This window comes from Streptosporangium oxazolinicum (assembly GCF_039537505.1).
GTDB lineage: Bacteria > Actinomycetota > Actinomycetes > Streptosporangiales > Streptosporangiaceae > Streptosporangium > Streptosporangium oxazolinicum.
Window position 1 is genome coordinate 113478 of the sequence record NZ_BAABAQ010000011.1, and the last position, 56955, is coordinate 170432.

Consider the following 56955-nt stretch of genomic DNA (forward strand, 5'->3'; position numbering starts at 1 on the left):
GCGGGGCGGGGGTGGATGCGAAGGCGGGGGGAAGCGAAAGCGGGGCGGGGACGTGAAGGCGAGGAGGATGTGAAGGCGGGGCGGGGGACGTGACGGCGAGGGGGCGAGTTCCGGCGCGGTGGGGCCGGGCGTCTCACCACCCCACCGTCTCAACGCCGTTCCGCCCCGGGGCCCGGCGATCCGTGGCGGTAGACGACGACCCGCGGCACGCGGATCACGCGCTCGCCGTCGGCGTACCCGCACCTGATGGTCTCGGCCACGACGTCGTGCAGCTCGGGGCGTCCGGCCGTCTCGGTGCCGGACGCCTCGTGCAGGCGCGGGTCGAAGTGTTGCCCGTCGGCGACGATCTCCCGGATCCCCGCGCGGTTCAGCGCCTCCAGCAGCGTCCCGGCCAGCCGGGGGTGCCGCTCGGCGAGCTGGTCGCGGTAGCCGACGCAGGCCGCCACCAGCGCCTCGCGCCCCGGATGGCCGTCGGCGAGGAGCCGTTCCACCTGCTGCGTGAGCGCGGCGCTGATCCCGCTCCCCGCGACCTCGGCCAGCGCCCCGGCCAGCGGGTCCGTAGCGAGATCCGGCGGTGGGACGGACGGCGGGGCGGACGGCGGGGCGGTGTGGTCCGGGCCGGGCCGCCCCGGTGCCGGTCCCGCCCCGCCCGCCGGGAACGGCGGCGTCCCCGGCGGTGCGGGAGCCGCCCGCCAGGTGCCGGGAAGGGGTGCCCGGGAGGTGGGACGGTCGCGGCGCCGCAGGTACAGGCCCACGGCCACCACGGTCACCACGGCCAGGGCGCCCACCGCCACCGTGAGCACCAGGGGCGGCGTGAGGAACCCGAACGGTGTCCCCACCGTGACGGTCCCCGCCTCCCCGGGATTCAAGGAGCGCACGCCGCCGTCCCGCAGCGGGGCCGACGGTGCGCCGACCGCCTCTCCTCCGGGCCCCGTCACCGCTCCGCAGCCGGTCAGCACCGGCCAGGCCAGGAGCAGGGGAAGGAACGCGCGTCGGTCCCTCATCGCAAGCCTTCCTCGTCGGCCGCCCGTGTGACCTGGATCCGGATCCCCCCTCGGTGAGATCACACGGGCTCGTGCCGGTCTTTCTCGTTCAGACGGTTCAGACGGTCGGGAAGGGGCCCGCGGTCTCGGTGTAGTCGGCGACCCCGTCGCCGTTCAGGTCGACGCGCGTCTCGTCGATGTAGCCGTCGCCGTCGTGGTCGAGGTAGACGACGTCGGTGACGCCGTCACCGTCGGTGTCGTAGCGCTCCTCGTCGGCGAGACCGTCACCGTCGATGTCGATCAGCTGGGCGTCGGTGCTCCCGTCGCCGTCGTAGTCGACCAGGTCGGTGGTGGTCACGTCGAAATCGCTCATTGGTTCGATCCTTTCCGGTGGTGTTACATCGAGTGAGAGTCACGATCGCACCGGATTGTTGCAGCCGAATCCCGGATTTCTTAACAAATTTCCGAGAAGTCAGCCGTTTCCTATGACCTGTTCAGACGAAAAGGGATAAAGCGGTCTAAAAGTGCCCAGAAGTCGGCGTCAGCTGAGCGCGCGGGCGGTGTGGATCAGCGGAACGTGGCTGAACGCCTGCGGGAAGTTGCCGACCATCCGGCCGTAGCGGGGGTCGTACTCCTCGGCGAGCAGGCCGACGTCGTTGCGGAGCGCCAGCAGACGCTCGAACAGCTCGACGGCCTCGTCCTTGCGGCCGATCATCGCCAGGGCCTCGGCCAGCCAGAAGCTGCACGCCAGGAACGCGCCCTCGCCGCCGGGCAGGCCGTCCACGTCGTTGTCGGGGGAGACCGGGTAGCGCAGCACGAAGCCGTCCACCATCAGCTCGCGCTGGATCGCCTCCACCGTCCCGATCACGCGGGGGTCCTCCGGCGGCAGGAAGCCGACGATCGGGATCAGCAGCAGGGCCGCGTCCAGCTCCTGCGAGCCGTACGACTGGGTGAAGGTGCCGCGCACCGGGTCGAAGCCCTTGTCGCAGATCTCGGCGTGGATGCGGTCGCGCAGGTCCCGCCAGCGCGTCAGCGGGGCGGCCTTGCCGAAGGCCTCCACCTGCCTGACGGCCCTGTCGACGGCGACCCAGCACATGACCTTGGAGTGGACGAAGTGCCGTCGCGGGCCGCGGACCTCCCACAGGCCCTCGTCGGCGTCCCCCCAGTGCTCCTCGACGTAGGAGATCAGCTCGTACTGCAGGGTCCACGCCCGCTGGTCCGCCTCAAGGCCCGAGAGGCGGGACAGGTGCAGGGAGTTCATGACCTCGCCGTAGACGTCCAGCTGGAGCTGGTCGACCGCGCCGTTGCCGATCCTGACCGGCCGGGAGTTCTCGTAGCCGGGCAGCCAGTCGAGCTCCAGCTCCGTCAGCCTGCGCTCCCCGGCGACGCCGTACATGATCTGCAGGTCCTGGGCGCGGCCCGCGATGGCCCGCAGCAACCAGGACCGCCACGCGCCCGCCTCCTCCAGGTATCCGGCGCCGATCAGGGCGTCCAGGGTCATGGTGGCGTCGCGCAGCCAGCAGTAGCGGTAGTCCCAGTTGCGGACGCCGCCGAGGTCCTCGGGCAGCGAGGTGGTCGGGGCGGCGACGATGCCGCCGGTGGGGGCGTACGTGAGCGCCTTGAGCGTGATGAGCGAGCGGACCACGGCCTCGCGCCACGGCCCCTGGTAGGTGCACTGCTCGACCCATTCGGCCCACAGCGACTCGGTCTCGCCCAGCTGCTCGTGCGGGTCGATCTCGACCGGCTTGGGCTCGTGCGAGGGGTGCCAGGTGAAGACGAACGCCAGGCTGTCGCCCTCGGACACCTCGAACCTCGCCCGGTGGGCGTAGTCGCCGCCCTCCAGCGTGACGGGGGAGTGCAGCCACACCGAGTCGGGTCCGCCGACGGCCTGCAGCAGGCCGTCGCTGCGGCGCACCCAGGGCACGATGCGGCCGTAGTCGAAGCGGATGCGGATCTCGGTGGCCATCTCCACCGTCCCGGACACGCCCTCGACGATCCTCACCAGGTCGGGGTTGGTGTGCCGGGCGGGCATGAAGTCGATCACCCTGACCGTGCCGGTCGGGGTGTCCCACTCGCTCTCCAGGATGAGGCTCTCACCCCGGTAGCGGCGCCGGGTGGCGCGCGGACGCTCGGCGTGCGCGGGGCCGATCCACCACTGGCCGTTCTTCCTGTCGCCGAGCAGCGCCCCGAAGCAGGAGGGCGAGTCGAAGCGCGGCAGGCAGAGCCAGTCGATGGAGCCGTTGCGGCCGACCAGGGCCGCCGACTGCATGTCGCCGATGAGAGCGTAGTCCTCGATCCACATGCCTCGAAGCTAGTGCCTTCACGCGGCCCGCGGTGGCCTCCGGAGGAACTGGGCGCCCGGCCGCGTCCTGGGCATGAAGAACTGGCTCAGCGGCCCGATGGCGAGGGCGAAGACGAGCGTTCCCACCCCCACGGTCCCGCCGAGCAGCCAGCCCGCCGCCAGCACGGTGACCTCGATGACGGTGCGCGCCGCGCGGATGGACAGGCCGAGGCGGTTCAGGCCGGTCATCAGGCCGTCGCGCGGCCCGGGACCGAGCCCGGCGCCGATGTAGAGGCCGGTCGCCGCGCCGGTGACCACGACGCCGAGCAGGAGGTACGCCCAGCGCGCGGCGAGCGCGTCCGGGGCCGGGAGCAGCCACATGGCCCCGTCGGCGAACAGCCCGAGGAAGACGACGTTGCTGAGGGTGCCGATTCCCGGTCTCTGCCGCAGCGGGATCCACAGCAGCATGACCAGGGCGCCCACGATGATGATCCAGGTGCCGATCGACAGGCCCATGTGGATGGAGAGCCCCTGGTGGAACACGTCCCAGGGGCTGCCGCCCAGCCGTGACTCGATCTGCAGGCCGACGCCGACGCCGTAGAGGGCCAGGCCCGCGTACAGGCGGGTGAGGCGGTTGGGAAGGGAGACGAGGGTGGGCAGGGAGAGTTCGCTCATGATGAGGTCAATCGTCCGGCCTATAGTGACGGACCGAAAGGGCCAATTCCCGGAAGTGGCCTTAAAGTGGTCGGTATGGATCGGCATCTCAGCGGCTCCCAGCTCGCCCGCCTCCTGGCGATCGACCCCGACGCCCGGCCGTACTACCGGGTCCTGGCCAGGACCGTGCGGTCGCTGGTCCTCGACGGGCGGCTGCCCGTGCGGGTGCGGATGCCCGCCGAACGGCACCTCGCCGAGGCCCTGAGTGTGAGCCGCACCACCGTGACCTCGGCCTACGACCTGCTGCGCGAGCAGGGATACCTGGAGAGCAGGCAGGGCGCGGGAAGCTGGACCGCGCTGCCCGACGCGAGCTCGCTGGGCGCCGACAACCCGTGGCTCGCCGGTGAGGACGACGGGCTGCTGCCGCTGCACAGCGCCGCGCCGAGCGCGACCTCGGCGCTGCCCGGAGCGGTCGCCGCCGCCACCGACCGCTATCCCCGCTACGCGCTCGGCATGGGCTACGACCCGGTCGGGATCGCCCCGCTGCGCGAGGCGATCGCGGCCCGCTACACCGCGCGCGGGGTGGCCACCCGTCCCGAGCAGATCCTCGTCACCACCGGCGCCCAGCAGGCCATCCACCTGGTGACCACGATGCTGCTCTCCCGGGGCGACCCGATGCTGGTGGAGTCGCCCACCTACCCGCACGTCCTCGGGCTGGCCAGGACGCGCGGTGCCAGGATCGTCCCGGCCGGCGTCCCCGACGAGGGCTGGCGCGACCTGGACCTGCTGACCAGCGCGATGCGCCAGTCGGCCGCCCGTCTCGTGTACGTCATCCCCGACTTCCAGAACCCGACCGGGCACCTGATGGACGACGCCGCGCGGGCGGCCCTCACCGCCGAGGCCAGACGGTACGGCACCACCCTGGTGGCCGACGAGAGCTGGGGCGAGCTGGCGATCGACGAGGGGGCGAGGGCCGCGCCGCTGGCCGCGTTCGACACCGACGGCAGGGTGATCACCATCGGCTCGGCGTCCAAGCTGTGGTGGGGCGGGCTGCGCATCGGCTGGATCCGCACCACCGCCGCGACGGTCCGCCGCCTGGCCATGCTCCGCGCCTCGGTGGACATCGCGAGCCCGCTCTTCGAGCAGCTGGTGGTGGCCGCGCTGTTCGAGGGCATCGAGGAGTCCAGGGCCGAGCGGGCACGCCTCCTCGGCGTCTCCAGGGACGTCCTGGCGGCCGAACTCGCGGTGCGCATGCCCGACTGGAGCTTCACGACGCCCCGGGGCGGCGGCTCGCTCTGGGTGCGGCTGTCCGGCCCCTCGGCCACCGCGCTGGTCGACGCGGCGGCCTGCCACGGGGTCCGCCTCGCCCCCGGCCAGTGGTTCGGCGTGGACGGCACCCTGGAGGGGCGGCTCCGTCTCCCCTTCACCCAGCCGCCCCAGGTCCTCGTCGAGGCCGTGCGGCGCATCGCCGAGGCCAGGCTCAGGGGCGCGTACGGCATCCGCCCGGCCGAGCCCCTCACCCCGAGCCTGTGAACCGGCTCCGCCACCCCGCGAGGGTACGGCTCAGTCCGAGGCGACACCCCTGGCCAGCGGGGCCCGCAGTCCCAGCCGCATGGCCGCGATCCGCAGCCCGAAGGCGAGGAGCGCGGCGGCCAGCGTGGCCGGCCAGCCGTGCAGGCCGGCGGTGTAGAGCAGTGCCATCAGCGCCGAGCCGACCATGGCGGGCACCGCGTACAGCTGGCGGTCGTACAGCAGGGTGGGGATCTGCCCGGCGAGGATGTCGCGCAGGATGCCGCCGCCGACCGCGCTGGTGACCCCGAGCAGGGCCGCGTGCAGCGGGGTGAGGCCGAAGTACATCGCCTTCTCGGTGCCGACCGCGCAGAACAGGCCGAGCCCCGCGGCGTCGAGGACGTTCACCGCGGGCATCACCCGCTCGACCTGCGGGTGCCAGAAGAACACGATCGCCGTGGCCACCACGGGAACGACCACGTAGCCGACGCTGGAGAAGGCCGCGGGCCGCACGTTCAGGATCAGGTCGCGCAGGATGCCGCCGCCCAGCGCGGTCATCTCGGCCAGCACGGCCATGCCCACCACGTCGAGCCGCCTGCGTACGCCGACGAGGGCGCCCGAGAGGGCGAAGACGAAGATCCCGGCGAGATCGAGCACAGTATTCACGGATAAATCATCCCATGACCGGACATATGGGCTTTCCGTTAGGTGGGCGGGGTGGCACTCGGCGCCCGGTGTTCACGCATCATCGCGTGCAGCCTGCCGGAGAACGCGAGCAGCACCAGCGACGCCACGACGGAGATCGAGGCGAGGGTGAGGAAGTACGCGGGCTCCGACATGTGGTTCTTCAGCCGCCCCGTCTGCCCGCCCACCGCGTCGCCCACCGAGAAGGACAGGAACCACAGTCCGAGCATCTGGCTCTTGAACGCCTCGGGGGCGAGCTTGGTGGTGACCGAGAGCCCGACCGGGCTCAGCGCCAGCTCCCCGAAGACCTGGACGAGGTAGACCAGCACCAGCCACCACACCGAGATCTTCCCGCTCTGCGCCAGCGTGGCGGCCAGGGCCATGACCATGAAGCTCAGGCCGTTGACGAACAGTCCCACGGAGAACTTGTGGGGAGCGGTCACCCGGTTGCCCAGCCGGACCCAGAGCGCCGCGAAGACCGGCACGAAGATCATGATGAACAGCGGGTTGAACGCCTGGGTGGTCGCCGGGGTGATCCGCAGGCCGAACAGTGACAGGTCCGTGTTGTGCTGAGCGAAGAACAGCAGCACGGTCGGCGCCAGGTCGTAGACCATCCAGAAGATGGCGGCGGCGGCGAACAACCAGACGTACGCCTTCATCCGGGAGCGTTCGTCGTCGGTCAGGTTGTGGCTGCCCAGCAGGATGTAGCCGAAGTAGAGCACCGGTACGGCCACGATGAGCAGCGTCATCACCAGGGCGAAGGTGTCGAGGGCGAAGGTGCCCGAGGCCACCCACACCGCCAGCGCGCCGCCCGCCACGACGGCGGCCACCACGAGGGTGAGGGTGAAGTGCCGGCGCTCGCGCGGGGTCAGCCGGTGGCCCGGCCGCTCGCCCACGCCCATCAGGTGGCGCCTGCCCAGCACGTACTGGACCAGGCCCAGCGCCATGCCGACCGCCGCCGCGCCGAAGCCCAGGTGCCAGCGGTCGTCCTGGGCGAGCCAGCCGACGACAATGGGGGCGATGAAGGCGCCGATGTTGATGCCGAGGTAGAAGATCGAGAAGCCCGCGTCCCTGCGCGCGTCGTCGTCCTGCGGGTAGAGCTTGCCGACCATCGTGGAGATGTTGGGCTTCAGCAGCCCGGTCCCGGCGATGATGAGGAGCAGCCCGAGCGCGACGAAGGCGCCGGTCTCGGCGGGGATGGCCATGCTGATGTGGCCGCACATGATGACGAAACCGCCCCACAGCACCGCCCTGCGGGCGCCGAGTATCCGGTCGGCGATCCAGCCGCCGGGCAGCGCGACGAGATAGATGAGGGCGCCGTAGATGCCGATGATCGCCTGGGCGGTCTGCTCGGTCAGCCCGAGGCCGCCCGTGGCCGGGGAGGCGGCCATGAAGGTGGCGAGGATGGCCCGCAGGCCGTACCAGCTGAAGCGCTCCCACATCTCGGTGCCGAACAGCGTGGCGAGGCCGCGCGGGTGCCCGAAGAAGGTCTTCTCGCGAGCTCGTCTCCCCGATGGCATGCGTCCCCCCGAACGTCATCGCGTGATCAGAGGTTAACTCTACGTACGCGTCCTGCCGGACCGGGAAAGACGGCTGTGCAATGTGGCGTTTCTTCTCCCTTTCAGGGTCTTGTCCGAGGGGAATGGCGTGTGGTGCGATGCATGCCACTCGTGCAAGTGAGCACTTTCAGGAGGCGCGTCATGGCCGGTGTCCTTGAGGAGCGGGCGGCGATCGAGAGGGAGATCGCGGGCCGTACGGTCTGCGGTCAGCTGAAGGAGGCCGCCGAGAGCAACCCCGACGCGCCGGCGTACTCCGACCCGGTCGAGGGCGGCTGGTCCACCCTGACGTACTCCCAGGCCAGGCAGCGGGTCCTGGAGATCGCCGCCGGGTTCGCCGCCCTCGGCCTGGAGCCCGGCGAGGCGGTCGCGCTCATGATGGTCAACCGCAGCGAGCACGTGCTGGCGGACCTGGGCGCGGTGCACGCCGGTGGCGTGTCCTGCTCGGTCTACTCCACCTTCGCCCCCGAGCAGGTGGCCTTCGTCGCCGGTGACGTCGCGGCGAGGATCGCGGTGCTCGGCGGACCGGCCGACCTGGCCAGGTGGGAACCGGTCCTGGACGAGCTCCCCGGGCTGCGCAAGGTCATCGTGCTGGAGGGCGCCCCGGCCGGTGACCGGTTCGTCTCCTGGGACGACTTCCTCGCCCTCGGCCGCGAGACGCTCGCCGCCGACCCCGCCGCCGTCGACGCCCGCTGGCGGGCGGTGACCGCCGACGACGTCCTCACCGTCCTGTACACCTCCGGCACCACCGGCAACCCCAAGGGCGTGCCGCTCACCCACTCCAACGTGTTCTTCGAGGTCGTCGCCACCGACCGGATGGTCGACCTGCCCGGCAACGGCACCCAGATCTCCTACCTCACCTACGCGCACATCGCCGAGCGGGTGCTCAGCCTCTACCTGCCGCTCTTCAAGCTCTCCCACACCCATTTCTGCATCGACCTCGCCCAGCTCGGCGCCGTCCTCGGCCAGGTCAGGCCGGTGCTGTTCTTCGGCGTGCCGCGCGTGTGGGAGAAGATGGCGGCCCGACTGCAGGCGCTGCTGGCCACCCAGCCGGAGGAGCAGCAGGAGAGCGTACGCCAGGCCATGGCCGCCGGGCTCGCCTACGTCGAGGCCAACCAGTACGGGCGCACCCCCTCGCCCGAGGTCCTCGCCGCCTACGAGCAGGCCGACGCCGCCCTGCTGTCGATCATCCGGTCGATGATCGGCTTCGACAACGCGGGCTGGCTCGCCACCGCCGCCGCGCCCATGCCGCTGGAGGTCCAGCGCTTCTTCGCCGGTCTCGGCCTGCGGGTCCTCGACGTGTACGGCATGACCGAGACGACCGGCGCGTTCACCGCCAACGCCCCCGGCCGCTTCAAACTCGGCACGGTCGGGCAGGCCGGTCCCGGCGTCGAGGTCAGGATCGCCGAGGACGGCGAGATCATCACCCGCAGCCCGGCCAACACCCGCGGCTACCTCGGACGGCCGGAGGCCACCGCCGAACTCCTCGACGAGGAGGGCTGGCTGCACACCGGGGACGTGGGCTCCATCGACGAGGACGGCTTCGTCAGCATCGTCGACCGCAAGAAGGAGCTCATCATCACCTCCGGCGGGGAGAACATCTCCCCGGCCAACATCGAGAGCCACCTCAAGGAGCACCCGCTCATCGGCCAGGCCCTCGCCTACGGCGACGGCAGGCCGTACCCGGTGGCGATCCTCACCCTCGACGGCGAGGTGGCCCCCGGCTGGGCGCAGGCCAACGGCGTCACGTTCACCACCCTGGCCGACCTCGCCGAACACCCCGACGTCCTCAAGGCCGTCGAGGGCGCGATCGCCGTCGCCAACGAGAAGCTGGCCCGCGTCCAGCAGGTCAAGCGCTGGCGCCTGCTGCCGGTGGAGTGGACGGCCGAGACCGCGGAGCTCACCCCGAGCCTGAAACTCAAGCGCCGCGTCATCCACGCCAGGTACGCGGAGATCATCGACGGCATGTACGAGAGCTGAGCCCGCGTCGATCGCGGACCGGCCACGAGCCGCCCGGCGCCCGCCGTCGCAGGGCGCCGGGTGACCTTTTCCCCGGGTGTTCCCCGGCCGCGGGGTTCGGGGTCACCGGGCCCGGCTCCGGCCGTTGCGTTGAGCCGCGCCTCCGGGGCGCCGGGTCCCGTTTCCGGCTGTTGAGCCGCGCTTCTGCGTTGACCGGGTCCCGCCTCCGGCCGCCGAGCTCTGGGAGGGCTCCGGCGTGAGTCTCGTGGCGGGGCCCCGGCGGCCCGTCCTCGCTTTGCCCAACGGGGCGTGTGTCCTCTACCTGCTTGTTACCGGCGGCCTCCTAGCGTCCTGATCATGACGATGAGAGCCCTTCTCGCATCCCTCGCGGCCGGGGTGGTGACCCTGCCGGTACCGGCCGGAGCCCCGGCCGAGGCCGTCGAGGACCTGACGATCCGCTCGGTGACCCTGCGCCCCGCGACCCCGGTGGTCGGGCCCGCCGACTCCGTACGCATGGTGATAGAGGTGGTGGCCCGGGGCGTCGCCGGACCCGAGGGAGTGAGGATCAAGGTCGAGCCCGGCGCGCCTCCCGCCTCGGCGAACACGTCCTTCCCCGTCACCGCGCCCCGGCCGGGATCCGGACGGGGCCCGGCCCTCGCGCCGGGGCCCGTACCCGGTCCGATCGTGTCCGCCCGCCTGGCCCCCGGCGCGGGGAGGATCGTCTCCCGCCCGGGAGAGGGCTGGGAGACCTGGAGGTTCGCCCCGGAGAAGAGCCTGAGCCGCTGGTACCCGGCGGGACCGTGGACGGTCTCCGTGACCGCCCAGGGCGCGGACGGCGCCGAGGTCACCGGGCACACGGGCTTCCTGCTGAAGCGCCTGACCAGGTTCGGCGGGGTCGAGGCGGTCAGAGAGGGGCCGGGCGTACGGGTGACGGGCGTGCTGAACAGGGTCGATCCGCAGGGAGCCCTCGACTACGCGCCCTTCCCCGGCCAGCCCGTCGAGATCCTGCACCGGCCGGGGGAGAAGGCAGGCTGGACGAAGGTGGCCGGTGCCACGACCGACTCGCAGGGACGTTTCGCCCGGACCGTGGGCGATCGTACGGGCGGCGAGTGGCGGATCCGCTTCCAGGGCACGAACCACTACGCCCCAAGGCTGGGCATCGTCCACAAGGTCTCGCGCTAGGTGTTCCGCCCTGCGGATCGCCGGGCCGGGCCCCGTCCGCCGACACCTGTGGGGTGTGGGGCGGCCGGGCCGGGCTCCATCCGCCGACACGTCTGGAGTGTGGGCCGTCCCGCGCGTCTCCGGGTCAGGCCAGGGCGTGCACCGCCGCGCCGAACAGGGAGGGCATCCGCCGGGCGGCCGGGACGATCAGCCGCGCCGCCGTCCGGTACCGGCGGGTGCCCACCAGCGCCCCGGTGAGCAACCGGTGGCGCCGGGACAGCCGCAGCCAGGCGGCCTCGTACGACCCGGGGGTACCGGCCCGCAGGCAGTCGACCAACAGCCGCGCGGACGTCAGCGCGAGCGACACCCCCTCCCCGGTGAGCGCGTCGACGTAGCCGGCCGCGTCGCCGACCAGCAGCACCCGCCCGGCCACCCGGGCACGCACCCGCTGGCGCAGCGGACCCGCCCCGCGCACCGGGGTCGCCGCGGGTCCCCGCAGCCGTTCCAGGAGCGCGGGGAAGTCCGCCAGGTGCTCCGGGTAACCGCGCCGCCGCGAGCTCAGCACGGCGACGCCCACCAGGTTCTCGCCCACCGGCGTCACGTACGCCTCGCCGTCCGCCGCCCAGTGGACCTCGACGAAGTCCGTCCACGGCGCGACCGGGTAGTGCCGCCGCAGCCCGTACCTGCGCGGCCCGCGCCCCGGCAGCTCCAGCCCGAGCCGGGCGCGCAGCGGGGAGTGCAGGCCGTCCGCGGCCACCAGCCAGCGGGCGCGCAGGCCCGCCGCCTCGACCCCGTCGCCGTCCTGTCGTACGCCGTCCACCTTGCCCGGCACGACCTCCACGCCCAGTTCCCGCGCCCGCCGGGCCAGCGCGGCGTGCAGCGCGGTCCGGCGCACCCCCAGGCCCGACCCGTCGCGGAACGCCGCCTCCACCTCGTGCCGGCGGTCCAGGTAGCGGATGCCGCGCAGCGGCCTGCCCTCGACCCGCACCCCCAGCGACCCCAGGGCGGCGGTCCCGCTGGGCATCAGCCCCTCGCCGCACGCCTTGTCCACCGGTACGGACCTGGGCTCGACGACGACCGCCTCCATCCCCGCCAGGGCGGCGTGGATGGCGGTGGCCAGCCCCGCGGGCCCCCCGCCCGCGATCAGGACGTCGATCACGCCGGAGCCCTCCCGGCGGGCGGCGCCGTGGCGAGCGAGGCCAGGGCCTCCTCCTCGCAGCGGATCCGCACCACCATCAGCGCGGCGTTGAGCACGGTGAACACCAGCGCGGTGACCCACGCGGTGTGCACCAGCGGCAGCGCCGCCCCCTCGACGGCCACCGCGACGTAGTTGGGATGGCGGAGCCACCGCAGCCGGTAGGGGCCGCGCTCCACCGGAGGCAGGCCGGGCACGACGATGACCTGGGTGTTCCACTGCGGGCCCAGCGTGGTGACGCACCACCAGCGCAGCCCCTGGGCGGCGACCACCAGGACGACCATCGGCCAGCCGAGCGCGGGCACGAAGGGCCGGTCGGCCAGGCCCGCCTCGAGCAGGCATCCGGCGAGCAGGCCGGTGTGCAGGACGACCATCCACGGGTAGTGGCCCTGCCCGGACACCACCCCGCCGCGCGCCATGCTCCAGCGCGCGTTGCGGCGGGCGACGACCAGCTCGGCGAGGCGCTCCAGGCCGATGAGCAGCACGAGCGACAGGTACCAGGACGACAGATGCCAGGCCATCGGGCTCCTACCAGCGCAGCAGTACGAGTTCGGAGCAGAAACCCGGCCCCATCGCGAGGAGGAGCCCCGGTGTGCCCGGCGGCGGAGGCCGCAGGGCGAGCGTATCCCGCAGCACGTGCAGGACGGAGGACGAGGAGAGGTTCCCGATCGCGGCGAGCGAACGCCAGGTGAGGTCCAGCGCGCCCTCGGGGAGCCGCAGCGTCTCCGCCACCGCCTCCAGGACCTTCGGGCCGCCCGGGTGGCAGACCCACGCCGTCACGTCCTCGACCCTCAGGCCGTGGTCGCCGAGGAAACCGTGCACGTCGTCCGCCAGGTAGGTGCGGACCACCTCGGGCACGCTCGCGTCGAGCACCACGCGGAAGCCGGTGTCGCCGACGTCCCAGCCCATCACGTGCTCGGATCCGGGATACAGGTGACTGCGCGAGGCCACCACCATCGGCCCCGTCAACGCGTCCGCCGGCTCCGGGATCCCGTACGCCTCGTATGCCCCGGCCGGCTCGGGGAGCGGCCGGGGCGTCACGGGCGCGCCGGTCGCGGGGGAGGACCTCGCGGCTCCCGAGGACGCCGAGGACACGGGGGACACCGAGGGCACGGAGAGGGGGAGCCGGTGGTGCGCGGCGGGCGAGCCGTTCGCCGGGGAGGACCCGGCGGGCCCCACGGGCCGCGTCGTGGCGGACGCGCCGTTCGCCCCGGCGGCACGGGAGGCCGAGGAGGATCCGGTGCGCCGGGGCCGCCACTCGTCGCCGCAGGCCACCACCGCCGTCGCCCCGTCGCCGAACAGGGCGCTCGCGACCATGTTGGCGATGGAGGCGTCGCCGCGCTGCAGGGTGAGGGAGCACAGCTCGACCGAGAGCAGCACCGCCAGATGGTCCGGCCAGCCGCGCAGGTAGTCGTGGAGGCGGGCGATCCCGGCCGCCCCCGCGACACAGCCCAGGCCGAAGACCGGTATCCGCTTGACGTCCGGGCGCAGCCCGAGCCGCCCGGCCAGCCTGGCGTCCACCGAGGGCGCCGCGACACCGGTCACCGTGGTGAAGAGAATCATGTCCACGTCCTCGGGGACGACCCCCGCGTCCTGCAGCGCCCCGCCCACCGCCTCGACGCCCAGCTCCACGGCCGTCTCCACGAAGGCGCCGTTGGCCGCGCCGAAGCCGTCCAGCTTGGCGTACCGTTCGAGCGGCAGCGTCAGGTGCCGTGACTCCACCCGCGCGGAGGCGTGCAGCCGGTCGAGCAGCCGGCGGCTGGCACCCTCGGGAAGGCACGCTCGCGCGAACGCGTCGGTGATCTCTGCCTGGGAGTGACGGTTCGGCGGGAGCGCGCCGCGGACAGCGACGATTCGCGTCATCTATTAACCCCCGGCTCGCGAACAGCGGACACCTCCCTTTTGCCCACCTGCCGTGTGCGGCATGCGTCACGAAGTCCTCTGTGCCCGCTTTCCAAAGCGTTCCGGCTTCGTGAAGCGGGCGATCCGTCCGTGGACCGTGAGGTGGGCGGCCGGAGAGTGGGGACGCATTCCGGTTTCGTGAGGTCCGCGAGGGAGTCGTGCTTCGGTTCGTGAGGTGGGTGGCCGGAGAGTGGGGACGCGCTCCGGTTTCGTGAGGTCCGGGAGGGAGTCGCGTTCCGGTCCGCGAGGGTGCCCGCGCTCCGTTGGGTTCCCGCCTACGATCGACGCGTGACGACGAGCCGGCCATCGCGCCTGGGTCCCGGGCCGTTGCTCCGGGCCGTACGGGGACTGCTGCTGGCCTGTCACCCGGGACCGACCGCGGCGGTCACCGTCCTGGTGACCGCGCTGGCCGTCGCGAGCGGGCGCGACGCGGCCGGGTGCGCCCTGGTGGCCGCGGCCGTGCTGACGGGGCAGCTCTCGATCGGCTGGTGCAACGACGCGGTGGACGCCGCGCGGGACGCCGCCGCGGGCCGCACCGGAAAGCCCGTCGCCTCCGGCGCGGTGAGCGTCCGTACGGTGTGGGCCGCCGCGATCGCGGCCCTGGTGCTCTGCGTGCCGCTCTCGCTGGCCTCGGGTCCCGCCGCCGGTGCCGTCCACCTGGTCGGCGTCGCCGCCGCGTGGGCCTACGACCTCGGGCTCAAGGCGACCGTGCTGTCCTGGCTGCCGTACGCGGTGGGGTTCGGCTCGCTGCCGGGGTTCGTGACCCTGGGCCTGCCGGGACATCCGTGGCCCGCCTGGTGGGCGGTGACGGCCGCGGCGCTGCTCGGCTGCGGGGCGCACCTGGCCAACGTGCTTCCCGATATCCCCGCGGACCTCGCGGGCGGGGTCCGGGGCTGGCCGCAGCGGCTCGGCACCGCCCGCGTCCGCGTCCTGATCCCGGTGCCCCTGCTGGCCGCGACGGCCCTGCTCGTCTTCGGCCCCCCGGAGCCGCCGGGCGTGGGAGGCTGGGCCGCCCTGGCCACGGCGGTGGCCTTCACCGTCGGAGGGGCGGCACTGGGCCGGTGCTCGCCGCGCGTCCCCTTCGCCGCGGCGATCGCCGTCGCCTCGGTCGACGTCGTCCTGCTCCTCGCACGCGGCACCGCCATCACCGCTCCCTGACCGGCTCGCTCCCGTGAGGTTCCCGTCCGGTGCGACCGCTCGCGGTTCGGCGGTTCGGCGTGCCGGACGCGAGGCTCGCCGGGGCCGATGGCCGTGCGCGTGCGCACGGTCCGGCGGGTGAGGATCCGCCGGGGGAGCGCCCGCGTCGTGCGACGGTGTTTCGGATGAGCGACGAATATCGATTCGGTCGCAAGGGAAACGGGGCGGCGTCGCCGGTCGCACCCGAGGGGTATTTCCGCAAACGCGAATAAAGCGGGGACCGAAATCGGTATGTCAAATAGGTTCGGAGCGGGGTAAGATTAAATCCGTCCGGTCGGCGACGCTTTGGTTCCGCATTTTCGACTTTATTTATAGGTTTTGTGGGTTTTCTGGTTTCCGAGGGAGAGTTCTCGATATTCCGTATCGCGATCCGGTCCGGGGATCTTCGGCGGGCCGCGTCCGGCGACGGAAACCATGGGCGGCCGGGCTGCGTGATGGACCTCAAAGTCCCAGCTCAAAGCGGTTGTCGATCTGAGGCGGAGAAGTGGCGGCCACCCTCCCCGCCCGTGGGCCGCGACCTCCGCCGAGTCGTGACGCCCCCACCGGAGCCGCGGGCCCGGTGATTTATCCGGCGTGGAGGGAAAACGCGGCTGGTCGCGGATACGTGCGGAAGGCCGCCCTGTCCATTGCCGCGGCCATACCATTTCTGCCCATTGACACCCCTGGCGCATTTAGGGAACATTCTAAAGATTTTCCTCGTCCCCAACATGATCGAGAAACCCGCCCCACGAACCTGATAAACCCTCGGAAGAATTGATCTCCGCGATTTCCCGGACGATCACCAGTGTTGTTTCCGGTCGGCTCCCGGCCCCGCGACCGCGGCGGGGAGCGCGACAGACGAGTTCGCCGCCGCCACCTTCGACACCACCGGGACCGCGTGACCATGACCGCGCCGTGGTGGTGATCACGCCTGCCCGGAAGCCATCGACGAGAAAACCAGCCAGCCAGCAACAAGGAGCTCGACGGTGAACAGAAACAAGGAGGGACCCGCGCCGGTCCTGTCGCTGCCGGGGAGCGAAACGGCCGAGGACGCGCGGCTCGCCATACACGGTGGCGACCCCGTCCGGCGCGTGCCCTGGCCGACCTACGACAAGGGAGCCGTCTTCGTCCACCCCGAGGACGAGGAGGCGGCGATCCGCGCCATCCGCAGCCATCTCTACTTCCGCTACGACTACCGATCCCAGCGTGACACCGAGTGCGGCCGGTTCGAGGAGGAACTGTGCCGCTACTTCGGGACCAGGCACGCGCTGGCCGTGTCGAGCGGCACCACCGCGATCGCGCTCGCCATCATGGCGGCGGGGATCCCTCGGGGCTCCCTGATCGCCTGCCCCGGCTTCACCTTCGTCGCCACCCCCAGCGCCATCGTGCTCGCCGGGTGCACCCCCCTCCTGGTGGAGGTGGACGAGAACCTCCACATGGACATCGAGGACCTCCGTCGCCGCTGGACACCCGAGATCAAGGGAATCCTCGTCGTCCACATGCGCGGCTTCGCCGCCGACATGGAGGCCCTGACGCGCTTCGCCGCCGAGATGGGCGTGCCGGTGTTCGAGGACGCCGTACCGGCCCTCGGCGCCGAGCTGAAGGGCCGCAAGCTCGGTACCTTCGGCCTCGCGGGCGCCTTCAGCACCCAGTCGGACAAGTCGCTCAACTGCGGCGAGGGCGGCTTCCTGGCCACGGACGACAGCGTGCTCTTCGCCCGCGCCGTCGTGCTCTCCGGCGCGTACGAGGGACGCTTCCGGCGGCACTTCCCCGACGGTGAGCCGCCGATCGGCACCGATCTCGACCTGCCGCTGCTCAGCTTCCGCATGGACGAGATCCGCGCGGCCCTGCTGCGCGCCGAGATGACCCGGCTGCCGCTGCGCCTGGAACGTTTCCACCGCAACTACGCCTACGTGGCCTCGGCCCTGTCCGGCCTCTCCCGCATCGCGATCCGGCAGCCGGTGGAACCCGGCGCCTACCTCGGCGAGGCGTTCATCTTCCGCGTTCCCGGGATGGACGCGAAATGGTTCGCGAACGCGCTCTGCCGCGAGGGCGTCGACGCGCGCAACCTCGGCTCCGACGAGGACACCAACGTGCGGGTCTTCTGGAACTGGCGGTTCATGTTCGGCGCCAGGGACGCCGAGGAGATCAAGGCGCTGTTGCCGAACACCACGGGATACCTGGAGCAGGCGGTCGACGTCCCCCTGTCCTCCAGCCTCTCGATGGAGGACTGCGACCATCTGATCAAGGCGGTCCGCAAGGTGGCGGCCGCCGTCGCGCCGGATCACCGCCTCGCGGAACCGGCGCGGGCCGCCCTGGGCGACGAGCGTGGGTACGCTCCCGGCGGCCAGGGCTCCGGCCCGTCGACGGAACCGGTCGCCGGGCCGGCCGACACCGCGACCGTCGGGCAGTAGCGATGGAGGCCCCCGCGGAAAGGAGCACGATCCCGCGCCTCGCCCTCGTCGGGGTCTTCGGGGGACTCTTCTGCGGCTACCTGGGTCTCACCGCGGCGATCCCGGTCCTGCCCGGCTTCGTCAGGGAGAGCTTCGGCGCCGGTGACCTCGCCGTCGGGCTGGTCGTCATGGCGACGGCGCTCACGGCCCTGCTCGTACGGCCCGTCTCCGGCCACCTCGCGGACCGGTACGGCCACCGCCTCGTCATGCGGGCCGGCGCGCTGATCATCGCGGTCGGCGGCCTGCTCTACTTCCTGCCGCTCGGCCTGAACGGTCTCGTCGCGGTCCGCCTCCTGCTCGGCGCCGGCGAGGCGTCGCTCTTCACCGCCGGTGCCGTCTGGGTCGTGTCGCTCGCGCCGCACAACCGCCGAGGGCAGCTGATCGGGCTCTACGGCATCAGCATGTGGGGCGGGATCTCGGCCGGGACCTTTCTCGGCGCGGTGCTGCTGGATCTCGGTTACGGCGCGGTGTGGGGCTTCGGCGTCGTCGCGGCGCTCACCGGTCTCCTGCTGATCAGCCTGGTTCCCGCGCCCCCCGGGGCCGGGCGGCCCGGCGAGCGGCGGCCGGAGGAGTGGCCGGACGGTGCGGGGCGGCGGGAGCAGGCGCGGCGGAGCTGGGGGAGCACCCTGCTACCGCGCCCCGTCCTGCTGCCGGGACTGGCACTCGCGCTCGCCGCCGCGGGGTACGCGGGGCTCGCCGCCTTCGTCGTCCTCCATCTCCAGGCCCGCGGCGTCTCGTCGGGCGTCGTGGTGCTCAGCGGTTTCAGCGCCGTCTACGCGGGCACCCGCCTGTTCATCGGCCACCTGCCGGACCGGCTCGGGCCGCGCAGGGTCGCGATCTGGTCCGGTGCGGGTGAGGCCGCCGGCCTGCTGATCATCGCCCTGGCCCCGAACCTGCCTGTCGCCGTGCTCGGGAGCCTGATCATGGGGGTCGGGTTCTCGCTGCTGCACCCGTCGCTGGCCCTGATGGTGATGAACCGCACCGACCCGTCGAGGCAGGGAGCCGCGATCGGTGCCTACACCTCCTTCTGGGACCTGGGCCTGGCCGTCTGGGGACCGCTGGCCGGAGCGGTCGCGGCCGGGTTCGGCTATCCCGCGGTGTTCGTCGTCGGCGCCGCCTGCGCGGCGACGGCCGTGGTCGTGTCGCTGTGTGTCCGCCAGCCCGACGCGCGGCCGGCGGCCGTGAGTTGAGTCAGTCGAGTCAGGAGCACGCCATCAACACATCGGAACCCCCGGGCGCGTCGCCGCTCAGGATCCTCTGCATCACCGGCTGGTGCCGCAACGGCAGCACCATCATCGGCAACATCCTCAACGAGGTCCCGGAGTTCTTCCACGTCGGGGAGATGCACTTCCTGTGGAAGAACTCCGCGGGCAGGGGCGCGAACAGCTCGTGCGGCTGCGGCAGGCCACTGACCGAGTGTCACATCTGGTCCAGGATCCTCCCGCTCGACCGGCCGCCAGGGGTCTCGGCGGAGGCCCACGCGGACACCGTCATCCGCCGGCAGCTGGCCTGCGTACGGACGCGGCACACCTGGCGCGTGCTCGGCCGCGGGCCGCACTCCGCCGAGATCCGCGAGCACGCCGCCCTGATGACGCGGACCTACCACGCCGTCGCCGCCCTGACCGGGGCGCGCGTGCTCGTGGACACCACCAAGATCCCCGGTGAGGCGGCCCTGCTGCCGCACCTCGAAGGTGTGACGCCCTACTACGTCCATCTCGTGCGCGACCCCCGGGCGGTCGCCCAGTCGTGGAGCCGGGAGAAGCAGTACTGCTACGTCATGTCGTCCAGGAAGAGCACGGCCTACTGGCACGGCTTCAACGTGGCCTCGCGGGCGATCCTCCGGCGCCATCCGGAACGGTCGACGTTCCTGCGCTACGAGGACTTCATCGCCGACCCGGCCGGGACGATCGGCGCGCTGCTGCGGTTCTGCGGCGCCGATCCCGCCGCCAACCCGGTGCGGGGCCGGACGGTCGAGCTCCACACCAACCACACGGTCACCGGGAATCCGGATCGCTTCAACACCGGCACCACCGTCATCCGGAACCGGGACGACTCCTGGAGGACCGGTCTTCCCGTGCCCGCCAGGCTGGCCGCGACGACGCTGTCATGGCCGCTCTTCCGGCGCTACGGCTACGAGTACGGCGGCACCCTCCCCATCGGCCCGAGGCGGTCCGGCACCGCGCCACCGCGGGCGACCGGTGAGCGTTAGGCCCGTACGACGGCGGGTGCCCGTCGAGGAACCCGTACGACAGCACGGCAAGCACGGCAAGCACGGCAAGCACGGCAAGCACGGCAAGCACGGCAAGCACGGCAAGCACGGCAAGCACGGCAAGCACGGCAAGCACAGCAAGCACGGCAAGCACGGCAAGCACGGCAAGCACGGCAAGCACGGCAAGCACGGCAAGCACAGCAAGCACAGCAAGCACGGCAAGGAGGAGGACGGTTGGACCTGGGGCTCAAGAACAAGGTCGCGCTCGTCGCCGGTGGCTCCAGCGGCCTCGGCCTGGCCACCGCCATGGAACTGGCCGGGGAGGGGGCGCACGTCGCGATCGGCGCACGCGACCGCGACCGGCTCGCGGAGGCGGAACGGAGCGTCAAGGAGGTGGCGCGCGGACGCGTGCACGTCACGAGCGTCGACGTCACCGACGGGGACGCGGCGCGCCGCTGGGTCGACGAGGTCGCCGCCGACTTCGGCGCGCTCCACATCGTCCTGGTCAGCGGGGGCAGCCCGCCGATCGGCACGGCCTCGCGGTTCGAGCCGGCCGACTACCAGGCGGCCGTCGACAAGGTGCTCTCCCCGGCGATCGCCCTGGCCCTCGCGGCGCTGCCGCACCTGAGGGCCGCCCGGTGGGGCCGGCTGCTCTTCGTGGCCTCGGAGACGGCGAGCGTCCCCATCGCGCAGCTGGCGCTGTCCGGGGTGACCCGCGCCGCCATCGTGCGTTTCGCCCAGTCCCTCGCCTCGGAACTCGGCCGCGACGGCATCACCGTCAACGTGCTGGCGCCCGGCACGACCCGTACCCCGCCGGTGGAACGGGCGGCGGTGAGGCTGGCCGTGGACGGCGACGTCGAGGCCCGGCTGCGCGCCATGGGCGATCACAACGCCCTGGGCCGCCTCGCCGACCCGGCCGAGTTCGCCGCCGTGGCGGCCTTCCTCGCCGGGGAGCGGGCCTCGTTCGTCACCGGCGCGCTCCACCTGATCGACGGTGGCGCCAGCGTGGTGGGGCCGGAACCGGCCCACCTCACCTCCGCGAACAGGGACACCTTCACATGACGGCCGGGGCGGTCCCCGCCGGGGCCCGGATGGCGGGGCTCAGGAGGGTGGGGCCACGAGATACAGGCCCGGGAAGACGGGGCCTCGGAAGACGGGGCCCCGAAACGCAGGGCTCCGGAAGACGGATTTTCGGAAGACTCGGAAGACAAGGAAGGCACCCGTGATGTCGACGACCAGTCACGCCTACACCGAGAGAGACGTCCGCGACTTCTTCGACCAGACCCTCAGCACCTATCTGAGTTTCTGGGACGGCGACGGTGTCCTGCACACCGGCTACTTCACGGACGACACCGACGACGACTACCGCGCCGCCGCCGAGCGGACGTCCGACATCCTGGCCGCGGACGCCATGATCGACGGCTCCTCCTCCGTGCTCGACGTCGGCTGCGGCTGCGGCAACTTCCTCATCCACCTCGCCAGGCGGTTCGGCTGCCGGGGAGCGGGGCTCGACCTGAGCGTGGAACGCGTGAAGTTCGCGCAGGAGGCGCTCACCGCCGAGACCGGGCTCGACATCGGGTTCCGCCAGGGCTCGGTCATACAGATGCCCTACGAGACGGGCACCTTCAGCCACGTCGTCAGCCAGGACGCGCTCTGCCTCGTACCGGACAAACCCAGCAGCCACCGGGAGATCCACCGTGTCCTCAGGCCGGGGGGCGTCTTCGCCTTCTCCGACTTCCTCCAGCCCAAGGAGGAGATCGGCGAGCGCGCCCGCAAGCACGTCTACGACCGCGTGAGATGGAACGGCGGCTACTCGTTCGTCGGCTACCAGGCCGTCCTGCAGGAGGCCGGGTTCGAGATCCTCCTGGCCCGCAACCTGGAGAGCCACCTCAGGCAGACCTACCGCGTACTGGGCAGGACGGCCACGGAGCGCGCCGGGACGACGCGGGACGCCGCGGCCCGCGACTGGATGCTGGCCTTCGCCGAGTCCTGCGCGGAGATCCAGGTCGCCATCGACGACGGCGAGTTCGGCTGGGGGATGTTCGTCACCCGCAAGCCCGGCGACACCACGCCGTAGCGCCGGTCCACGCCGGGCGCGGAACCACCATGACCGCCGGATCACCGTGAGCGAGGACGTCATGCAGCGTACAGAAGGTATGAAACGGACGATGGCCGAGGTCGTCGCCGAGCGGAAGAAGCAGATGTCGCCGGGCCGGACGTTCGTCGAGGCCTGTATGGCCAAGGGGCTTGAGGCCTCCGTCGAGTACGACGTGACGATCACCGACTCGCTGACGAGTTCGCGGCGCAAGCCGCGTTACCCGGCGCGCAACATGCTCAAGGTCGTCGACCTCTCCAGGGACCCCCGGCGGTACTACTGGCACGAGAGCCCGCCCCGGCCGGGCGACCCCGAGGTCGACGAGGCCGACCTGAGGCGCGAGGCGGCGAACCGCTTCCACAGGTCGCCGATCCCGGAGCTCTATCCCACCACCGCGTGGGTGCAGGTACCGCCCGGCCTGTGGGAGGACCCCGAGACCTTCGAGTCCTTCATCAACTACCGGCTGATCGTCCGCCTCGGCACGGCCGAGAACCACACGATCATCCGAGGCGAGGGCGGGCTGCTGAACATCCCCGACGTCATACGCATGACGTCGAAGGGCCCGTTCACCTCGACGATCCTCGCGGCGTGCAACGAGGCGGAGCAGATGGGAGGCACGGCCGACGGCCTCATCATCAACCCCGTCGACTACTACCGCTTCATGGGACAGGGCCGCCTGATGGACGACCTGGAGCAGAACGGCGTCTTCATCGTGCGGACGCGTCTGGTCGACCCGGGAACCGCCATCGTCGGCGACTTCGGGCACGGCGCCCAGCTGTTCGACGCCGGCCGCTCGGTGATCCGCTTCGCCGAACCGCCCCCGGGGACCTTCGCCGAGCCCGGCATCGCGCTCATGGCCGAGATCTACGAGCGGGTCGTGATCAACCTCATGACCAACTTCTTCATCGTGACCCTGTGACCGCGCCCCCCCGCGAGCGTGATCCCGTGATCGTGACCCCGTAGAGGACCGCACATGGCTCCCCCGTTCCCGCCCCCGCCTTCGCGGCCCTCACCGAACCCGGCACCCATCCGGCGCGATCCCGACGTCCTCGTCATCGGCGGAGGCGTCGTCGGCCTGTTCTGCGCCTACTACCTGCGCCGCGCGGGCAACGGCGTGACCGTCGTGGAACGCGGGCCGCTCGGCGGTCCCCAGTCCTGCTCGTACGGCAACACCGGCTTCGTCGGCACGCAGGGCGCGCTTCCCCTCGCCGAGCCCGGCGTGATGGCCCAGGGGTTGCGCTGGCTCCTCAACCCGGAAAGCCCCTTCTACATCAGGCCGCGGCCGGATCCCGAGCTGCTGTCCTGGCTCCGGCACTTCCGCCGCGCCTGCAACGAGCGGGACGCGAAGGCCGGGTTCCGGGTGCTGGTCGACCTGAAGAAGCGCAGCCTCGACATCCTGCGCGAGCTCTGCACGCCGGGCGACCTCGCCTCCACCTTCACCGCCCGGGGCATGCTCCTCGCGTACCGGACACCGCAGGGGTTCGAGAAGGCCCGCCGGTCGGTGCCCGGTACGGTCGCGAGCGGCGTGCCGCTGCGCGTCCTCGAACCGGGGGAGCTGGGCGTGCTCGAACCGGACGCCGAGTTCGACATCCACGGCGCCCTGTACAACGAGGAGGGCGCCTGCCTGCGGGTCCCCGAGTTCGTCACCGGTCTCGCCCGGACGCTCGAAGGCATGGGCGTCGAGATCCACGAACGGACCGAGGTCGTCGGCTTCGAGGTCGCGGGCCGCGAGATCCGGCGGGTCAGGACCACGCGAGGGGATCTCAGCCCCCGGGAGACGGTCGTCGCCGCCGGGACGTGGTCGGCGGAATGCGCCCGAGGGCTGGGCCTCGGGCTCAGGCTCCAGCCCGCCAAGGGGTACTCCGTCACGGTCAGGGCACCGGCCAACGCGCCCCGGCTGCCGGTCCTGCTGGGGGAGGGGAAGGTCGCGATCGTGCCCCTCGGCGACCGTCTCCGCTTCGGCGGAACCCTGGAGCTGTCGGGCCTGGACGCCACGATCTCCCGCCGCCGCGTGGACGGCATCCTGCGAACCGTCCACACCTACCTTCCGAAGCTGGAGAGCACCGAGATCCTGGAAACCTGGAGCGGCTTCCGCCCCTGCAGCCCGGACGGTCTTCCCTACCTGGGACGCGCCGGCCCCTACCGCAACCTCTCCGTCGCGTGCGGCCACGGCCACATCGGCATGGGCCTCGCGCCGGTCAGCGGCAGGCTGATCGCCCAGATCGTCGCCGGAGAGCGGCCCGAGACGGACCTCACCCCCCTGCGCCCCGACCGCCACGGAGGTCGTACCCGGTTCCGGCTCCGGTCCTGACCGACCGGCCGCGCCCGCATCCGTGCCCAGGACGTGACAGCACCCTCCGACGGGAGAGAACCATGATGACAACCGAGGCGGACGCGACGCGCGACGTCGCGATCGGCGTCCTCTGCTGCGACACCGACTTCACCAAGGTTCCGGGGCACATCCGCAACCGGGCCACCTTCGACTTCCCCGTCATCTACCGGGTCGTGGACGGCGCGACGGCGGAGCGCGTGGTGACCCTGGCCGACCCGAGCCTGCTCGACCCGTTCGTCCAGGCCGCGCGGGAACTCGAGGCGCGGGGCGCGGCGGCCATCACCGGTGCCTGCGGCTTCCTCGCCATCTTCCAGCGGGAGCTGGCCGACGCGGTCAACGTCCCGCTCCACGCCTCAAGCCTGATCCAGCTGCCCATGGTCCACCGCATGATCCGCTCGGACCGGAAGGTCGGGTTGCTGGTCGCCAAGAAGCCCTCCCTCACCCGGCGTCACCTGGAGGCGGTCGGTGCCGAGCACGTCCCGGTCTGCGTCGCGGGCCTGGAGGACCAGCCGGAGTTCCGCGAGGTCATGCTCGAAGGACGGCGAGCCGAACTCGACGCCGACCGCCTGGGCCGCGAGGTGCTGGGCCAGGCCGAACGACTGGCGAAGGAGAACCCGGACATGGGAGCACTCGTCATCGAGTGCACCGACGTGGTGCCCTACGCGCACGAGATCCAGGCGCGGCTCGGCCTGCCGGTCTTCGACATCGTGACGCTCACCCAGATGGTCCACCGGAGCCTGACCCGCCGCCCCTTCGGCACCTCCGGCTCCGCCGGGAACCCGTGACCGCGACCGGACGGAACCCGCCCGGATCCCCACGGACGCCATCGTTCTGGCCACAAGAGGTCATCTCGTTGTCACCGGGGAAACGCGGTGGAAGTGTCGTGGTTTCTTCAAAAAAAGTAAGTGGGAGGTCACTATGAGCCAGAGCACGCACGCGACCCCGAAACAGATACGGATGGCGGCCGTGCAGGCGGCGATCGCCAAGACGAAGATGACCACGGCCAAGCTGTGGAACCCCTGGCCGGACGTGGTGGACGACACCGTCGACATCAAGACCCTGAAGGCAGTGGCCGGCGGAGGGAACGTTCCAGAGATCATTCCCGACGGCCGGCGGTTCTCCGACCTCAAGCCCACGCACCTGACGACGCTCGGCACGGAGGCGGGGCTCGGCGGGCCGGTCACCCAGGGCACGTTCGACGAGGCCCGCCAGAAGATCAAGAGCAAGTACGTCGCGACCGGGCGGGCCAACTACCGCGAGCTCGCCAACGCCAACTGCACGCTCTTCGCCTGCTGCGTCATCGGGATGCTCGCCGCCCAGCCCAAGCTGCTCGGCTCGGGCGTCAAGGTGGAACTGCTCAACCTCCTCGACACCACCGGGGGCGGGGGGCACGCCTACGTCGTCGTGGGGCGCGCCGAGGGCGACGTGGGCGACATCGAGACCTACGGTCCCGACTGTTTCTTCATTGACCAGTGGTACGCCCGCCACAAGAGCGGCACACCGGGCGTCCAGGGCGTCAAGGACGCCATCCCGGGTGAGTCTCCCAATCCCTTCTGGGACCCCGGTTTCCACACCTTCGTGAGCGAGGGGACCTCCCCCGCCGTGAAACTGACCTTCACCAGCGACGAACTGTCCAAGCTCGGACTCTGATCCCCCCGCCGCACCGAATCCGAGGTCCAACCGTCCATCGGGCGGTCGTGGCCTCGGTCCTTCCTGGCCGTACGCGGCCGCACCGGGCGTCGAAACCCTTTTCGGCCTTTCCCCGCGGCGGAAGAAAGTGACTCGAAATGCCAGAGTTTTGTCGTTGAACGTGGATGGTATGTGAGTGCCGGTGCACGCTCCGGCACTCACATACCGCACGAACCTGAAAGCATATGGTGACGAGTTCGGGAACGGTGTAAGTTATTGTGTCAAAGACTCTCAAATTTAACGGTGTAGGTGAGAGTGTTAACCGAAGTCGTCGGTGACATCGCACAGGCGCTGGCCCTGCCCATCGCGGTGCTTGCGTTGGTCGTGGCGCTGGTTGTTCAGCGCCGCAGCGCGCACTCCGCGACAATACAGAGTGTCTACCAGGCGTTCGGTCAGCTCACGACCCTGCGCATCGAGCACTGGGAGACCGCGCATCTGTTGGAGATGCCCGAGAATTACGTCGTCCAGTTCGAAGCGGTTCGCCGGGCGGTCGGCAGGGTTTCCGTCAAAGAACAGGAACGACTTTTACTCCTTGAACGAGCCGTGGCCGTGCGGATCTTTGAGATGTTCGAGCAAAATTTCTACGAGCAAATCCAGGCCCGCCGTGCGGGAGAGAAGCAGCGTCTTCTTTTTCTGCAGGAGGTCGAAGGATTCTTCCTCAGGCTTCTGCAGAATCCACGGCTCGTCTGGTATTGGGATCCTCAGAACGGAAATCTGTGCCAGTACGCCGAGAAGGAGACCCGCGCTCACTACGACAAGATCATGGCCGGTCTCCCTCTTCGATCCGATGCGGAGAGTCCGTACTCGGATCGTCGGCCACGCGGTTTGAGGGCAGTTCCTCTGCGATGGCGTAAGGCCGGGCCGCGGCCGGGGGCGTCGCGACGGCCTCCCCGATCTGCGTGACCACGCCGCCCGCCAACGCGACCCCGAGCAGGACGGCAACGGCCTTGCCGGTGTCGACCAACGCGGCTCGCAGCCACCGCCTCTCGTCCTCGGGACTCTTCCAGATCCCGAAGCGGATGGCCTCCCAGGCAAGGACAAAGGCCGCGACCGCTCCGTATTGACACCCGGCCCGCCCCCCACCCTCAGAGACGATCGAAGCGCCGACCAGGCCGAGGGCGAACGACCCTGACGTAAGGCGCGTTGCCCGGACCACCCTGGGCATCCGGTCGGCGACGCCACTCGGCGCGTCCGTGCTCGAAGGCGACCTTCGGATGGCTTTACGTGGACTGCTCGGCTATTGCCTGAGGCTCCGCGTGCCGCATATCACTGCCGCATTCACCTCGGACACCGGCTTCCCCGGACGTCGCCCTCGGCACTCTCCATCGTTCGCAGAAGCAAGCGCAAAACGCCTTATTTACCAACAAACGTTCTCTCGGGACGACGGCAGGAACGTCACTCGCATCGGTACCCTCCAACCGCGTTGACCGCAGGCGTCCTCCCGTTGCGTTCGCCGTTGCCGGCATGGCCGGATCCGGTCACCGCCGGCCGGTGTGCCGGCACCCTTTCGCCGACTGTCCCGATACCCCTTGCTTAGTCCAACTTACTAAGTTTTACTGAGTACATGGGACGGCGAACACAGGACCTCGGGCGCTTCACCGACGTGGCACTGCTCGTGCTCGTCAGCCTCGCCGAGGGCGACAAACACGGCTACCGGATGATCCAGGACATCGAGGGGTTCTCCGGGACCGCTCTGGAGCCCGGCACCCTCTACGGGGCGCTCATGCGCCTGGAGGAGCGCGGCTGGATCGAGCAGGTCGCCTCCGACGAGCGGCGCAAGCCGTACCGGCTCACGGAGAGCGGCAGGGGCGCGCTCACCGAGCAGCTCGCGACGCTGCGCCGGATCGAGCGGACGGGCGCCAGGCGCGCGGGGGTCGCCTGGGGGTCGTCATGATGCGGGCGCTGGCCGTCGGAGCGCTGCGGCTCTATCCCAAGGTGTGGCGCGGGCGCTACGAGGAGGAGGTCCGCGAGCTGGTCGAGGCGCGCCCGGTGCGGCTTCGCACGGTGGCCGACCTCCTCGCGGGCGCGTTCGACGCCCACCTCAACCGTGACCTGATCCCGGGGGGTTCCGCCGTGCGAATTCCGCCCACCGCGCTGCTGACCGCCGGCGGCATCGCGCTCATCTATCTCTGGAACCCCGGCATCCGCCAGATGGACAGCCTGGAGGCCACCTGGTCGCACGCCCGGGAGCACGGGCCGATCGCGGAGCCGCTGGCCGGCGTGAGCACCACCGCGTTCACGACGGCGCCGGTGATCGCCGTGCTCGCGGTGGTCCCACTGCTGGTGAACGCGATGAGGGTGGTCAGGCGCAGCGAGCTCTTCGCCCCCTACGGGGTGATCGCCTTCGCCCCCCTGTGCCTGGTCCCGGCGGGACTGATCGGGTGGCTGTACGTGGGCATGGCGTTCCTGGACGTCGGGTTTCCGATGGGAGTGTTCGGCAACGCCATGACCGGCGGATTCTTCGTGCCGATGATGCTCTCCTTCCTGCTGGGGCTGCCCTCGGCGGCGGTCGGGGATCCCCTGCTCGCCCCCGGTGTCCGTATCGCCGGCCGGTTGCTCGCCGTCGCCGGCTGGGCCACCGCCCTGGCCTGGCTGCCGATCGCCGTCCTGATGCTCATGGGCGCCGAGGGGGTCACCGGCTCCTTCGCGACGGCGGTGGCGGCGAGCGCGGCGGTCAGCGTGGCGATGTCGGCCCTCGTCGCCACGCGGGCCCTCGGCCACGACCGCCAGGCGGTCCGCCACCTCGCCCGCGCCTGACGACACTGGGGTTAGTTCCTGCCGTTCCGGTGTTGATCCCACTGCTCGGGTTCCTGCGGTGGCTGCTCTCGCCCATGCCGATGAAGATCCTCCAACTCGGTGGCGAGCTCCGGCTGTTCGTAGCTCCTGAACACGCGGCCGACCTGGCTGATCAGCAGTTCGCGATGCGCCGGGCCGAGACCAGAGAGGAACTGCCTGATCAGCTCTCCTGCCGGGTCTGGGCGGGACGCCTCCCCAGATACCACCTCATGATGAGCGTCCGGCGTGCTCGTACCCGGTACGCCCTGCGTCACCAGATCGACGGCCCGCTCGAACACACCTCCCATCTCCACCAACCTGGACAGCTTTTCCGCGTTGCCGTCGAGCCACCACAGGCGTGCCGTTCCTCCGTCGGCCAGCACATACTCGCGGAGCGAAAGAAGCCGATCCCGCTGGGCCTGGTGCCTTTCTCGCACCAGCGCCGTCTCCCGCTGCATGCTGTCGTATTTCCTGGCGAACTCCAGGGTCTCCGTATCGACGGATAGCGTCGCGCGGGCATGGACCAGCCAGGAACCGGAGCTGAAAACGCGTCGTGCTCTGCCAAGCTCGATGTTCACCCGGCTTTGAGCCTCGTTCGCCTGCAGCACGCCGAACGGCTTCGCGGCCTTCGACGCGATGTCCCACAGACAATCGTGCATCTCGGCCTCGTCTCCTCCGGTGGGCCGATCATCCATGTGGATAGTCCAGGTCACCTCTATGGATGCCCGGAAGGAAGCGTCCCGCAGGTCGCTGGGCAGCAGGGCATGGAGACACGTGTGATGGGTGACCGGCCCACCGCCGCGCGTGTGCCGGAAAAGGAGACGGTCGAGCCACTCCGAAAAGGTCATGTCCTCTCCTTGAGCATCGCGTACACGGTCATCGGTGACAGGCCTGGCGTGAGCGGGTCCTGCGCACCGATCCTGTCAAGCAGTTCCCGGCAGATTGGCTCCCGCGGGAAGGGGGCGGGTGTTTCGGTGTGGGCCCAGTTCCACACGAGGGGCGAGAGCCTTCCGATGTCGAGGTTGCTCTCGCAGCTGCGGGCGAGGACCTCCACCACCGTCTCGGCCGGTGCCCGGCCTTGCGCGACGGCTTCCAGCCAGCCAGCCGCCGCCACCTCGGCGGTGCTCTCCGTCACCGGTTCCCTGAGTATGGTTCGCCAGGCGAGGGCGAGCCGCTCGACGAGGCCGTCATCTCGGAAGGACTCCGGAACAAGAAGAGGACGCCCGTCGTCGCCGACCCCGGCCAGCGTGACAAGAGCGAGCTGGCCGGTGGTTCTCTGGCGACCGTACGCATCCCACCAATCGAGGATCTCGCCGAGGACCGTCCCGCGAAGCTTTCGGTGCTGTGCCAGCGTCTTGAGCGCCTCGATCACCGCGTCACGAACGTTCACGCTGTCTTTTCGCGAGAGATGCCGGAGTCGGGTGAGTGCGATCCTGGGGAAGGACTCTCCCAGTGGTCCTCCGCAGACCTGCGCCACGGCGATCTGGACGTCTTCGGGACCGCTCGCTATGGACCACTGGTAGAGCTTCCTGCGGATGCCGAAACCGACCTCGTCGCTCACCGCCGCCGCGGTCAGAATTCCCACGGCCCGTACCCGGCTTATCGCGGACGTTCCACACCATCGGAAGGCGGCGTCAGCCACCACGCCCGGGTCTCCATGGCGCAGGGCCATACGCAGTAGCGTCACCGCGGCTCGGTCGCCGTGGCGAGAAGCACCTAGGGCGATGAGCCACTCCCGTAGATCCGTCCGGAGGTGAGGGCGGTCGTGCCAGACGTGGTCAAGGACCGAGGAAGCGTACTCGGGACGCTGGAAGACGATCCGCTCATCGATCAGTTGCGCCCCTATGTCGGCCAGTTGGTCGGTCATCCCGTGCCCGGTGAGTCGTACGGTCGGATCCCGTACGAGAGTGACCTGTTCGGCGAGGAGGTCGGCCGCAGCGAACACGTCCTCGGCCGATGCCTCTTCGAGCGCCGCCGTGGCGAGCAGCAGTGCCCGCGAGTATCCCTTGCCCTCGCCGTGGGAGCGTTCGAACCAGTCTCTGAGCGCATCCTCCCAGTTGTGATACGCAGCGAGGATCTCCTTCAGTCGATCTTCGGCTTCTCGCGGCCCGCTCTCCGAGTCCCGCTGTACGATCCCGGCGAGTCGGACCGCGTCAAAGGGCGTTCCCCCTTCGAGGGCGTTCACGATCTGGTCGTTGCGTGCCCACTCGCGGGCTTGTGCGGCGGATGTCCAGTAGGCCAGGTGGGATTGGAACACGGCGAGGGGGCGGGGGCCTGTCATCGTCGTCGTGACGCGCTCGTCGGCCAGATCGAGGAGCCGCCAGGCCTGTGGTGTGGCAAGGATGACGAGGCAGGATCCCACCTGCCTGAGCCGTGTCACATACCCTTCCACCAACCTGCCGACCTCGGGAACGAGTTCACCGTCGACCTCACCGAGATCGAGGAGATAACCGTGGGAGGGCTCCGCGACAAGGGATCGTTCCAGGTCCTCCGGGTCGAGAACGAGTTCTTTGGGGGTCGGCGTCAGATCGGTCAGGGCGTTGATCGCCGTTATCCGGCGGCCGGTGCCTTCTGGCCCGCGTAGGACGACGACAGATCGGTCCCGGAGCACTGAGACCGCCCGGCCGACCACGTCGGCACCGTGACGGTCGACCCGTACGCAGACGGCGCGTTTCAGCTCCACCGTCTGCGCATCCAGTGCCCGCGCCGCGGCCACCGCACGTGCCTGCTGGTAGATCATGTACAGATCGCCTTCAACGTGTCCGCCGGCGAAGACGTTGCCCGCGTCTCCGTAAATGTCGGTGCGATACCTTCCGGACTCCTCCGCGCCGGTCATGATTTGTTTCCCGGGTCATTCGAAGGCTTTTTGTGAATATTTCCTGTCATGTTCACGTCGCTGGAGAAGGATCCGCCGGTGATGGCGTTGCCGACATCTCCGTGGAAGGCGGTCGTGGAACCCCCGACGGGGCCGACAGGCTCTGGGGCTGTGCCCCTGGGGCGAGGTGCCGGTTCGCCGTCGTCGTACGACCGCTTGGGAATGTAGATCCAGGCGGGCTGGACGAAGTCCTTGCCGGGGACGTCGGCCGTGACCGGTCTGAACTCACTGGGGTGCAGACCGGTGTATCCGGCTTTCACGACATCGTCGAACACCCGTTGGGAAACGATCGCCCCGAGCAGGGTAATGTCCGGTTGGCCTCCCCTGAGCGCCTCCCTCAACGACGTGGAGTCCAGGAGTCGGAATGTGTCGATGGTCGGAGTGCCGATCCGGTCCCGCAGTTCGTCACCTTCGTCGGGTACTGGGCCCACATGGACGCTTACCCGAAGGCGGAGCCCCAGCTTCCGGTTTCGGCTCCGGAGAGAAGGCGCCTCCTCCCAAAGCACCTCCTGCAGCCGGTGGAGGAGCGGATCGATCAGAAAAGGCAGGTGCTTCGGCCGGACGCCGAACACGTAACCGTCACCCGTGGCCTGGGGGAAGCGGCGCTGAGCCCAGACTTCCGGGATGCCGCATCGATCGAAGGCAGTCTTGAGGACATCCGGGATCCTGGCACTCAGATCGGGCAGATGAAGACTCGGGTTGTCGCTGAACCGGACGCAGTCGACGGCGAAGATCCCCCGGTACGCTGGAAGCGGCCGGGTGCCTTCCTTGGCGTGTTTGTCCAATGTCATTCCTCCTCGACGGGGCGTTTCCGGACTGAGACCACGATGCGGGCCGGCGGTCGGAGGCACCGTCCAGAAATGGACGTAGGAGAAATCGACATGCGCGAACTATGAGTGCGGGTGTCACCCAGCACTTCGCCGGGAATCGTCGATGGCGCGTCCTTCGGTGAGTTCCGTCAGACCCGAAAGGTCGCGGATCATGATCCGTCGACGGGACGTGGCGATGTGACCAAGCCTTCTTAGCTCGGCCAGTTCGGCGGCTACGGCAGAGCGGGAGAGGCCCATGGCGCTGGCCAGTTCATCCTGTGAGAGATCCACGGCGCGCTGGGAACCGTGTGTGACCTCGGCGAGCCGGAGCAGGATCCGTACGACCCGGTCGAACGCCGGCAGTCCCGCGAGTTCCACGCGGATGTCCTCGCCCTCCCTGTAGCGACGCAGAAGCAGTCGCATGAGAACGTCGCGCAGATCGAATCGGTCGATGATCCGGCTGAAACGTTCGGCGGACAGTATGTAAGTCACGCATACGCTCAGTGCGGTCACGGTCGCCGAGCGGCCGGACCCATCGAGCACGGCGATCTCACCGATGACCTCACCGGGCCCTCGTACGGCGAGCAGCAGTTCGGTCCCGTCGGGCTCGACGCGCACAACCTTGACCTTCCCCGCCGTGAGAACGAGCACATGGGTGCCGGGATCGCCCTGACGGAGCATCACGTCCCCCGCGTCGTAGCGGCGCGCGATCCCACCCGATAGAAGCGCCCGCCAGGCCTCGCCGGGAAGGAGGGAGCCGAGCCCCTGCAACGTCTGGTCCATTCCCGTCTCCTCAGCCGCCCGAGGCACCGCCTTCGGCGTGCACTCCATGCGTATGACGATCTCGGCGCGTTGACAACCGGGAGGAAGCCCGGAGGAGGTCCTCACCCTCGGATTCCGATGCGGCCGGCAGCCGACAAGGCGCTGGAGAGGTCATTCCGGGCGTCAAAGCGCCAGATTCATCAGGATCGCGCCGAGGGTCAGGACGATCGCCTTCAGGAGCAGCCAGAACCCCCAGCGGATCAGCCGGTACTTCCGCTCGATGATCCTGCTCAGACGACGGATCTGATCGGTGGTCCGTTCGAGGTCCAACACGGAGGAGCGCGACAGGGCCGCGATGGCCGCCTCGTTGGAATCGAACCGCAGCACGTCGCCGTAATAGCCTATGTATCCAGGGTTGTTGGTTTCGGTTTTTCCCGTCCTGGGATAAACCGCTCCGATGAGGCAGGAAAGGGCGGCGAGGGCCGCGAGGATCCCCGCCCACCACAGCCATTCGACGGCGTTGGACAGCTCGAACGGTGACCAGCTCCCGGCGAGCAGACCTCCGGCGACGGCGCCGAGCCCGATCCCCACGACCCCGAGCAGCACCTGCGCCTTCGCGTCGGCGCGGTTGAGCTCCTCGCGGGCCTCGGTGAACAACCGGGTGGCATAGGAACGGGCGGCGTCCGCGCGGTCCCGCTCCGCAGCTCGCGGTTCCACCACGTTCCTGACAAGACGACGCAGCACTTCAGGCCCCTACCCTAAGCCGGCTCGACGGTCGCGGCCACTCCCGCTTTCGGTGCCGTTCTGCGATCCGGCGGGAACCCGGCGCACTCCCGCACCATTGAACCGAGGACGGTCGTGACCTGTACATGGATGTCACGATCACATTTTGCGGGCGGGGACGCCCTCTGGGACAGCCCGGCCGGCTCCCACGGATTGGGAGCCGGCCGGGAGACCGGCGACAGGGCCTGGGGAGCGCGAGGTCAGCCCTTGTAGTTGAACACCTGGCGCAGCGTGTGCTGGATCGCGACCAGGTCCTTCTGGTCCGCCATCACCTGGTCGATCGGCTTGTACGCCTGCGGGTGCTCGTCCACCAGGGCGGCGGCGCGGTCCGCGTTCCAGGTGCGGCCGCGCATCGCCTCGGCGAGGGACGTGGCCGTCAGCTCACGCTTCGCCCGGGTACGCGACATCCTGCGTCCGGCTCCGTGGGAGCAGGAGTTGTAGGACATCGGGTTGCCGAGCCCGCGCACGATGTACGAGCGCGTCCCCATCGAGCCCGGGATCACGCCCTCGTCGCCGGTGTCGGCCTTGATGGCCCCCTTACGGGTGATCCACAGGTCCTTGCCGTCGTGCGTCTCCCGCTGCGTGAAGTTGTGGTGGCAGTTGATCGTCCGGAGTCGCCGCCCCTCGCCGACGACGCTGAACAGGGCGTCGCTCAGCACCTTGTCCATCCGGGCGCGCGAGGCCATGGCGTAGCGCTGCGACCACAGCATGTCCTCGATGTAGGCGGTGAACTCCGGCGTGTCCTGCACCAGGTAGGCCAGGTCCGGGTCCTCCAGGCCGATCGTCTGCCTCTTCATCATCTTCTTGGCGTCGACGATGTGCTTGGTCGCGAGCAGGTTGCCGATCCCGCGCGAACCCGAGTGCAGCACCGTCCAGACCCGGTCACGCTCGTCGAGGCAGACCTCGACGAAGTGGTTGCCGGACCCGAGGGTGCCGAACTGCAGGGACACCTTCCTCTCCTGGTCAGGGGTGAGGTCGGTGTGCGGGCGGCCGAGGCCGCTCAGCGCGCGGTCCATGGACGGGTCGTCGTGGCCCTTGCCGACACCGGCCGGGATCCGCTTCTCCACCAGCGGCATCAGGGCCTCGAGGGTGTCGGGGAGGTCGGCGGCGGTGAGCGTCGTCTCGGTCGCGACCATGCCGCAGCCGATGTCGACGCCGACGGCGGCCGGGATGATCGCCCCCTCGGTGGGGATCACCGATCCGACCGTCGCGCCGATACCGATGTGCGCGTCGGGCATGAGAGCGACGTGTCCGGAGACGAACGGCAGGCGGGCGGCGCGCGCGGCCTGCGTGATCGTACCCTCGTCGATCTCGCTGGCCCACGACACCAGGTTCGGTGCGGGGTGGTTCGGCATCATGATCTCCTTCGTTGCGAGATCCAGTTTTGCCCACGCTCCCTATGAGATCCCACTCATTTTATCGGCCGCCGCCGGTCATGATCACTCGGTGTCCCTCGCGCGTACGCGGGACATCCGGCCGGTGATTGCGGCGCGGGCCCGGCCGGGCCGAGACCGCCGCCCACCTGCGGCGACCGGTCCGCGCCAACGCGACGAGACGCTCCCGGCGGCCGGGGGAGGGGGCGTACGAAGTCAGCACGCCAGGAATCAACCGCCTTATGGTGATGTTGAAACAATGAGGCCTGTCCAAGGTCGGGCAGGGGGCTGGCCGTAGGCTGGCCCCCTGTTCCACAAGGTGACCAACTGAGAGGTGGCGTCCCGTGTTGCAGGATTCCTTCGGTCGCGTGGCGACCGATCTGCGGGTCTCCCTCACAGATCGCTGCAACCTGCGCTGCTCCTACTGCATGCCACCCGAGGGCCTCGAATGGCTGCCGAAGCCCGAGTTGCTCACCGCCGACGAGATCGTCCGGCTGGTCACCATCGGGGTGGAGCGACTCGGCATCACCGAGGTCCGCTACACCGGCGGCGAGCCCCTGCTCCGCCGCGAGCTGGTCGACATCGTGACCCGTACCACCGCGCTCGACCCCGCCCCGCAGGTCTCGCTGACCACCAACGGGATCGGGCTGAGCAGGATGGCCGCCTCCCTGGCCGCCGCCGGCCTGCACCGGGTCAACGTCTCCCTCGACACCCTCGACCGCGAGACCTTCAAGAAGCTCGCCCACCGCGACCGCCTGGCCGACGTCCTCGAAGGGCTGGAGGCGGCCGACGCCGCCGGGCTGCGCCCGGTCAAGGTCAACACGGTGCTGATGCGCGGGATCAACGACCACGAGGCCGTGCCGCTGCTCCGCCACTGCCTGGAGCGGGGCTACGAGCTCCGGTTCATCGAGCAGATGCCGCTGGACGCCCAGCACGGCTGGCGCCGGGAGAACATGATCACGGCTGACGAGATCCTCGCCACGCTCAAGGCCGACTTCGACCTGGCCGATGCCGACGCGGCGGAGCGCGGCAGTGCGCCGGCCGAGCTGTTCCTCGTCGGAGGCGGCCCGGCCAGGGTGGGGGTCATCGGCTCGGTCACCCGCCCGTTCTGCGGCGCGTGCGACCGGGTACGGCTCACCGCCGACGGCCAGATCCGCAACTGCCTGTTCGCCACCGACGAGTCCGACCTGAGGGCCGCGATGCGCGCGGGCGCCGGTGACGACGAGATCGCCGAGCGCTGGCGGTCCGCGGTCCGGATCAAGAAGGCCGGTCACGGCATCGACGACCCGGCCTTCCTGCAGCCGTCCCGCCCGATGTCCGCCATCGGCGGCTGACGCCCCCACCCGGAGACCCCCGTACCCAAGGCCCCGGAGGTGCCCGATGACCGCCCGCCACGACGCCTGCATCCTGGCGGGCGGTCTCGCGCGAAGGCTAGGCGGGCAGGACAAGCCCGGCCTGCACGTCTCCGGCCGTCCGCTGGTCGAGTCGGTGGCCGCCGCGGTGCCCGGCGCGGCACGGCTGATCGTCGTCGGGCCGCCCCGCCCCGGGCTGCCGCACGCGATCTTCCGGCGTGAGGACCCGCCGGGGAGCGGCCCGGTCCCGGCGCTGCGGGCGGGGCTGGCCGAGGTGACCGCGCCGTGGGTGGCGCTGCTCGCCGCCGACCTCCCATTTCTGACCGCCGGGCACGTGGACGCGCTCCTGGACGCCGCCGGGGCGGGGGACGGGCAGGACGCCGCGGGGGCGGTGCTCCTCGACGACGGCGGGCGCGAGCAGTGGCTCGCCGGGGTGTGGCACACGCGGAGCCTGACACGGGCGCTCGCCCGCTACGAGGGGCGGTCGCTGCACGGGCTGCTGGCCCCGCTCTCCCCGGTCACGCTTCATCTCACCGGCCGGCCGTGGTTCGATTGCGACACCATGGACGATCTACAGCGGGCCCGGACGGTGGAGCCGGGCTCCGACGGCGAAGGCGCGGATTCCGGCGAGGGTCGCGAGAGCGGCGACGGCACGGAACGGGCGCGACCGAGGACAAGGAGCGAGAGTTGAACGTGCTGACGGAGTGGACCGCGCTGGTCTGCCGGGAGCTGGGCATCGACCCCGCGGTGGTGGACCGCGACGAGGTGCTGGACCTGACCAAGGAGGTCGCGCACGGGGTGGCCCGGCCGGCCGCGCCGCTGACGGCCTATCTGCTCGGCCTGGCCCAGGGGGCGGGCACGGCGCCGCCGGACATCGTGGAGAGACTGACCACGCTGGCGCGCAACTGGGAGCAGGCGACGACCGAGACGCTGGGCGACAAATAACGCCAAAGAAAAGGCGGCCTGTTGTTAAAGTCTGAGAAAAGGGCGACGCCGGGTGGTTACGGGGGCAAACCACCCGGCGTCGCTTCATCGGCGTTCCGACGGGGGCCCGGAACGCCGGCAACAGTGCCCCGACGGGGGACCAGGGCACTTGGCTAAAGCGTACACCTACTACCCTTGGGGTGCGTCAAGACTTAGTCACGACCCGATCTCGCGTCGATGGCGCGGAATCTGGTTTTGTCCGGAATCTTCCACGTCAGGGGCATGCGGAACTCCGCGCGGCGGCGCATTGGCCCCGATCACGGCAACGTATGGTAAAAAGATCGCCCCGGCGAAGAGTAGCAGCCGGACGGGCATCGGAGCGGGCACCGTGAAGGCGAGGACCAGGCAGATCAGCCGGATCCCCATCTTGATGAAGTAGCTCCTCTCGCGCTTGCCGATGTCGGCGCTGAGAGAGGGCCGGGCGTCCGTCACCTGATGAACCACTTGACGCCTGCGCAATCCCTTCACGATTCCCAATCTAAGCCTCATATCGGCTGGGGGCGAACGGTCATGTAATCGTGGCTTTCCGGGAAGAAGCAGGGGATGACAGATCGAACGTACCGGGTGACCGAGATAGTCGGCACTTCGGGGGAGAGCATCGAGGCCGCCGTCCGCAACGGGATCCGCAGGGCCTCCCGGACCCTGCGCCACCTCGACTGGTTCGAGGTGACCGAGATCAGGGGGCACATCGAGGAGGGGGAGATCGGCCACTTCCAGGTCGGCCTGAAGATCGGCTTCCGCCTGGAGGACGACTGAGCCTGTACGCCGGGCGCCCGGTGACGCAGACTGCGGGAATGGACGAGACGCGGGCCGCGAGGGCGGGAAGGCCGCGCGGTGCGGCGGGGACGCTGGTACGGGCCGCGCTGGCCGCGGCGGTGGTCCTCCCGACCGGCTGCGCCACCCGGGCGAGCGGCGCGCCCACCGTGCCCACCGTGCCCATCGCTCCCACCGCCACCACCGCGTCCGCCTCGCGAACCACGTCCACCGCCACCGCGCCCGCCCCGCGAGCCACGCCCGCCGCCACCGCGCCACAGCCCTCGCCCGCCGCCGACGCCGGGACGCGATCCGGGACGGAAGGGGAACCACTGCTGCGCCAGAGCGCCACCGACGTCGCGCGGACGATAGGCAGTCTCCGTAAGATCGACGACCTGCCGCTGTACGAGATGACCTTCCACGGGTCCTACGACCGCGAGGCGCCCCTCGGGGAGGAGGAGCTGGCGGGACGCGCCGACGGCTGGGCCTGCTCCCTGTTCGCCCTCGATGGCGACCGGCCGCTGTTCGGCCGTAACTTCGACTGGGACCCCAACCCGGCGCTGATCGTGCACGCCGACCCGCCCGACGGCTACGCCTCGGTCTCCGTCGTCGACCTGTTCCACCTGATCGGAGGCTCCGCCCCGCCGGACCTGTCCGCCGCGCCCGCCCGCCGCAGGATGGCTCACGCGGTGCTCGCCCCCTTCGACGGAGTCAACGAGAAGGGCCTGGCGATCGGTATGGCCACCTCACCCGAGGGCGGGCTGCCCGACCGCTCTCCCGACCGCCCCGACATCGGCAGCGTGCGCGTCATCAGGATGATGCTCGACAAGGCGGCGACCGTGGACGAGGCACTGGCGATCATGCGCCGCTACGACGTCGACTTCACGATCGGGCCGCAGGTCCACTACCTCATCGCCGATGCCGCGGGCGGATCGGCCGTCGTGGAGTACGCCGAAGGCAGGCTCAACGTCATCGACGACCGCGTGCTCACCAACTTCGGCATGACCGGCACGTCCGCCGCCCAGCGCCGGGCCGACCCCCGCTACCGCACGCTCGCCGAGGGGCTGCCCGCCGCCGGGGACTGGCGCGACGCGATGGGCCTGCTCCAGAGAGTGGCCCAGACGCACACCCGATGGTCGGTCGTCTACGACCTCACCGACGCCACCGCCCGCGTGGTGGCGGGTCGGCGATGGGACACCGTGCACACCGTCCCGCTCGTCCAGCGCTGAGCGGGCCCCGCCCGGCGAGGGCCTAGCTGGCCTGGCTGACCGTCGACATGTTGAAGTCGGGCACCCGGATCGGAGGCATGATCGCGCGGTTGAAGTAGTCGCTCCACTCGCGCGGCAGGGTCTGCTCCGAGGCGCCGACCTCGGTGAGGCGGCGCAGCAGGTCCACCGGGCTCTCGTTGAAGCGGAAGTTGTTCACCTCGCCCACGACCTCGCCGTTCTCCACCAGGTAGACGCCGTCGCGGGTCAGGCCGGTCAGCAGCAGCGTCTGCGGGTCGACCTCGCGGATGTACCACAGGCAGGTGAGCAGCAGGCCGCGCTCGGTGGAGGCGATCATCTCCTCCAGCGACCGCCCGCCTTCGGGCCCCCGCATGATCAGGTTGTCGACGGCCGGGGTCACCGGCAGGCCGGTCAGCTCGGCCGAGTGCCGGGTCTGCAGCAGGTTGGCCAGCCTGCCGCCGGAGATCCAGTCGGTGGGTGCCAGCGGCAGCCCGTTGTCGAACACCGAGTTCTCCCGGCCCGAGGCGTGCGCCACCACGAACGGCGGGCACTCGACGCCCGGCGCCGAGGGGTCACCGTAGAGGCGGATCGGCAGCTCGGAGAGGACGTCGCCGACGCGGGTGCCGCCACCGGGCCTGGAGAAGACCGTGCGCCCCTCCATGGCGTCGCGGGCTCCGGCAGTCCAGTACAGGTAGGTCATCAGGTCGGCCACGGCCGTCGGCGGCAGCAGCGTCTCGTACCGGCCCGCGGGCAGCTCGACACGGTTCTTCGCCCACTCCAGGCGCCGGGCCAGCGAGGCGTCCAGGGCGGCCACGTCGACGTCCGAGAAATCACGGGTGGACACGCCGGCCCACGCCGAGCGGCGCGTGTCGGAGGACTTGGCGTTGAGCTCCAGGCGACCGGTGGGCTGGGTGTGCCGCAGCCGGGCGCCGGTCGAGGTGCCCACGAAGGTCGTCGTGACGATGTGCTCGGCGAACCCGTACAGCCTGCGCCCGCCCGCCTCGGCCGTGGCGAAGGCCTCGCCCAGGGCGGGGGCGAAGGCACCGAACACCCCGATCGAGGTAGGCTCGGCGGGGACGTCCCAGTCACCGGAACGGGTGCCCTCCAGCAGCGGCCGGGCGTCCTCGGACGGCCGCGCGTCCTCCGCGGCGTGGTCGGCGGCGGCCACGACGTCGTCGAGCTGGTCGGGGCGGACCGCCGCCCGCGACACCACGCCCACACCGCGGCCCACGATGGAGATCACGGTCAGCTGCGAGGAACGGGACACGCCGTTGGTGGTGAGGGTGTTGTCCGCGAAGCGCAGGTTGGCACTCGACCCCTCCTGCACGATCACGACGTTGTCGTCGGCCGTGGAGAGCTCAAGGACCCTCTCGATCATCTCCTGGGGAGTCATCCCGCTCCTCTCCTTTTCTCCCACTCGCTCGCCGTACGTGCTCAACTGCCACTCTCCTGGACGGTGTTGAGGACGCGCACGCCGCGGAAGAGCGCCGACGGGCAGCCGTGGCTGACCGGGGCGACCTGGCCGGGCTGCCCCTTGCCACAGTTGAACGCCCCGCCCAGCACGTACGTCTGCGGCCCGCCGACCGCCGCCATCGAGCGCCAGAAGTCGGTCGTCGTGGCCTGGTAGGCGACGTCGCGCAGCTGCCCGGTGAGCCTGCCGTTCTCGATCGAGTAGAACCGTTCTCCGGTGAACTGGAAGTTGTACCGTTGCATGTCGATGGACCAGCTCCTGTCGCCCACCACGTAGATGCCCCGGTCGACGCCGGAGATCAGCTCCTCGGTGGTGGGGCCGCCGGGCGCCGGCCGCAGCGACACGTTGGCCATCCGCTGGATCGGGGTGTGGCCGGGGGAGTCGGCGAAGGCGCAGCCGTTGGAGGCGCCCAGGCCCTTCAGCAGCGCCATCCGCCGGTCGAGCTGGTAGCCGACCAGGACGCCGTCGGAGACGATGTCGAACTCCCTGGTCGCCACCCCCTCGTCGTCGTAGCCGATCGTGGACAGGCCGTGCTCGACGGTGCGGTCACCGGTCACGTTCATCAGCTGGGAGCCGTACACCAGCGTGCCGAGCTGGTCGAAGGTGGCGAAACTCGTCCCCGCGTACGCCGCCTCGTAGCCGAGGGCGCGGTCGAGCTCGGTGGCGTGCCCGACCGACTCGTGGATCGTCAGCCACAGGTTCGACGGGTCGATCACCAGGTCGTACGGCCCCGCCTCGACGGAGGGAGCCCGCAGCTTCTCCTCCAGCAGCTCGGGGATGCGCGCCAGCTCCTTGGGGAAGTCCCAGCCGGTGCCGGTGAGGTATTCGTACCCCCGGCCGACGGGCGGGGCGAGCGTCCGCATCGAGTCGAAGCGGCCGTCCAGCACCCTCGTCGCCCGCAGCTGGGGATGGACGCGCACCCGCTGCTGCGTGGTGGAGGTCCCGGCCGTGTCGGCGTAGAACTTCTGCTCCTTGACCTGCATCAGCGACGCCTGGACGTGGTCGACCCCGGGATCCCTCAGCAGGTCGCCCGACCAGTCGGCGAGCAGCGCCGCCTTGTCGCGCATCGGCACCTCGAACGGGTCGACCTCGTAGGAGGAGACCCAGGTGACGTCGGAGTGGACCGCCTCGGGCGCCAGCTCGACGGGCTCGCGGTTGACCGCCGCGGAGACGACCGCCACCTCCACCGCCTGCTCGGCGACCCTGACGGCCGCCTCGGGGGTGAGCTCGATGCCTCCGGCGAAGCCCCAGGTGCCGTTCTTGACGACCCGTACGGCGTAACCGAGGGTGTCGGCGTCGATGGAACCTTCCAACGCGGCGTCGGAGAGACGCAGGGTCTCCCCGCGCACGCGCTCCAGCCGGAAGTCGGCGTGCTCGGCGCCCAGGTCCCGGGCGCGCTGCAGGGCGGCGTCCGCCAGCCGGCGCAGAGGCAGAGCGAGGAAGTCGGAGTCGATCTGGCGCATGTCAACGATCCTAGCCCTGTGATCTTGTCCTTCCCGGACAAGGGGGTTACCCCCGGGTAGCCGATACCTTCTGACCATGGCTCGATCTGTTCTCGTAACCGGCGGCAATCGCGGCATCGGCCTCGCGATCGCCCGCGAACTCGCTCAGGCAGGCGACGACGTCGCCGTGACCTACCGTTCCGGCCAGCCTCCCGAGGGCCTGTTCGGCGTGCGCTGCGACGTGACCAGCACGGCCGACGTGGACGCCGCCTTCGCGAAGGTCGAGGCCGAGTACGGCCCGGTCGAGGTGCTCGTCGCCAACGCGGGCATCACCAGGGACACGCTGCTGCCGATGATGAAGGAGGAGACCTTCACCGACGTCATCGACGCGAACCTGACCGGCGCCTACCGGGTCGCCAAGCGCGCCACCCGCGGCATGCTGCGGCTCAAGCGCGGGCGCATCGTGCTGATCTCCTCGGTGGTCGCCATGCTCGGCTCGGCGGGGCAGAGCAACTACGCCGCCTCCAAGGCGGGCATGATCGGCTTCGCCCGGTCGGCCGCCAGGGAGCTGGGCGCGCGCAACATCACCGTCAACGTGGTCGCCCCCGGCTTCGTGGAGACCGACATGACGGCCGAGCTGGACGAGACGTACCAGGAGCAGATCCGGAAGAACATCCCCCTGGGCCGTTACGCCGCCCCGGAGGAGATAGCGCGCGTGGTCAGATTCCTGGCCGGCGAGGACGCCGCCTACATCACGGGGGCCGTCATCCCCGTGGACGGCGGCCTTGGAATGGGGCACTGACGTGGGAATTCTCGAAGGCAAGCGGCTTCTCGTCACCGGGGTGCTCACCGACGCCTCCATCGCCTTCTCGGTGGCCAAACTGGCCCAGGAGGAGGGCGCGCAGATCGTGCTCACCGGGTTCGGCCGGCTCAGCCTGGTCGAGCGGATCGCCAGGCGCCTGCCGGAGCCGCCCCCGGTGCTGGAGCTCGACGTCACCAACACCGAGCACCTCGACTCCCTGGCCGACCGGGTCGGCGAGCACCTCGGCGGCCTGGACGGGGTGGTGCACGCCATCGGCTTCGCGCCGCAGACCGCCCTGGGCGGCAACTTCCTGAACACCTCCTGGGAGGACGTGGCGACCGCCGTCCAGGTCTCCACGTACTCGTTCAAGTCACTCGCGGTGGCCGCGCTCCCGCTCATGAAGGAGGGCGGCGCGATCGTCGGCCTCGACTTCGACGCCACGAGGGCCTGGCCGGTGTACGACTGGATGGGCGTGGCCAAGGCCGGCCTGGAGTCCTGCTCCCGCTATCTGGCCCGCGATCTCGGCAAGCAGGGCATCCGGGTCAACCTCGTCGCCGCGGGCCCGATCAGGACCATGGCCGCCAAGAGCATCCCCGGCTTCGCGGAGTTCGAGGAGAGCTGGCCCGCCAAGGCCCCGATCGGCTGGGACATCGACGACCCGATCCCGGCGGCCAAGGCGTGCGTGGCCCTGCTGTCCGACTGGTTCCCCGCCACGACCGGTGAGATCGTCCACGTCGACGGGGGCGTCCACGCCATCGGCGGCTGAGCGCCTTCCGGCCCGGCCAAGGACCTTGGCCCTAGGCCACCCGGTGGTGCCCCGGCGGAACCGGATCGAACGGTATCGACTCCCGGATCTTCCGCCTGCTGTACAGCAGGCGGACCGCGAGGATGGCCGAGATGAGCACCGCCGTGGTGAGCACGGTGCTCGCGGTGTCGGACGACCGGCTGGGCGTCACCGGCTGTTCGCCCGGCATCTGCCGCTGGAGCTCCTCCATCACCGGGGCGGGCCACAGCAGCTCGACCCGGGGCGCCTCGGCGTCGACCACGGGCGACGGCTCGGGGGTCACCGGCTCGCCCACGTCGGTCGTGGGCGTCCCGGTGTCCGGGAGCGACGTCTCGGGGAGCGCCCGGCCGGTCGGCACCGGAACCGGGCTCTTGCGCGCGGGAGCGGCCCCCTCGGGCCGTGAGGGGCTCGCCGAGGGGGTCGCCGACGGACTGGGACTCGCCGGGCTGGGACTCGGCGGCGCCGTGGGCGACGCCGACTCCTTGGGGTCCTCGACAAGGGTGGTCACCGACGAGTCCGCGCATCCGGGCGAGGTCGCTGCGGACCGGCAGGCGTCGTCGGTGCCCCGGGGCCGGGGCGCCTGCGGGCCACCGGAGGGCTCCTTCTCCCTCTCCTTCGGGTCCTTCGCGACGGGTGGCCTCTTCTGCGGCGGGTGCTCGGAAATCGAGACGACCGGTGCCGGAGTCTCCGGCCGGTCGTGTGTCTCCCCGACGTCGGTGGACGTCTCGGCCCCGCCCCCCGCGGAGTCTCCGCCGGAGGGCAGGGGCGCGGGAGAGGGCGGGGAGACGGTGTCTTCGAGGCCGTGCACGACGTCGCCCACACCGCTCCCAAGGCCGTCCACGACCCGGCAGACCCCGCCGGTCACGGTGCCCAGCAGCCCTCCGTGATCACAGTCGTCCATCCGTGGGACGGCACTCGCCCGGACGGCACTCGCGGGCACGATCGCGACCGCCGGGATCCCGCCCCCCAGCGCCAGTGCCAGGACGCCTGCCGCCATCGCAGTTCGCACTCGTCTCCTTCGCCCCGGGTCGGACATCGGCCATGGCATCTCACCGACATCCGGGTGCCCCCGCCACCTGTTTGACAGTTTTGTAGGGAGGCCCGTTTTTTCCACGGAAAGTTGCCATTCGGTATCGACTAGTGATACGCGAGACGAATTCTCGTTCGGTTTTCGCGGGCGGCGATCCGCGCCCTCTCCCCGCGCCTCAGTCCGCGGACACGTCGTCGAGCGCCTCCCTGATCTCCACGGGGAGCGTCAGGTCCTCGGCCTGGAGCGCCCCGGACAGCTGCGCGTGGGTGCGGGCGCCGACGATGGCGGAGGACACCCCCGGCTGGTCGCGTACCCACGACAGGGCCACCGACAGCGGCGAGACGCCGAGCCCCTCGGCGGCGGTCGTCACCGACTCCACGACCCGGCGGCACCGCTCGTCGAGGTAGGGGGTGACGAAGTCGGCGAAGTGCGGGGTCGCGGCCCGGGAGTCGGCGGGGATGCCCGTGCGGTACTTCCCGGTGAGGACTCCACGACCGAGCGGCGACCAGGCGAGCACCCCCGCGCCGACGTGCTCGGCGGCGGGGATCAGCTCGCGTTCGGCCTCCCTGGCCAGGAGAGAGTACTCGACCTGGGCGGCGACGATCGGCACCCTGCCGGGGACCGCCCGCTGCCCCACGGCCGCGGTCGCCAGCTGCCAGCCCGCGTAGTCGCACACCCCGGCGTACGCGGCCCGCCCCGAGGACACGATGGCGTCCACGGCGGCCAGGGTCTCCTCCAGCGGGACGTCGGGATCGAAGGCGTGCAGCTGCCACAGGTCGACCTCGTTGACGCCCAGCCGGGTCAGGGAGGCGTCGATCGCGGCGACCAGGTGCTTCCTGGAGGCGTCGCGGGGCCTGCGCCCGGCCGGGGTGAGCACGGCCTTGGTGGACAGCACCAGCTCCGAACGCGGCACGGAGTCGCGCAGCAGCCGCCCGAGCAGCCGTTCGGCGTCGCCGCCCGTGTAGACGTCGGCGGTGTCGATGAGCGTGCCGCCGGCCTCGGCGAACATGCGGAGCTGCGCCGCGGCCTCCTCGGCGCCGGTGTCACGCCCCCACGTCATCGTCCCCAGTCCCAGACGGGACACCGACAGGCCGCTGCGGCCCACATAGCGCTGCTCCATGATCCGGCCAGGTTACCGCCCGGCCACTTAAAAGTAGTGGAGCGAAGGCTGCAAGACTTGCCCGCGTGACGACCTTGTTGCTGGCCAGACACGGCCTTACCCACCTCACCGGTCCGGTCCTCGCGGGCTGGACCCCGGATGTCCACCTCAGTGACGCGGGACGGGCCCAGGCGGAGGCGCTCGCCGCGCGGCTGACCACCCTGGAGCTGGACGCGATCGTCTCCAGCCCGCTGGAGCGGTGCCAGGAGACCGCGCAGGCGGTCGCCGAGGGACGGGGGGAGGCGGAGGTGCTGACCGACGAGCGCTTCGGCGAGTGCCGCTACGGCGAGTGGACGGGCCGCCCGATCGCCGAGCTCGCCAAGGACCCCCTCTGGCCGGTCGTGCAGGCCCACCCGAGCGCGGTGACGTTCCCCGGGGGAGAATCCCTGTCCGCCGTCCAGCACCGCGCCGTGACGGCCGTCAGGGAGTGGAACGAGCGCCTCGGTCCGAAGGCGGTCTACCTCGTCTGCAGTCACGGAGATGTGATCAAGGCCATCGTGGCCGACGCGATGGGGCTCCATCTGGACCAGTTCCAGCGGATAACCGCTGACCCGGCGTCGCTCACCGCCATTCGCTACACCCCCTTGCGCCCCTTCGTGCTCAGACTCAACGACCTGGGCGGAGATGTGGCCGGATTGCGCCTTCGGGAGGGTTCGGACGGCGAGGAGGGGGGAGAAAATCCCACCGGGAGCGATGCCGCAGTCGGCGGCGGATCCGGAACCACGTAAGGTCGGGCTATGCCGGTCTTCGACTACGATCCACCCGAGAGGTTCGTGGCCGGTGCCGTGGGGCAACCGGGATCACGAACCTTCTTCCTGCAGGCGCGGGGCCAGGGCAGGCTGACCACCGTGGCGCTGGAGAAGTTCCAGGTCGCGGCGCTGGCCGATCGCCTCGACGAGCTGCTCGACGAGGTGTTGCGACGCGGAGAGGGCAGCGTCCCCGTGCCGGCCGTCGCTCCGGCCGCGCTGACGGACAACGCCCCCCTCGACGTGCCGATCAGCGAGGACTTCCGCGTCGGCGTCATGGCCCTGGCCTGGGACTCCGAGGCGGCGCAGGTGATCATTGAGGCCAAGGAGGCCGTCGCCGAGGACGAGGAGTTCGAGCCGTCCCCGCTCGTCGAGCCCACGGTGCTGCGCGTCCACATCAGCCCGGGCGCCGCGCGGGCCTTCACCAAGCGGGCCATGGCGCTCGTCGCCGCCGGCCGCCCGCCCTGCCCGCTCTGCGCCCAGCCTCTCGATGCCGAGGGGCATATTTGTGTGCGGCTCAACGGTTACCGGGGTAGTAGCGCTTCATCTGCTGGAGGAGGCGAATGAGTGCTGAGAGCGAGCCGACGCTGAGTGCGGCGCCGGCCGCGGGGCTGGACGACGAGACCGCGACGCGTCTGCTCCGTGACGGCCAACTGGATGTGGCGGGCCGCCTGGTCGAGGCGACCAACATGACGCTCTACTGCTCGGTCCGGCTCGGTGGGCTCGCGGCGGCCTGCGTGTACAAACCGGTACGGGGTGAACGCCCCCTCTGGGACTTTCCCGACGGCACCCTGGCCGCCCGCGAGGTCGCCGCCTACGAGGTCTCCGCCGCGATCGGCTGGCGGATCGTGCCACCCACCGTCTACCGCGACGGTCCCTTCGGCCCGGGAATGTGCCAGCTCTGGATCGACACCGACCCCGAGACCGACCTGATGGTGCTGATCCGCAGCCGTCAGCCCTCGCTGCGGCGGATGGCCGTCTTCGACGCCGTCGTCAACAACGCCGACCGCAAGGGCGGCCACCTGCTGCCGCTCGCCGACGGCCACGTCTACGGCGTCGACCACGGGGTCTCCTTCGCCGCCGAGGACAAGCTCCGCACCGTGCTCTGGCAGTGGCGCGGCAAGCCCCTGTCCCGCGAGGCGATGAACGTCCTGACCCGCCTTGAGGCCGACCTGGAGCAGGGCCGTCTCGGCCGCCGCCTCCGCGAGCTCCTCACCCTCCACGAGGTCGAGGCCACCTGGACACGGGTCCGCAGGCTCCTCGACACCGGCCTGCACCCCCTGCCCTCCAAGGACTGGCCCGCCATCCCCTGGCCGCCGATCTGAGGCCCCCGCGCGGGTGCCGGGCACCCCGTGGGGAGACGGGACCGGTGACCCGTGCTACCGCGCGGCGGCGCCCGTGGTCTCGGCCGTGATGGCGCCTGTGACCTTTGCTACGGCGTCTGTGACCTCGGCCGTGGTGATCCCGTGATATCGGCCGTGGCGGCGTCTGTGGTCCCTGCCCCGGCGGTCCCCATGGTCTTGGCCGTGGTGGCGTCTGTGACCTCGGTCTCCCTCCCGAGGCGGGGCCCCGGTCCGAACCCGTCTCCCGTGAGGGCGTAACCTCCGGGCATGTGCACGGTTGTCGTCAGCATCGATCCGAGCGCCGAGATCCCCCTGATCGTGGTCGGGGTGCGCGACGAGTTCACCGACCGCCCCTGGGTCCCCCCGGCCCGGCACTGGCCGGAGAACTGGCCCGGCCTGATCGGCGGGCGTGATCTCCGGGGAGGCGGCACCTGGCTCGCCGTCGACCCCGGGGCCCGGCGGGTCGGAGCCCTCCTCAACGGGCTCGGCGTACTCGCCCCGGAGGAGACCCGCCGCTCGCGAGGTGACCTGGCGCTCCTGGCGGCGGCCGGAGGCCGGCCGGTGGAGGGTGAACTCGGTCACTACGACCCCTTCCGCCTGCTGCGGGCCGATCCCGCCGGGGCCAGCCTGTGGCACTGGGACGGGATCACGCTGGAGCGGGACGACCTTCCCCCGGGAACCCACATGATCGTCAACAGCGGGTGGGAGCGCGGCGAGGAGAACGAGCGCGTGGCGTTCTTCCGCCCCCTGTTCGCCAAGGCGGGCCGTCCCACGGAGCTCGACGGCCCCTGGGAGGAGTGGCGGGAACTCGCCACCGGGGCGGGGATCCCCTCCGAGGACCCCCGCACGATGATCATCCATCAGGAACTGCCCGACGGGCGGACCTTCGGCTCCGGGTCGGTCACCCTGCTGGCCCTCGCGCCCGGTGGCGTCCGCTACGACTTCACCGCCGACCCTCGCGATCCTGGCGCCTTCCGCCGGGTCCTCACGGAATGATCCGGTCAGTTTCCGGAGTTGAGGTGAGTGCCCACATGTCCACCACCCCGAGCCGACCGGGGTGGCCTAACTGCTGGATAGGCTGCATTTTATGAGATCGTGGTCTGAGCCGAAGGTTCCTCGGCTTCCCGGTGCCGGTGTCCCGCTGCGGTTGTTCGACACCGCCGCGCGAGAGGTCGGTCCGACAAAGCCGGGCCCCACGGCACGGATGTACGTCTGCGGCATCACGCCCTACGACGCCACCCATCTGGGCCACGCCAACACCTACCTCGCCTTCGACCTGGTCAACCGGGTCTGGCGCGACGCCGGTCACGAGGTGCACTTCACCCAGAACGCCACGGACGTCGACGACCCCCTGCTGGAACGCGCGGGGCAGACCGGCGTCGACTGGCGCGACCTGGCCGAGCGTGAGATCGAGCTGTTCCGGACCGACATGGAGGCGCTGCGCATCCTCCCGCCGCGCGACTACGTCGCCGTGACCGAGGTGATCGACCAGGTCGCCGACCTGATCGTGGCGCTGCGTGACAAGGGCGCCACCTACGACCTCGACGGCGACGTCTACTTCGACGTGGCCGCGGCCCCCAAGTTCGGTGCCGTCTCCGGCTACTCGGAGGAGCACATGCTCGCCCTGTTCGGCGAGCGCGGGGGAGATCCGGACCGGCCGGGCAAGAAGCACCCGCTCGACTGGCTGCTCTGGCGCGCGGAGCGCCCGGGGGAGCCGTCCTGGCCCTCGCCGTTCGGCCTGGGCAGGCCCGGCTGGCACATCGAGTGCACCGCGATCGCCCTGGCGAACCTGTCCAGTGGCTTCGACGTCGCCGGTGGCGGCTCCGACCTGATCTTCCCCCACCACGAGTGCGGCGCCCACGAGGGCCACGTGGCCTGCGGGGAGTGGCCCTTCGCCAGGGCGTACGTGCACGCGGGCATGGTCGCCCTGGACGGCGAGAAGATGTCCAAGTCGAAGGGCAACCTGGTCTTCGTCTCCCGCCTGCGCCGGGAGACCGACCCGATGGCGATCCGGCTCGCCCTGCTGGCACACCACTACCGCTCGGACTGGGAGTGGACCTCCGGGCAGCTGGCCTCGGCGGAGGTGCGGCTGGCCCGCTGGCGCTCGGCCGCGGGGCTACAGACCGGCCCCGACGCCGGTGTCGTGCTCGAGAGGGTACGCGCCCGGATGGCCGACGACCTGGACGCCCCCGGAGCCCTGGCGGTCGTCGACGACTGGGCCGAGCGGGCCCTGTCCGAGGGGGGCAGCGACCCGGACGCGCCGGTCCTCGTCAGGGAGACCGTGGACGCGCTGCTCGGGGTCGCGCTCTAGGCTCGGGCGGTGCCGGATGGCGCGTCCGTAGACGTTTCCGGCCGGGTGATGTGACGCTTCGGGCTCCGGGACTCTCCGGGCGGCGATCAGTGTCGGACGCCTACGGCCAGGTGGCGTCGTGCTCAGGGGTTTTGGGGGCTGCTGAACGTCTCCGGCCGGGTGACGTCGCGCTCCGGGTCTTGGGGCTCCGGGCGGCACGGCCCCGGAGTCCGGCGCCGCCCAGCATCCTTGGCGCTCCCACTACCGCCCGGACGGCCGGGGCCTGTGCCGGTCGGGGACCGCTCGGAACAGTGCCCGGAGGGCGCAGGGGAGAGAAGCGTGCCTGGGAAAGGAACCGGGAAAGGACTGAGCCCGCACCGCTCGCGCGGTGCGGGCTCAGCCTAAGCCTGAGGTCAAGGCCAGGTCAGATGACCTCGACCTTGTCGGCCTGCGGGCCCTTCTGGCCCTGCGTGGTGACGAAGCTGACACGCTGGTTCTCCTCCAGGCTGCGGTAGCCGCCGGAGTTGATAGCCGAGTAGTGCACGAAGACGTCGGCGGTGCCGTCATCCGGTGCGATGAATCCGAAGCCCTTTTCGGCGTTGAACCACTTAACGGTGCCTTCAGACAAAACTACTTCTCCTCATTGGGAGCCTCACCGAACCACCAGGTCGGCGGCACGGGGCTGCGTTGCGGACCCTACCATGCACCCGCGGAGACCATCCGGAGAAACTGTGTAACGTCCGCTGTCGGCGGACTTCTCATAAGCACTTGAGATGATAAGGCTAAGCTGAGAACTACGACTGCAACCATGCGACTCTATCCGACGCTTCCATGATGCGCAAGTCACGAAATCGAGTCGAGGAAGCGCTCCCGATCCTCCTCGGGGAGGTGGTCGACGAAGAGGGTGCCGTCGAGATGGTCGGCCTCGTGCTGCAGGACGCGGGCGAGCATGCCCAGGGCGCGGACGGTGGCGGGTTTGCCGAACATGTCGCGACCACGGGCGGTGACCATGTAGGAGCGTTCCAGCGGCCACCAGCGGCCGGGGGCGGACAGGCATGCCTCGTCGGCCACGATCTTCCGCTCGGACAGCTCCAGGCGCGGGTTGACCAGGTGGCCGGACTTGCCGTCCAGCTCGTAGACGACCACCCTGAGGGGGACGCCGATCTGCGGGGCGGCGAGTCCCGCGCGGCCCGCGCCGGCGCGCATCGTGGCCTGCAGCGACTTGACCAGGCCGCGCAGCGCGCGGTCGAAGGTGGTCACCGGCTCGGACACCGTGCGGAGCACGGGGTCGCTGAACGGTCGGATGGGCTGGACAGCCACGCGCACTCCCCGAAGCGAACGAACCGAATATCGAAGACGCTTCCCCCTGTCGCTCCGGCTCAACCGTTACCCCGTCGCCCTTTACGTTTCCGGAACGTTGCGAGTGTGCGACCTGTGCATTGCATATTTCCATGGTTAGTCACACGTAACCGGCGCACCATCACAGATAGTAAGTGTGCGTAATGCCGTCCTCCTAGGTTTCGGGATCGTAGCCCCCGAAACCGCAGCAGGAGGAACGATGGCCAAGCCCTGGATCAGTGACTGGCGGCCCGACGACCCCGACTTCTGGCAAGGACAGGGCAGGAAGGTGGCCCGCAGGAACCTGGTCTTCTCCATTTTCGCCGAGCATCTCGGATTCACGCTGTGGACCGTGTGGAGCATCGTGGCCGTGCAACTCGGCTCCTACGAGTTCTCCACCGACCAGCTCTTCTGGATGGTCGCCCTGCCCAATCTGGTCGGCTCGGCGCTGCGCATCCCGTACACCTTCGCCCCGGCCAGGTTCGGCGGCCGGAACTTCACCGTGGTCAGCGCCCTGCTGCTGCTCGTGCCCGCGGTGCTGCTGGCCGTCGCGGTGGGTGACCCCGGCACCCCCTACTGGGTGTTCCTGGTCATCGCGGCCACGGCGGGCCTGGGCGGCGGCAACTTCGCCTCCAGCATGGCCAACATCACCTACTTCTACCCCCAGGACAGGCAGGGGTCGGCGCTCGGGCTCAACGCGGCGGGCGGCAACATCGGGGTCAGCTCGGTGCAGCTCGTCATGCCCCTGGTGATCGGGGCGTTCGGCCTGGCCGCCGCGGGGCTGTTCTGGATCCCGTTCATCCTGGCCGCCGCGCTCGGGGCCTACTTCTTCATGGACAACCTGACCTCAGCCAAGGCCAGTCCCGCGGACCAGCTGAAGGTCGCCGGTAGGGCCCAGACCTGGATCATGTCGGTCCTGTACATCGGCACCTTCGGCTCCTTCATCGGCTACTCCACCGCGTTTCCGCTGCTCATCAAGAGCCAGTTCCCCGAGCAGGCCTCCCTGGTGGGGCTGGCCTTCCTCGGCCCGCTGCTCGGCTCGCTGATCCGGCCGGTCGGGGGCTGGCTGTCGGACCGGCTCGGCGGGGCGCGGGTGACGTTCGTCAACTTCGCCGCGATGGCGGGTGCGGCGGCGCTGGTCTGGCAGGGCCTGTCCCAGCACGCCTTCGCGCTGTTCTTCTGCGCCTACATGCTCCTGGTCGCCACCACCGGCATCGGCAACGGCTCGACCTACCGGATGATCCCGGCGATCTTCCGGGCCAAGGCCGTGGCGGGCATCGCCCCGGGTACGGAGGCCCACGAGGCCGCCGCGGCCATCGGGAAGCGGGACGCCTCCGCCGCGATCGGGATCATCTCCGCGATCGGCGCCTTCGGCGGGTTCTTCATCAACCGTGGATTCGGCAGCTCCATCGCCGCGACCGGGGGAGCGGGTGCCGCGCTGGCCTCCTTCGCCGCCTTCTACCTGGTGTGCGCGGTCATCACCTGGGGTTGCTACCTGCGTACCGCGGGGTCCGTGCCGAGTCTGGCGTCGGCCCGCGTGTGACCTACGGCGCGCCAGGCACCCGTCCCGCTCACATCCGGCACCGGCCCGGCCGACGGACAACTCACATCGGCCTCATCGCGAATGTGAACGCGGTTAGCGGCTTGTAGCACATCGGTAACAGAGGAGACCTCGCGGTGAAACCGCCTGAAAGCACCATCGGATCCATGCCGGTCTCACTTCACCCCCAGACGCCTGTGAAGGCTGGGACGGCGACGCACGGCGTGAACGCCGCGACGGGCGAGGCCAACGCCATCACCATCATGTCGTGTCACGGCGCCCCCGCCGCACGGGAGACGGCCCGCGTCGTGCCGTCCACCGCCCGGTGGGCCACAAGGAGCGGCACCACGACCGGTCCGGAGGGGCGGGTGCCGTTCCGCCGAGCGGTCGCTCCGCCGTCAGGGGGGCGGAGCGGCCCCGAGACCCTCCGGGGACCCGCCGAACGGCCGCGCGAGAACGTCGGGGACGCCGGGGACGCCGGGGACGTCAGGGACATCGGGTACATCGAGGACGTCGCCGGCCGGCTGGGCGACCGGGAAGGGGGCCCGGCGTGACCGGCGCGAGCGCCGGGGGACCGGCCGCGCGCCGGACGGGCGGCGAGGCCGGGGCGGACGCGGGCTGGGTGAACGCGGGCTGGGTGAACGCGGCCGCGGCGCGGCCGACGAACGAGGCGCCCCGCGAGGGGCGGGCGGACGACAGCGGAGCGGACGGGAAAAGGAGCGCGACCATGTCACGGCTCGTCGTGGTGGGACACGGACCGACATCGCACCGGCTGGTCGAGGCGCTGGTCGCCAAGGGCTTCGCGGGCAGCGTCACGGTGCTGGGGGAGGAGCCCCGGCCGGCGTACGACCGGGTGGCGCTCACCTCCTACCTGACGGGCAGGAGCATCGAGGACCTCACCTACCCGACGCCGGACGGGGTCGTGCTGCGACTGTCGTCCAGGGTCGTGGAGATCGACAGGCGGGCGCGCGAGGTCACCACCGCCGACGGCCACCGCGAGCCGTACGACGTGCTGGTGCTGGCCACCGGTTCCAGCCCGTTCGTGCCGCCGGTGCCCGGCAGGGAGCTGGACGGCTGCTTCGTCTACCGCACGATCGACGACCTCGACGCGATCAGGGAGGCCGCCTCGGGCGCCACGAGCGGCGTCGTGATCGGCGGCGGGCTGCTGGGGCTGGAGGCCGCCGACGCGCTGCGCGGCCTGGGCCTGGCGACGCACGTGGTGGAGATGGGCGGCTGGCTCATGCCCCGGCAGGTCGACGAGGGCGGCGGCGCCGTCCTGCGCGGCCACGTGGAGGCGCTCGGCCTGAGCGTGCACACCCAGGCGGGGGCCAAGGAGATCGTCGCGGGCCCGGACGGGCGGGTCGCGGGCCTGGTCAAGCCGGACGGTGAGACCGTCGAGGCGCAGATCGTGGTCTTCTCCGCGGGCGTCAGGCCCCGCGACGAGCTGGCCAGGCAGGCGGGCCTGGAGGTCGGCGGGCGCGGCGGGATCGCCGTGGACGACGGGATGCGCACCAGCGACCCGGCGATCTACGCGGTCGGCGAGTGCGCCCTGCACGAGGGCATGGTCTACGGGCTGGCGGGGCCGTGCTTCACGATGGCCGAGGTCGCCGCCGACCGCATCCTCGGCGGCGAGGCGGTCTTCACCCGCGCGGACCTGTCGACCAAGCTCAAGCTGCTCGGCGTGGAGGTCGCCCAGTTCGGCGCGATGGAGGGCGCGCTGGACGTGACCTTCATGGACCCGGTGGGCGGGGTCTACCAGAAGCTGTTCGTCAGCGACGACGCCCGCACCCTGCTCGGCGGGATCTGCGTCGGCGACGCCACCCCGTACAACACCCTCAAGCCCTTCGTCGGCCGCGACCTGCCGGGCTCGCCGAGCGAGCTGCTGTTCACCGGCGGCCCGGCGAGCATGGAGGTCCCCGACGACGCGCAGATCTGCTCCTGCAACAACGTCACCAAGGGGCAGGTGTGCGAGGCCATCGCCGAGCACGGCCTCACCGACGTCCCCGGCGTCAAGGCGTGCACCCGCGCGGGCACCACCTGCGGCAGCTGCGTCCCGACGCTCAAGCGGATCCTCGTCTCCTCGGGCGTCGAGGTCTCCAAGGCCCTGTGCGAGCACTTCGCGTACAGCAGGGCGGAGCTGTTCGACATCGTCCGGGTGCGCGGCATCACGACGTTCTCGTACCTCATCGCCGAGCACGGCACCGGGCGCGGCTGCGACGTGTGCAAGCCCGTCGTCGCCTCGATCCTCGCCTCGCTCGGCAACGGCCACATCCTCGACGGCGAGCAGGCCGCCCTGCAGGACACCAACGACCACTTCCTGGCCAACATCCAGCGCAACGGCACCTACTCGGTGGTGCCGCGCGTCCCCGGCGGGGAGATCACCCCGGACGGCCTCATCGTGATCGGCGAGGTGGCCCGCGACTTCGGCCTCTACACCAAGATCACCGGCGGGCAGCGGATCGACCTGTTCGGGGCCCGCGTGGAGCAGCTCCCGCTGATCTGGAAGCGCCTGGTGGACGCGGGCTTCGAGTCCGGGCACGCGTACGGCAAGGCGCTGCGCACGGTGAAGTCCTGCGTGGGCTCGACCTGGTGCCGGTACGGGGTGCAGGACGCCGTCGGCCTGGCCATCGCGCTGGAGCTGCGCTACCGGGGCCTGCGCTCGCCGCACAAGCTGAAGTCGGCCGTCTCCGGCTGCGCCCGCGAGTGCGCCGAGGCCCGCGGCAAGGACTTCGGCGTCATCGCCACCGAGAAGGGCTGGAACCTCTACGTGGGCGGCAACGGCGGCTTCACCCCGCGCCACGCCGACCTGTTCGCCGCCGACCTGAGCACCGAGGAGCTGGTCCGCGTCATCGACCGGTTCCTGATGTTCTACGTCCGCACCGCCGACCGCCTGCAGCGCACCTCCGTCTGGCTGGAGGCCCAGGGCCTGGCCTACGTCAAGGAGGTCGTCCTGGACGACTCCCTGGGGATCTGCGCCGACCTGGAGGCCCAGATGGAGCGGCACGTGGCCGGTTACGCCGACGAGTGGCGTGCCACGATCGAGGACCCGGAGAAGCTCCGGCGGTTCGTCTCCTTCGTCAACGCCCCCGGGACCCCGGACCCGTCGATCGCCTTCGAGACCGAGCGCGACCAGGTGAAACCGGTCCTGATCCCGCTGGAGGTCGTCCGTTCCTGAGCCGTCCCGATCCGCGTCCCCCATACCCGGCCGCACCGGATCGCCGCCACCGCACCCCCGAGGACCCGAGGAGAGGAGACCTTCACCGATGACAGCCCTGAGAGAAGACCTGGAGACGACCCGCTGGACCCCGGTCTGCTCCTACGCCGACCTGCTGCCCGAACGCGGGGCGTGCGCGCTCGTCGGCGACAGGCAGATCGCGCTGTTCCGCGCCTTCGACGGCTCCCTGTTCGCGATCGGCAACCACGATCCGTTCAGCGGCGCCCACGTCCTGTCCCGCGGGATCGTCGGCACCAGGGCCGGTG

At 70.7% G+C, this 56955-nt stretch carries 54 protein-coding genes (1 of these 54 cut by a window edge); 32 read left to right on the forward strand and 22 right to left on the reverse strand.

Features of this window, described 5'->3' with window-relative positions; genetic code table 11:
• Positions 1-149 precede the first annotated feature (149 nt).
• The 4 genes from grpE to yczE form a co-directional block, all read right to left on the reverse strand.
• Complete coding sequence (gene grpE / locus ABD817_RS26775; RefSeq protein WP_344920916.1) at positions 150-1004, reverse strand: nucleotide exchange factor GrpE; 855 nt, start codon at positions 1002-1004, stop codon at positions 150-152.
• 97 nt (positions 1005-1101) lie between these two features.
• A complete protein-coding gene (locus tag ABD817_RS26780) occupies positions 1102-1356 on the reverse strand; it encodes a hypothetical protein (RefSeq protein ID WP_344920917.1) in 255 nt (84 codons plus the stop codon).
• A gap of 168 nt (positions 1357-1524) precedes the next feature.
• On the reverse strand, positions 1525-3285 hold the full coding sequence (locus tag ABD817_RS26785) for a glycoside hydrolase family 15 protein (protein WP_344920919.1): 1761 nt from the start codon (positions 3283-3285) through the stop codon (positions 1525-1527).
• Positions 3286-3303: 18 nt separating this feature from the next.
• The gene (yczE, locus tag ABD817_RS26790) at positions 3304-3939 is read right to left on the reverse strand and encodes a membrane protein YczE (protein WP_344920920.1); all 636 of its coding nucleotides are present in this window, start codon (positions 3937-3939) and stop codon (positions 3304-3306) included.
• A 75-nt stretch (positions 3940-4014) separates the two neighbouring features.
• Between yczE and yczR the strand changes: the two genes are divergently transcribed.
• Entirely contained in the window at positions 4015-5451 is a 1437-nt protein-coding gene (yczR, locus tag ABD817_RS26795; RefSeq protein ID WP_344920921.1) for a MocR-like transcription factor YczR, read from the forward strand.
• A gap of 30 nt (positions 5452-5481) precedes the next feature.
• Here yczR and ABD817_RS26800 read toward each other — a convergent pair whose 3' ends face one another.
• Both ABD817_RS26800 and ABD817_RS26805 read right to left on the reverse strand, forming a co-directional pair.
• Entirely contained in the window at positions 5482-6093 is a 612-nt protein-coding gene (locus ABD817_RS26800) for a trimeric intracellular cation channel family protein (RefSeq protein ID WP_344920922.1), read from the reverse strand.
• A 38-nt stretch (positions 6094-6131) separates the two neighbouring features.
• The gene (locus ABD817_RS26805; protein WP_344920923.1) at positions 6132-7631 is read right to left on the reverse strand and encodes a peptide MFS transporter; all 1500 of its coding nucleotides are present in this window, start codon (positions 7629-7631) and stop codon (positions 6132-6134) included.
• Between the two features lie 180 nt (positions 7632-7811).
• Between ABD817_RS26805 and ABD817_RS26810 the strand changes: the two genes are divergently transcribed.
• A complete protein-coding gene (locus tag ABD817_RS26810) occupies positions 7812-9647 on the forward strand; it encodes an AMP-dependent synthetase/ligase (protein WP_344920925.1) in 1836 nt (611 codons plus the stop codon).
• Between the two features lie 336 nt (positions 9648-9983).
• Entirely contained in the window at positions 9984-10808 is an 825-nt protein-coding gene (locus ABD817_RS26815; protein WP_344920926.1) for a hypothetical protein, read from the forward strand.
• Between the two features lie 124 nt (positions 10809-10932).
• On the opposite strand, the gene ABD817_RS26820 is transcribed toward ABD817_RS26815, so the two are convergent.
• The 3 genes from ABD817_RS26820 to ABD817_RS26830 are packed head-to-tail and all read right to left on the reverse strand — an operon-like array spanning position 10933 to position 13845.
• Complete coding sequence (locus tag ABD817_RS26820; RefSeq protein ID WP_344920927.1) at positions 10933-11946, reverse strand: NAD(P)/FAD-dependent oxidoreductase; 1014 nt, start codon at positions 11944-11946, stop codon at positions 10933-10935.
• Complete coding sequence (locus tag ABD817_RS26825) at positions 11943-12503, reverse strand: isoprenylcysteine carboxyl methyltransferase family protein (RefSeq protein WP_344920928.1); 561 nt, start codon at positions 12501-12503, stop codon at positions 11943-11945. The genes ABD817_RS26820 and ABD817_RS26825 overlap by 4 nt, the downstream gene beginning before the upstream one ends.
• Positions 12504-12510: 7 nt before the next feature.
• Complete coding sequence (locus tag ABD817_RS26830; RefSeq protein WP_344920929.1) at positions 12511-13845, reverse strand: type III polyketide synthase; 1335 nt, start codon at positions 13843-13845, stop codon at positions 12511-12513.
• A gap of 327 nt (positions 13846-14172) precedes the next feature.
• Here ABD817_RS26830 and ABD817_RS26835 point away from each other — a divergent pair, with 327 nt between their 5' ends.
• From ABD817_RS26835 to ABD817_RS26895, 13 genes are all read left to right on the forward strand, one after another.
• Positions 14173-15042 (forward strand): UbiA family prenyltransferase, encoded by an 870-nt coding sequence (locus ABD817_RS26835; RefSeq protein WP_344920930.1) that lies wholly within the window; start codon positions 14173-14175, stop codon positions 15040-15042.
• Positions 15043-16046: 1004 nt separating this feature from the next.
• Positions 16047-17474 (forward strand): DegT/DnrJ/EryC1/StrS family aminotransferase, encoded by a 1428-nt coding sequence (locus ABD817_RS26840; protein WP_344920931.1) that lies wholly within the window; start codon positions 16047-16049, stop codon positions 17472-17474.
• 2 nt (positions 17475-17476) lie between these two features.
• Complete coding sequence (locus ABD817_RS26845) at positions 17477-18703, forward strand: MFS transporter (RefSeq protein WP_344920932.1); 1227 nt, start codon at positions 17477-17479, stop codon at positions 18701-18703.
• Positions 18700-19722, forward strand: coding sequence for a sulfotransferase (locus ABD817_RS26850; protein ID WP_344920933.1), 1023 nt, complete (start codon positions 18700-18702; stop codon positions 19720-19722). Before ABD817_RS26845 ends, ABD817_RS26850 begins: the two co-directional genes overlap by 4 nt.
• A gap of 234 nt (positions 19723-19956) precedes the next feature.
• The gene (locus tag ABD817_RS26855; RefSeq protein ID WP_344920934.1) at positions 19957-20784 is read left to right on the forward strand and encodes an SDR family NAD(P)-dependent oxidoreductase; all 828 of its coding nucleotides are present in this window, start codon (positions 19957-19959) and stop codon (positions 20782-20784) included.
• Between the two features lie 163 nt (positions 20785-20947).
• Complete coding sequence (locus ABD817_RS26860; protein WP_344920936.1) at positions 20948-21799, forward strand: class I SAM-dependent methyltransferase; 852 nt, start codon at positions 20948-20950, stop codon at positions 21797-21799.
• Between the two features lie 79 nt (positions 21800-21878).
• Positions 21879-22736, forward strand: a complete 858-nt coding sequence (locus ABD817_RS26865) for a family 3 encapsulin nanocompartment shell protein (RefSeq protein ID WP_344920937.1) — start codon at positions 21879-21881, stop codon at positions 22734-22736.
• A gap of 54 nt (positions 22737-22790) precedes the next feature.
• Complete coding sequence (locus ABD817_RS26870) at positions 22791-24128, forward strand: NAD(P)/FAD-dependent oxidoreductase (protein ID WP_344920938.1); 1338 nt, start codon at positions 22791-22793, stop codon at positions 24126-24128.
• Between the two features lie 62 nt (positions 24129-24190).
• On the forward strand, positions 24191-24934 hold the full coding sequence (locus tag ABD817_RS26875; RefSeq protein ID WP_344920939.1) for an aspartate/glutamate racemase family protein: 744 nt from the start codon (positions 24191-24193) through the stop codon (positions 24932-24934).
• 133 nt (positions 24935-25067) lie between these two features.
• On the forward strand, positions 25068-25799 hold the full coding sequence (locus ABD817_RS26880) for a hypothetical protein (protein WP_344920940.1): 732 nt from the start codon (positions 25068-25070) through the stop codon (positions 25797-25799).
• Positions 25800-26093: 294 nt separating this feature from the next.
• Entirely contained in the window at positions 26094-26741 is a 648-nt protein-coding gene (locus ABD817_RS26885) for a hypothetical protein (RefSeq protein WP_344920941.1), read from the forward strand.
• Positions 26742-27402: 661 nt separating this feature from the next.
• The gene (locus ABD817_RS26890; protein ID WP_344920942.1) at positions 27403-27732 is read left to right on the forward strand and encodes a PadR family transcriptional regulator; all 330 of its coding nucleotides are present in this window, start codon (positions 27403-27405) and stop codon (positions 27730-27732) included.
• A complete protein-coding gene (locus ABD817_RS26895; RefSeq protein WP_344920943.1) occupies positions 27729-28595 on the forward strand; it encodes a hypothetical protein in 867 nt (288 codons plus the stop codon). The genes ABD817_RS26890 and ABD817_RS26895 overlap by 4 nt, the downstream gene beginning before the upstream one ends.
• Before the next feature lie 11 nt (positions 28596-28606).
• On the opposite strand, the gene ABD817_RS26900 is transcribed toward ABD817_RS26895, so the two are convergent.
• From ABD817_RS26900 to ABD817_RS26925, 6 genes are all read right to left on the reverse strand, one after another.
• Positions 28607-29461: a hypothetical protein gene (locus ABD817_RS26900; protein WP_344920944.1), complete on the reverse strand. Its 855-nt coding sequence runs from the start codon at positions 29459-29461 to the stop codon at positions 28607-28609.
• Positions 29458-31449 (reverse strand): hypothetical protein, encoded by a 1992-nt coding sequence (locus ABD817_RS26905; RefSeq protein ID WP_344920945.1) that lies wholly within the window; start codon positions 31447-31449, stop codon positions 29458-29460. The genes ABD817_RS26900 and ABD817_RS26905 overlap by 4 nt, the downstream gene beginning before the upstream one ends.
• A complete protein-coding gene (locus ABD817_RS26910) occupies positions 31446-32279 on the reverse strand; it encodes a hypothetical protein (protein WP_344920946.1) in 834 nt (277 codons plus the stop codon). Before ABD817_RS26910 ends, ABD817_RS26905 begins: the two co-directional genes overlap by 4 nt.
• A gap of 114 nt (positions 32280-32393) precedes the next feature.
• On the reverse strand, positions 32394-33080 hold the full coding sequence (locus tag ABD817_RS26915) for a Crp/Fnr family transcriptional regulator (RefSeq protein WP_344920947.1): 687 nt from the start codon (positions 33078-33080) through the stop codon (positions 32394-32396).
• 162 nt (positions 33081-33242) lie between these two features.
• Positions 33243-33716: a Pycsar system effector family protein gene (locus tag ABD817_RS26920; protein WP_344920948.1), complete on the reverse strand. Its 474-nt coding sequence runs from the start codon at positions 33714-33716 to the stop codon at positions 33243-33245.
• A gap of 326 nt (positions 33717-34042) precedes the next feature.
• Positions 34043-35197: an RtcB family protein gene (locus ABD817_RS26925; protein WP_344920949.1), complete on the reverse strand. Its 1155-nt coding sequence runs from the start codon at positions 35195-35197 to the stop codon at positions 34043-34045.
• A gap of 362 nt (positions 35198-35559) precedes the next feature.
• Between ABD817_RS26925 and moaA the strand changes: the two genes are divergently transcribed.
• The 3 genes from moaA to ABD817_RS26940 are packed head-to-tail and all read left to right on the forward strand — an operon-like array spanning position 35560 to position 37512.
• On the forward strand, positions 35560-36549 hold the full coding sequence (moaA, locus tag ABD817_RS26930) for a GTP 3',8-cyclase MoaA (protein WP_344920951.1): 990 nt from the start codon (positions 35560-35562) through the stop codon (positions 36547-36549).
• A gap of 46 nt (positions 36550-36595) precedes the next feature.
• A complete protein-coding gene (gene mobA, locus ABD817_RS26935) occupies positions 36596-37258 on the forward strand; it encodes a molybdenum cofactor guanylyltransferase (RefSeq protein WP_344920952.1) in 663 nt (220 codons plus the stop codon).
• Positions 37259-37260: 2 nt separating this feature from the next.
• The gene (locus ABD817_RS26940) at positions 37261-37512 is read left to right on the forward strand and encodes a DUF6457 domain-containing protein (protein WP_329094000.1); all 252 of its coding nucleotides are present in this window, start codon (positions 37261-37263) and stop codon (positions 37510-37512) included.
• Positions 37513-37707: 195 nt separating this feature from the next.
• Here the strand turns inward: ABD817_RS26940 and ABD817_RS26945 are convergent, their stop codons facing one another.
• Positions 37708-38019: a DUF3099 domain-containing protein gene (locus ABD817_RS26945; RefSeq protein WP_344920954.1), complete on the reverse strand. Its 312-nt coding sequence runs from the start codon at positions 38017-38019 to the stop codon at positions 37708-37710.
• 75 nt (positions 38020-38094) lie between these two features.
• Between ABD817_RS26945 and ABD817_RS26950 the strand changes: the two genes are divergently transcribed.
• A complete protein-coding gene (locus tag ABD817_RS26950; RefSeq protein ID WP_344920956.1) occupies positions 38095-38307 on the forward strand; it encodes a dodecin in 213 nt (70 codons plus the stop codon).
• 38 nt (positions 38308-38345) lie between these two features.
• Positions 38346-39533 (forward strand): linear amide C-N hydrolase, encoded by a 1188-nt coding sequence (locus ABD817_RS26955; protein ID WP_344920957.1) that lies wholly within the window; start codon positions 38346-38348, stop codon positions 39531-39533.
• A gap of 22 nt (positions 39534-39555) precedes the next feature.
• Here ABD817_RS26955 and ABD817_RS26960 read toward each other — a convergent pair whose 3' ends face one another.
• Complete coding sequence (locus tag ABD817_RS26960) at positions 39556-40923, reverse strand: metallopeptidase TldD-related protein (RefSeq protein WP_344920959.1); 1368 nt, start codon at positions 40921-40923, stop codon at positions 39556-39558.
• Between the two features lie 41 nt (positions 40924-40964).
• The gene (locus tag ABD817_RS26965) at positions 40965-42464 is read right to left on the reverse strand and encodes a TldD/PmbA family protein (protein WP_344920960.1); all 1500 of its coding nucleotides are present in this window, start codon (positions 42462-42464) and stop codon (positions 40965-40967) included.
• 76 nt (positions 42465-42540) lie between these two features.
• On the opposite strand from ABD817_RS26965, the gene ABD817_RS26970 reads away from it, so the two are divergent.
• Both ABD817_RS26970 and fabI read left to right on the forward strand, forming a co-directional pair.
• Positions 42541-43245, forward strand: coding sequence for a beta-ketoacyl-ACP reductase (locus ABD817_RS26970; RefSeq protein ID WP_344920961.1), 705 nt, complete (start codon positions 42541-42543; stop codon positions 43243-43245).
• Between the two features lies 1 nt (position 43246).
• Positions 43247-44011, forward strand: a complete 765-nt coding sequence (fabI, locus tag ABD817_RS26975; RefSeq protein ID WP_344920962.1) for an enoyl-ACP reductase FabI — start codon at positions 43247-43249, stop codon at positions 44009-44011.
• Positions 44012-44042: 31 nt separating this feature from the next.
• Here fabI and ABD817_RS26980 read toward each other — a convergent pair whose 3' ends face one another.
• Both ABD817_RS26980 and ABD817_RS26985 read right to left on the reverse strand, forming a co-directional pair.
• Entirely contained in the window at positions 44043-45038 is a 996-nt protein-coding gene (locus ABD817_RS26980; RefSeq protein WP_344920963.1) for a hypothetical protein, read from the reverse strand.
• A 196-nt stretch (positions 45039-45234) separates the two neighbouring features.
• Positions 45235-46179: an aldo/keto reductase gene (locus ABD817_RS26985; RefSeq protein ID WP_344920964.1), complete on the reverse strand. Its 945-nt coding sequence runs from the start codon at positions 46177-46179 to the stop codon at positions 45235-45237.
• 65 nt (positions 46180-46244) lie between these two features.
• On the opposite strand from ABD817_RS26985, the gene ABD817_RS26990 reads away from it, so the two are divergent.
• From ABD817_RS26990 to mshC, 5 genes are all read left to right on the forward strand, one after another.
• Positions 46245-46946, forward strand: coding sequence for a histidine phosphatase family protein (locus ABD817_RS26990; protein ID WP_344920965.1), 702 nt, complete (start codon positions 46245-46247; stop codon positions 46944-46946).
• A 9-nt stretch (positions 46947-46955) separates the two neighbouring features.
• Positions 46956-47531: a DUF3090 domain-containing protein gene (locus ABD817_RS26995; protein WP_329079244.1), complete on the forward strand. Its 576-nt coding sequence runs from the start codon at positions 46956-46958 to the stop codon at positions 47529-47531.
• Positions 47528-48289, forward strand: a complete 762-nt coding sequence (locus ABD817_RS27000) for an SCO1664 family protein (protein WP_344920966.1) — start codon at positions 47528-47530, stop codon at positions 48287-48289. Before ABD817_RS26995 ends, ABD817_RS27000 begins: the two co-directional genes overlap by 4 nt.
• 285 nt (positions 48290-48574) lie before the next feature.
• The gene (locus tag ABD817_RS27005; RefSeq protein WP_344920967.1) at positions 48575-49303 is read left to right on the forward strand and encodes an NRDE family protein; all 729 of its coding nucleotides are present in this window, start codon (positions 48575-48577) and stop codon (positions 49301-49303) included.
• Between the two features lie 91 nt (positions 49304-49394).
• Entirely contained in the window at positions 49395-50618 is a 1224-nt protein-coding gene (gene mshC / locus ABD817_RS27010; RefSeq protein ID WP_344920968.1) for a cysteine--1-D-myo-inosityl 2-amino-2-deoxy-alpha-D-glucopyranoside ligase, read from the forward strand.
• A 403-nt stretch (positions 50619-51021) separates the two neighbouring features.
• On the opposite strand, the gene ABD817_RS27015 is transcribed toward mshC, so the two are convergent.
• Both ABD817_RS27015 and def read right to left on the reverse strand, forming a co-directional pair.
• Entirely contained in the window at positions 51022-51225 is a 204-nt protein-coding gene (locus ABD817_RS27015; RefSeq protein ID WP_329079252.1) for a cold-shock protein, read from the reverse strand.
• A gap of 215 nt (positions 51226-51440) precedes the next feature.
• Positions 51441-51917 (reverse strand): peptide deformylase, encoded by a 477-nt coding sequence (def, locus tag ABD817_RS27020; RefSeq protein WP_344920969.1) that lies wholly within the window; start codon positions 51915-51917, stop codon positions 51441-51443.
• Positions 51918-52155: 238 nt separating this feature from the next.
• Here def and ABD817_RS27025 point away from each other — a divergent pair, with 238 nt between their 5' ends.
• The 4 genes from ABD817_RS27025 to nirD all read left to right on the forward strand — a co-directional run.
• A complete protein-coding gene (locus tag ABD817_RS27025) occupies positions 52156-53478 on the forward strand; it encodes an MFS transporter (protein WP_344920970.1) in 1323 nt (440 codons plus the stop codon).
• Positions 53479-53642: 164 nt separating this feature from the next.
• Positions 53643-54029, forward strand: coding sequence for a hypothetical protein (locus tag ABD817_RS27030; RefSeq protein WP_344920971.1), 387 nt, complete (start codon positions 53643-53645; stop codon positions 54027-54029).
• A 173-nt stretch (positions 54030-54202) separates the two neighbouring features.
• A complete protein-coding gene (gene nirB, locus ABD817_RS27035) occupies positions 54203-56650 on the forward strand; it encodes a nitrite reductase large subunit NirB (RefSeq protein ID WP_344921180.1) in 2448 nt (815 codons plus the stop codon).
• Between the two features lie 88 nt (positions 56651-56738).
• Positions 56739-56955, forward strand: the 5' portion of a protein-coding gene (gene nirD / locus ABD817_RS27040; RefSeq protein ID WP_344920972.1) for a nitrite reductase small subunit NirD. Its footprint extends 137 nt past the window's final position; only the first 217 of its 354 coding nucleotides appear in the window; it begins with the start codon at positions 56739-56741; its stop codon lies off the right edge, out of view.

Coding starts and splice junctions, on each gene's coding strand:
- ABD817_RS26955 (WP_344920957.1), top strand. CDS start 38,346: ATGGACGAGACGCGGGCCGCGAGGGCGGGAAGGCCGCGCGGTGCGGCG.
- yczR (WP_344920921.1), top strand. CDS start 4,015: ATGGATCGGCATCTCAGCGGCTCCCAGCTCGCCCGCCTCCTGGCGATC.
- ABD817_RS27005 (WP_344920967.1), top strand. CDS start 48,575: ATGTGCACGGTTGTCGTCAGCATCGATCCGAGCGCCGAGATCCCCCTG.
- ABD817_RS26985 (WP_344920964.1), bottom strand. CDS start 46,179: ATGGAGCAGCGCTATGTGGGCCGCAGCGGCCTGTCGGTGTCCCGTCTG.
- ABD817_RS26960 (WP_344920959.1), bottom strand. CDS start 40,923: ATGACTCCCCAGGAGATGATCGAGAGGGTCCTTGAGCTCTCCACGGCC.
- ABD817_RS27030 (WP_344920971.1), top strand. CDS start 53,643: ATGCCGGTCTCACTTCACCCCCAGACGCCTGTGAAGGCTGGGACGGCG.
- nirB (WP_344921180.1), top strand. CDS start 54,203: ATGTCACGGCTCGTCGTGGTGGGACACGGACCGACATCGCACCGGCTG.
- ABD817_RS26845 (WP_344920932.1), top strand. CDS start 17,477: ATGGAGGCCCCCGCGGAAAGGAGCACGATCCCGCGCCTCGCCCTCGTC.
- ABD817_RS26970 (WP_344920961.1), top strand. CDS start 42,541: ATGGCTCGATCTGTTCTCGTAACCGGCGGCAATCGCGGCATCGGCCTC.
- yczE (WP_344920920.1), bottom strand. CDS start 3,939: ATGAGCGAACTCTCCCTGCCCACCCTCGTCTCCCTTCCCAACCGCCTC.
- ABD817_RS26805 (WP_344920923.1), bottom strand. CDS start 7,631: ATGCCATCGGGGAGACGAGCTCGCGAGAAGACCTTCTTCGGGCACCCG.
- ABD817_RS26825 (WP_344920928.1), bottom strand. CDS start 12,503: ATGGCCTGGCATCTGTCGTCCTGGTACCTGTCGCTCGTGCTGCTCATC.
- ABD817_RS26830 (WP_344920929.1), bottom strand. CDS start 13,845: ATGACGCGAATCGTCGCTGTCCGCGGCGCGCTCCCGCCGAACCGTCAC.
- ABD817_RS26865 (WP_344920937.1), top strand. CDS start 21,879: ATGAAACGGACGATGGCCGAGGTCGTCGCCGAGCGGAAGAAGCAGATG.
- ABD817_RS26780 (WP_344920917.1), bottom strand. CDS start 1,356: ATGAGCGATTTCGACGTGACCACCACCGACCTGGTCGACTACGACGGC.
- ABD817_RS26910 (WP_344920946.1), bottom strand. CDS start 32,279: ATGACATTGGACAAACACGCCAAGGAAGGCACCCGGCCGCTTCCAGCG.
- ABD817_RS26860 (WP_344920936.1), top strand. CDS start 20,948: ATGTCGACGACCAGTCACGCCTACACCGAGAGAGACGTCCGCGACTTC.
- ABD817_RS26895 (WP_344920943.1), top strand. CDS start 27,729: ATGATGCGGGCGCTGGCCGTCGGAGCGCTGCGGCTCTATCCCAAGGTG.
- ABD817_RS26810 (WP_344920925.1), top strand. CDS start 7,812: ATGGCCGGTGTCCTTGAGGAGCGGGCGGCGATCGAGAGGGAGATCGCG.
- ABD817_RS26900 (WP_344920944.1), bottom strand. CDS start 29,461: ATGACCTTTTCGGAGTGGCTCGACCGTCTCCTTTTCCGGCACACGCGC.
- ABD817_RS26880 (WP_344920940.1), top strand. CDS start 25,068: ATGAGCCAGAGCACGCACGCGACCCCGAAACAGATACGGATGGCGGCC.
- ABD817_RS26915 (WP_344920947.1), bottom strand. CDS start 33,080: ATGGACCAGACGTTGCAGGGGCTCGGCTCCCTCCTTCCCGGCGAGGCC.
- ABD817_RS26875 (WP_344920939.1), top strand. CDS start 24,191: ATGATGACAACCGAGGCGGACGCGACGCGCGACGTCGCGATCGGCGTC.
- ABD817_RS26890 (WP_344920942.1), top strand. CDS start 27,403: ATGGGACGGCGAACACAGGACCTCGGGCGCTTCACCGACGTGGCACTG.
- ABD817_RS27025 (WP_344920970.1), top strand. CDS start 52,156: ATGGCCAAGCCCTGGATCAGTGACTGGCGGCCCGACGACCCCGACTTC.
- ABD817_RS26870 (WP_344920938.1), top strand. CDS start 22,791: ATGGCTCCCCCGTTCCCGCCCCCGCCTTCGCGGCCCTCACCGAACCCG.
- mobA (WP_344920952.1), top strand. CDS start 36,596: ATGACCGCCCGCCACGACGCCTGCATCCTGGCGGGCGGTCTCGCGCGA.
- ABD817_RS26905 (WP_344920945.1), bottom strand. CDS start 31,449: ATGACCGGCGCGGAGGAGTCCGGAAGGTATCGCACCGACATTTACGGA.
- ABD817_RS26995 (WP_329079244.1), top strand. CDS start 46,956: ATGCCGGTCTTCGACTACGATCCACCCGAGAGGTTCGTGGCCGGTGCC.
- mshC (WP_344920968.1), top strand. CDS start 49,395: ATGAGATCGTGGTCTGAGCCGAAGGTTCCTCGGCTTCCCGGTGCCGGT.
- grpE (WP_344920916.1), bottom strand. CDS start 1,004: ATGAGGGACCGACGCGCGTTCCTTCCCCTGCTCCTGGCCTGGCCGGTG.
- ABD817_RS26785 (WP_344920919.1), bottom strand. CDS start 3,285: ATGTGGATCGAGGACTACGCTCTCATCGGCGACATGCAGTCGGCGGCC.
- ABD817_RS26950 (WP_344920956.1), top strand. CDS start 38,095: ATGACAGATCGAACGTACCGGGTGACCGAGATAGTCGGCACTTCGGGG.
- ABD817_RS27000 (WP_344920966.1), top strand. CDS start 47,528: ATGAGTGCTGAGAGCGAGCCGACGCTGAGTGCGGCGCCGGCCGCGGGG.
- ABD817_RS26925 (WP_344920949.1), bottom strand. CDS start 35,197: ATGCCGAACCACCCCGCACCGAACCTGGTGTCGTGGGCCAGCGAGATC.
- ABD817_RS26965 (WP_344920960.1), bottom strand. CDS start 42,464: ATGCGCCAGATCGACTCCGACTTCCTCGCTCTGCCTCTGCGCCGGCTG.
- ABD817_RS26815 (WP_344920926.1), top strand. CDS start 9,984: ATGACGATGAGAGCCCTTCTCGCATCCCTCGCGGCCGGGGTGGTGACC.